This is a genomic window from Ramlibacter albus, assembly GCF_014297445.1.
Lineage (GTDB): Bacteria > Pseudomonadota > Gammaproteobacteria > Burkholderiales > Burkholderiaceae_C > Ramlibacter > Ramlibacter albus.
In genome coordinates, this window is sequence record NZ_JACORU010000009.1 from 168870 (window position 1) to 224876 (window position 56007).

Annotated in this window: 53 protein-coding genes; 36 read left to right on the forward strand and 17 right to left on the reverse strand. The window is 68.2% G+C overall.

Annotation, left to right across the window (positions count from 1 at the left end; all coding sequences use genetic code 11):
* Positions 1 to 126 precede the first annotated feature (126 nt).
* Positions 127 to 507: an Hsp20 family protein gene (locus H8R02_RS22085; protein WP_187083660.1), complete on the forward strand. Its 381-nt coding sequence runs from the start codon at positions 127 to 129 to the stop codon at positions 505 to 507.
* Here H8R02_RS22085 and tsaD read toward each other — a convergent pair.
* On the reverse strand, positions 500 to 1540 hold the full coding sequence (tsaD, locus tag H8R02_RS22090; RefSeq protein WP_187083661.1) for a tRNA (adenosine(37)-N6)-threonylcarbamoyltransferase complex transferase subunit TsaD: 1041 nt from the start codon (positions 1538 to 1540) through the stop codon (positions 500 to 502). The two genes, H8R02_RS22085 and tsaD, sit on opposite strands and share 8 nt — an antisense overlap.
* A 41-nt stretch (positions 1541 to 1581) precedes the next feature.
* Here tsaD and H8R02_RS22095 point away from each other — a divergent pair, with 41 nt between their 5' ends.
* The 8 genes from H8R02_RS22095 to H8R02_RS22130 all read left to right on the forward strand — a co-directional run bounded on the left by H8R02_RS22095 (position 1582) and on the right by H8R02_RS22130 (position 10343).
* On the forward strand, positions 1582 to 2802 hold the full coding sequence (locus H8R02_RS22095) for a nitrate- and nitrite sensing domain-containing protein (RefSeq protein ID WP_187083662.1): 1221 nt from the start codon (positions 1582 to 1584) through the stop codon (positions 2800 to 2802).
* Positions 2803 to 2972: 170 nt separating this feature from the next.
* Entirely contained in the window at positions 2973 to 4268 is a 1296-nt protein-coding gene (locus tag H8R02_RS22100) for a CmpA/NrtA family ABC transporter substrate-binding protein (RefSeq protein WP_187083663.1), read from the forward strand.
* Complete coding sequence (gene ntrB / locus H8R02_RS22105; RefSeq protein ID WP_187083664.1) at positions 4268 to 5119, forward strand: nitrate ABC transporter permease; 852 nt, start codon at positions 4268 to 4270, stop codon at positions 5117 to 5119. The genes H8R02_RS22100 and ntrB overlap by 1 nt, the downstream gene beginning before the upstream one ends.
* Positions 5120 to 5130: 11 nt before the next feature.
* Positions 5131 to 5976 (forward strand): ABC transporter ATP-binding protein, encoded by an 846-nt coding sequence (locus H8R02_RS22110; RefSeq protein WP_435531296.1) that lies wholly within the window; start codon positions 5131 to 5133, stop codon positions 5974 to 5976.
* Positions 5977 to 6016: 40 nt separating this feature from the next.
* Positions 6017 to 8131, forward strand: coding sequence for an ATP-binding protein (locus tag H8R02_RS22115; RefSeq protein ID WP_187083665.1), 2115 nt, complete (start codon positions 6017 to 6019; stop codon positions 8129 to 8131).
* Between the two features lie 11 nt (positions 8132 to 8142).
* Positions 8143 to 8514 carry a response regulator transcription factor gene (locus H8R02_RS22120; protein WP_187083666.1) on the forward strand — a complete coding sequence of 124 codons (372 nt, stop codon included), beginning with the start codon at positions 8143 to 8145 and terminating at the stop codon, positions 8512 to 8514.
* 3 nt (positions 8515 to 8517) lie between these two features.
* Complete coding sequence (locus tag H8R02_RS22125; RefSeq protein ID WP_187083667.1) at positions 8518 to 8973, forward strand: chemotaxis protein CheX; 456 nt, start codon at positions 8518 to 8520, stop codon at positions 8971 to 8973.
* A gap of 74 nt (positions 8974 to 9047) precedes the next feature.
* A complete protein-coding gene (locus H8R02_RS22130; protein WP_187083668.1) occupies positions 9048 to 10343 on the forward strand; it encodes a nitrate/nitrite transporter in 1296 nt (431 codons plus the stop codon).
* Here the strand turns inward: H8R02_RS22130 and H8R02_RS22135 are convergent.
* Complete coding sequence (locus tag H8R02_RS22135; protein ID WP_187083669.1) at positions 10288 to 11997, reverse strand: bifunctional protein-serine/threonine kinase/phosphatase; 1710 nt, start codon at positions 11995 to 11997, stop codon at positions 10288 to 10290. The genes H8R02_RS22130 and H8R02_RS22135 overlap by 56 nt on opposite strands.
* A gap of 83 nt (positions 11998 to 12080) precedes the next feature.
* Between H8R02_RS22135 and nirB the strand changes: the two genes are divergently transcribed.
* The 6 genes from nirB to H8R02_RS22165 all read left to right on the forward strand — a co-directional run bounded on the left by nirB (position 12081) and on the right by H8R02_RS22165 (position 20707).
* Positions 12081 to 14522, forward strand: coding sequence for a nitrite reductase large subunit NirB (nirB, locus tag H8R02_RS22140; RefSeq protein ID WP_187083670.1), 2442 nt, complete (start codon positions 12081 to 12083; stop codon positions 14520 to 14522).
* Positions 14523 to 14524: 2 nt separating this feature from the next.
* A complete protein-coding gene (nirD, locus tag H8R02_RS22145; protein ID WP_187083724.1) occupies positions 14525 to 14899 on the forward strand; it encodes a nitrite reductase small subunit NirD in 375 nt (124 codons plus the stop codon).
* Complete coding sequence (locus H8R02_RS22150; RefSeq protein WP_187083671.1) at positions 14896 to 17667, forward strand: nitrate reductase; 2772 nt, start codon at positions 14896 to 14898, stop codon at positions 17665 to 17667. The genes nirD and H8R02_RS22150 overlap by 4 nt, the downstream gene beginning before the upstream one ends.
* A 46-nt stretch (positions 17668 to 17713) precedes the next feature.
* The gene (gene ybiB, locus H8R02_RS22155; protein WP_187083672.1) at positions 17714 to 18622 is read left to right on the forward strand and encodes a DNA-binding protein YbiB; all 909 of its coding nucleotides are present in this window, start codon (positions 17714 to 17716) and stop codon (positions 18620 to 18622) included.
* Complete coding sequence (gene cobA / locus H8R02_RS22160; protein ID WP_187083673.1) at positions 18619 to 19386, forward strand: uroporphyrinogen-III C-methyltransferase; 768 nt, start codon at positions 18619 to 18621, stop codon at positions 19384 to 19386. The genes ybiB and cobA overlap by 4 nt, the downstream gene beginning before the upstream one ends.
* A 103-nt stretch (positions 19387 to 19489) precedes the next feature.
* A complete protein-coding gene (locus H8R02_RS22165; RefSeq protein WP_187083674.1) occupies positions 19490 to 20707 on the forward strand; it encodes a BaiN/RdsA family NAD(P)/FAD-dependent oxidoreductase in 1218 nt (405 codons plus the stop codon).
* Here the strand turns inward: H8R02_RS22165 and H8R02_RS22170 are convergent.
* Positions 20704 to 22908 (reverse strand): ATP-binding protein, encoded by a 2205-nt coding sequence (locus H8R02_RS22170; RefSeq protein ID WP_187083675.1) that lies wholly within the window; start codon positions 22906 to 22908, stop codon positions 20704 to 20706. The genes H8R02_RS22165 and H8R02_RS22170 overlap by 4 nt on opposite strands.
* Positions 22909 to 23080: 172 nt before the next feature.
* Here H8R02_RS22170 and rpsU point away from each other — a divergent pair, with 172 nt between their 5' ends.
* Together rpsU and H8R02_RS22180 are read left to right on the forward strand one after the other, a co-directional pair.
* Complete coding sequence (gene rpsU / locus H8R02_RS22175) at positions 23081 to 23293, forward strand: 30S ribosomal protein S21 (RefSeq protein WP_012346814.1); 213 nt, start codon at positions 23081 to 23083, stop codon at positions 23291 to 23293.
* A gap of 68 nt (positions 23294 to 23361) precedes the next feature.
* Positions 23362 to 23808, forward strand: a complete 447-nt coding sequence (locus H8R02_RS22180) for a GatB/YqeY domain-containing protein (RefSeq protein WP_187083676.1) — start codon at positions 23362 to 23364, stop codon at positions 23806 to 23808.
* On the opposite strand, the gene pmbA is transcribed toward H8R02_RS22180, so the two are convergent.
* Entirely contained in the window at positions 23805 to 25181 is a 1377-nt protein-coding gene (gene pmbA, locus H8R02_RS22185) for a metalloprotease PmbA (RefSeq protein ID WP_187083677.1), read from the reverse strand. The two genes, H8R02_RS22180 and pmbA, sit on opposite strands and share 4 nt — an antisense overlap.
* 22 nt (positions 25182 to 25203) lie before the next feature.
* On the opposite strand from pmbA, the gene yjgA reads away from it, so the two are divergent.
* Both yjgA and mog read left to right on the forward strand, forming a co-directional pair.
* Positions 25204 to 25815, forward strand: coding sequence for a ribosome biogenesis factor YjgA (yjgA, locus tag H8R02_RS22190; RefSeq protein WP_187083678.1), 612 nt, complete (start codon positions 25204 to 25206; stop codon positions 25813 to 25815).
* Positions 25808 to 26377, forward strand: a complete 570-nt coding sequence (mog, locus tag H8R02_RS22195; protein WP_187083679.1) for a molybdopterin adenylyltransferase — start codon at positions 25808 to 25810, stop codon at positions 26375 to 26377. Before yjgA ends, mog begins: the two co-directional genes overlap by 8 nt.
* Positions 26378 to 26380: 3 nt before the next feature.
* Here mog and cysE read toward each other — a convergent pair whose 3' ends face one another.
* Together cysE and H8R02_RS22205 are read right to left on the reverse strand one after the other, a co-directional pair.
* Positions 26381 to 27154: a serine O-acetyltransferase gene (gene cysE, locus H8R02_RS22200; protein ID WP_187083680.1), complete on the reverse strand. Its 774-nt coding sequence runs from the start codon at positions 27152 to 27154 to the stop codon at positions 26381 to 26383.
* A gap of 10 nt (positions 27155 to 27164) precedes the next feature.
* Positions 27165 to 27890 carry an RNA methyltransferase gene (locus H8R02_RS22205; protein ID WP_187083681.1) on the reverse strand — a complete coding sequence of 242 codons (726 nt, stop codon included), beginning with the start codon at positions 27888 to 27890 and terminating at the stop codon, positions 27165 to 27167.
* Positions 27891 to 27932: 42 nt separating this feature from the next.
* Here H8R02_RS22205 and H8R02_RS22210 point away from each other — a divergent pair, with 42 nt between their 5' ends.
* Positions 27933 to 30059, forward strand: coding sequence for a cyclic nucleotide-binding domain-containing protein (locus H8R02_RS22210; RefSeq protein WP_187083682.1), 2127 nt, complete (start codon positions 27933 to 27935; stop codon positions 30057 to 30059).
* A gap of 1 nt (position 30060) precedes the next feature.
* Here H8R02_RS22210 and H8R02_RS22215 read toward each other — a convergent pair whose 3' ends face one another.
* From H8R02_RS22215 to H8R02_RS22230, 4 genes are read right to left on the reverse strand one after another with little or no spacing between them, the layout of a single operon-like run.
* Complete coding sequence (locus H8R02_RS22215; protein ID WP_187083683.1) at positions 30061 to 31689, reverse strand: NAD(P)-binding protein; 1629 nt, start codon at positions 31687 to 31689, stop codon at positions 30061 to 30063.
* A gap of 1 nt (position 31690) precedes the next feature.
* Positions 31691 to 32695: a thiamine pyrophosphate-dependent enzyme gene (locus H8R02_RS22220; RefSeq protein WP_187083684.1), complete on the reverse strand. Its 1005-nt coding sequence runs from the start codon at positions 32693 to 32695 to the stop codon at positions 31691 to 31693.
* Positions 32696 to 32697: 2 nt separating this feature from the next.
* Positions 32698 to 33951 (reverse strand): transketolase C-terminal domain-containing protein, encoded by a 1254-nt coding sequence (locus H8R02_RS22225; RefSeq protein WP_187083685.1) that lies wholly within the window; start codon positions 33949 to 33951, stop codon positions 32698 to 32700.
* On the reverse strand, positions 33945 to 34526 hold the full coding sequence (locus H8R02_RS22230; protein ID WP_187083686.1) for a 2-oxoacid:acceptor oxidoreductase family protein: 582 nt from the start codon (positions 34524 to 34526) through the stop codon (positions 33945 to 33947). The genes H8R02_RS22225 and H8R02_RS22230 overlap by 7 nt, the downstream gene beginning before the upstream one ends.
* 168 nt (positions 34527 to 34694) lie before the next feature.
* Here H8R02_RS22230 and H8R02_RS22235 point away from each other — a divergent pair, with 168 nt between their 5' ends.
* Genes H8R02_RS22235 through H8R02_RS22245 form a run of 3 tightly spaced genes read left to right on the forward strand, consistent with a single transcriptional unit; the run spans position 34695 to position 39098 of the window.
* Positions 34695 to 35606, forward strand: a complete 912-nt coding sequence (locus tag H8R02_RS22235; protein WP_187083687.1) for an inositol monophosphatase family protein — start codon at positions 34695 to 34697, stop codon at positions 35604 to 35606.
* Positions 35607 to 35622: 16 nt separating this feature from the next.
* The gene (mutS, locus tag H8R02_RS22240; protein ID WP_255429491.1) at positions 35623 to 38286 is read left to right on the forward strand and encodes a DNA mismatch repair protein MutS; all 2664 of its coding nucleotides are present in this window, start codon (positions 35623 to 35625) and stop codon (positions 38284 to 38286) included.
* Complete coding sequence (locus H8R02_RS22245; RefSeq protein ID WP_187083688.1) at positions 38283 to 39098, forward strand: proteasome-type protease; 816 nt, start codon at positions 38283 to 38285, stop codon at positions 39096 to 39098. Before mutS ends, H8R02_RS22245 begins: the two co-directional genes overlap by 4 nt.
* A gap of 1 nt (position 39099) precedes the next feature.
* Here the strand turns inward: H8R02_RS22245 and H8R02_RS22250 are convergent, their stop codons facing one another.
* Positions 39100 to 40380 (reverse strand): protein kinase domain-containing protein, encoded by a 1281-nt coding sequence (locus tag H8R02_RS22250; RefSeq protein ID WP_187083689.1) that lies wholly within the window; start codon positions 40378 to 40380, stop codon positions 39100 to 39102.
* A 148-nt stretch (positions 40381 to 40528) separates the two neighbouring features.
* Between H8R02_RS22250 and H8R02_RS22255 the strand changes: the two genes are divergently transcribed.
* The gene (locus tag H8R02_RS22255) at positions 40529 to 41317 is read left to right on the forward strand and encodes a lipase family alpha/beta hydrolase (RefSeq protein ID WP_187083690.1); all 789 of its coding nucleotides are present in this window, start codon (positions 40529 to 40531) and stop codon (positions 41315 to 41317) included.
* On the opposite strand, the gene H8R02_RS22260 is transcribed toward H8R02_RS22255, so the two are convergent.
* On the reverse strand, positions 41268 to 42092 hold the full coding sequence (locus H8R02_RS22260) for an undecaprenyl-diphosphate phosphatase (RefSeq protein ID WP_187083691.1): 825 nt from the start codon (positions 42090 to 42092) through the stop codon (positions 41268 to 41270). The two genes, H8R02_RS22255 and H8R02_RS22260, sit on opposite strands and share 50 nt — an antisense overlap.
* An 81-nt stretch (positions 42093 to 42173) precedes the next feature.
* On the opposite strand from H8R02_RS22260, the gene H8R02_RS22265 reads away from it, so the two are divergent.
* Both H8R02_RS22265 and H8R02_RS22270 read left to right on the forward strand, forming a co-directional pair.
* A complete protein-coding gene (locus H8R02_RS22265; protein WP_187083692.1) occupies positions 42174 to 42866 on the forward strand; it encodes an RNA polymerase sigma factor in 693 nt (230 codons plus the stop codon).
* The gene (locus H8R02_RS22270) at positions 42859 to 43308 is read left to right on the forward strand and encodes a cupin domain-containing protein (protein WP_187083693.1); all 450 of its coding nucleotides are present in this window, start codon (positions 42859 to 42861) and stop codon (positions 43306 to 43308) included. The genes H8R02_RS22265 and H8R02_RS22270 overlap by 8 nt, the downstream gene beginning before the upstream one ends.
* Positions 43309 to 43525: 217 nt before the next feature.
* On the opposite strand, the gene H8R02_RS22275 is transcribed toward H8R02_RS22270, so the two are convergent.
* From H8R02_RS22275 to H8R02_RS22285, 3 genes are read right to left on the reverse strand one after another with little or no spacing between them, the layout of a single operon-like run.
* Complete coding sequence (locus H8R02_RS22275; RefSeq protein ID WP_187083694.1) at positions 43526 to 44479, reverse strand: Bug family tripartite tricarboxylate transporter substrate binding protein; 954 nt, start codon at positions 44477 to 44479, stop codon at positions 43526 to 43528.
* A gap of 36 nt (positions 44480 to 44515) precedes the next feature.
* Positions 44516 to 45709 (reverse strand): CaiB/BaiF CoA transferase family protein, encoded by a 1194-nt coding sequence (locus tag H8R02_RS22280; RefSeq protein WP_435531297.1) that lies wholly within the window; start codon positions 45707 to 45709, stop codon positions 44516 to 44518.
* Positions 45706 to 46632, reverse strand: a complete 927-nt coding sequence (locus H8R02_RS22285; protein ID WP_187083695.1) for a hydroxymethylglutaryl-CoA lyase — start codon at positions 46630 to 46632, stop codon at positions 45706 to 45708. The genes H8R02_RS22280 and H8R02_RS22285 overlap by 4 nt, the downstream gene beginning before the upstream one ends.
* A 94-nt stretch (positions 46633 to 46726) precedes the next feature.
* Between H8R02_RS22285 and H8R02_RS22290 the strand changes: the two genes are divergently transcribed.
* From H8R02_RS22290 to H8R02_RS22300, 3 genes are read left to right on the forward strand one after another with little or no spacing between them, the layout of a single operon-like run.
* Complete coding sequence (locus tag H8R02_RS22290) at positions 46727 to 47632, forward strand: LysR family transcriptional regulator (RefSeq protein WP_187083696.1); 906 nt, start codon at positions 46727 to 46729, stop codon at positions 47630 to 47632.
* Complete coding sequence (locus H8R02_RS22295; RefSeq protein WP_187083697.1) at positions 47629 to 49503, forward strand: aconitase family protein; 1875 nt, start codon at positions 47629 to 47631, stop codon at positions 49501 to 49503. The genes H8R02_RS22290 and H8R02_RS22295 overlap by 4 nt, the downstream gene beginning before the upstream one ends.
* Before the next feature lie 59 nt (positions 49504 to 49562).
* Entirely contained in the window at positions 49563 to 49952 is a 390-nt protein-coding gene (locus tag H8R02_RS22300; protein WP_187083698.1) for a nuclear transport factor 2 family protein, read from the forward strand.
* On the opposite strand, the gene H8R02_RS22305 is transcribed toward H8R02_RS22300, so the two are convergent.
* A complete protein-coding gene (locus H8R02_RS22305) occupies positions 49882 to 50601 on the reverse strand; it encodes a flavin reductase family protein (protein ID WP_187083699.1) in 720 nt (239 codons plus the stop codon). The genes H8R02_RS22300 and H8R02_RS22305 overlap by 71 nt on opposite strands.
* Before the next feature lie 168 nt (positions 50602 to 50769).
* On the opposite strand from H8R02_RS22305, the gene H8R02_RS22310 reads away from it, so the two are divergent.
* From H8R02_RS22310 to H8R02_RS22340, 7 genes are all read left to right on the forward strand, one after another.
* Entirely contained in the window at positions 50770 to 51684 is a 915-nt protein-coding gene (locus H8R02_RS22310) for a DUF6622 family protein (RefSeq protein ID WP_187083700.1), read from the forward strand.
* A gap of 23 nt (positions 51685 to 51707) precedes the next feature.
* On the forward strand, positions 51708 to 51980 hold the full coding sequence (locus H8R02_RS22315) for a 2TM domain-containing protein (RefSeq protein WP_255429492.1): 273 nt from the start codon (positions 51708 to 51710) through the stop codon (positions 51978 to 51980).
* 8 nt (positions 51981 to 51988) lie between these two features.
* On the forward strand, positions 51989 to 53005 hold the full coding sequence (locus H8R02_RS22320) for an alpha/beta hydrolase family protein (RefSeq protein WP_187083702.1): 1017 nt from the start codon (positions 51989 to 51991) through the stop codon (positions 53003 to 53005).
* 7 nt (positions 53006 to 53012) lie between these two features.
* Entirely contained in the window at positions 53013 to 53306 is a 294-nt protein-coding gene (locus tag H8R02_RS22325) for a 2TM domain-containing protein (RefSeq protein ID WP_187083703.1), read from the forward strand.
* The gene (locus H8R02_RS22330) at positions 53303 to 54340 is read left to right on the forward strand and encodes a sensor histidine kinase (RefSeq protein ID WP_187083704.1); all 1038 of its coding nucleotides are present in this window, start codon (positions 53303 to 53305) and stop codon (positions 54338 to 54340) included. Before H8R02_RS22325 ends, H8R02_RS22330 begins: the two co-directional genes overlap by 4 nt.
* Positions 54337 to 55116, forward strand: a complete 780-nt coding sequence (locus H8R02_RS22335) for a LytR/AlgR family response regulator transcription factor (protein ID WP_187083705.1) — start codon at positions 54337 to 54339, stop codon at positions 55114 to 55116. Before H8R02_RS22330 ends, H8R02_RS22335 begins: the two co-directional genes overlap by 4 nt.
* A 328-nt stretch (positions 55117 to 55444) precedes the next feature.
* Positions 55445 to 55630 (forward strand): hypothetical protein, encoded by a 186-nt coding sequence (locus H8R02_RS22340; RefSeq protein ID WP_187083706.1) that lies wholly within the window; start codon positions 55445 to 55447, stop codon positions 55628 to 55630.
* 74 nt (positions 55631 to 55704) lie between these two features.
* On the opposite strand, the gene H8R02_RS22345 is transcribed toward H8R02_RS22340, so the two are convergent.
* Positions 55705 to 55989, reverse strand: a complete 285-nt coding sequence (locus H8R02_RS22345; protein ID WP_187083707.1) for a hypothetical protein — start codon at positions 55987 to 55989, stop codon at positions 55705 to 55707.
* Positions 55990 to 56007: the final 18 nt, after the last annotated feature.

A 56007-nucleotide genomic window follows, 5' to 3' on the forward strand; every position in this document is an offset into this window, starting at 1 on the left:
GCCGCGGCGTGCACAGATGTGGGCCATGCGGCGATCACGATGAGAGCCGCGCAGTTTAAGTGCCGGGTGGTACCCGATCGTGCCATCCGCATTGCTTTCAACGACAGACGTCTCAAGGAGCCGACCATGTTCTTCGCCCCCGCCATCACCACCCGCGGTTTCGTTCCTGCCACCCGCGCTTTCGACCGCAACTTCGAGCGCTTCGTGAACGACGTGTTCGCCGCGCCGGCCTACCGTTCGTTCAACGTCACCCAGGACGACAAGGCCTGGACCGTGACGCTGGACCTGCCGGGCGTCTCGCGTGAGGAACTCGACCTGCAAGTCGAGGGCGCCGTGGTGCGCATCGCCACCAAGGAAGGTGCCAAGCGCCAGTTCAAGGCCGCCTACGAGCTGGCCGACGAGATCGACGCGGACGCGACCGAGGCGACGCTCGAGAACGGCGTGCTGACGCTGAAGCTGGCCAAGAAGGTGCCGGTGTCCAACGCCCGCACGATCGCGATCAGGTAAGTCCGCCGACCTCGGCCAACGGCCACCGCGGTTTCACGTCGAACGTGTAGACCTCGGTGGCTTCTTCCTTGTGCGCCTGCAAGCGCATCGCCGCGGCCATCGCGATCATCGCGCCGTTGTCGGTGCACAGGTGCAGCTCGGGGTAGTGGACGCGCACGCCGCGCTTCGCACACGCGGCATTCAACTGCTCGCGCAGCAGACGGTTGGCGCCCACGCCACCGGCGACCACGATGCGCTTCTCGCCGGTCTGGTCCAGCGCGGCAAGAGACTTCTTCACCAGCACTTCCACGATCGCGGCCTGCGTCGAAGCCGCGAGGTCGGCCTTGTGCGCCTCGAGCTCGCTGCCGAGCTTCTTCGCCTGCGTCAGCACGGCCGTCTTCAGCCCGGCGAACGAGAAGTCGAGGTTGCCGCTGTGCAGCAGCGGGCGCGGCAGCTTGAACGCGTCGCCCCGGCCCTGCTCCGACAGCTTCGACAAGGCAGGACCGCCGGGATAACCCAAGCCGAGCAGCTTGGCCGACTTGTCGAATGCCTCGCCGGCCGCGTCGTCGATCGTTTCGCCCAGCAGCTCGTAGTCCCCGACGGAGGCAACGCGCATCAACTGCGTGTGCCCGCCGGAGACCAGCAGCGCCACGAACGGAAACTCCGGCGGGTCCACGCTCAGGAACGGCGACAACAAGTGCCCTTCGAGGTGATGCACGCCAAGGATCGGCTTGCCGAGCGCAGCGCCGAGCGCGCACGCCACACCGGCACCCACGAGCAGCGCCCCCGCCAGCCCCGGCCCGCGCGTGTACGCGACGACATCCACGTCGCGCAGGTCGCACTTCGCCTCGCCCAGCACATGCCGCGCCAGCGGCAGCACGCGCCGGATGTGGTCGCGGCTGGCCAGCTCCGGCACCACGCCACCGTACGCCTGGTGCATTTCGATCTGGCTGTGCAGCGCCTGCGAACGCAGCTTCGGCACGCCGGCGCCGGCGGCGTCGACAAGCGCCACGCCGGTTTCATCGCAGGACGACTCGATCCCCAATACAAGCATGGCCCGAGTCTAAGCGGGCACGCCTTTTGCTGTGGGTGTGGGTGAAATCCGGAACCAGTTTCCTCCTGGCCGCCCGCCAGTGCGAGATCGCCGAGCTCGAGCAGCTCGCGCAAAGCAGCGTGCTCGTGACCGTTATCGCGCGCTTCATCCATGCCCTGCAGCGCGAGCGGGGCATGTCGAACATCTACCTGAGCTCGGGCGGGGCGCGCTTCTCGCAGCAGCGCGCCGAGCAGGTCGCTGCGAGCACTCACGCCGAGCTGGCGGTACGGGCCGAGTTCGAGAAGCTCGATACCGAAGGCTTTCGCGTGCGCAACGGCGCGCGCCTGTTCAGCCGCGTCGCCGTGGTCGTGCATGCCTGCGACGGGCTGCCCGCCCTGCGGGCGCGGGTCGCGAACCATGCGCTCAGCGCCGAGGAAGCCGCGAACGCGTTCGCCAAGCTCATCTCCGGCCTGCTTGCCGTCGTGTACGAAGCAGCGGACGCCGCGACCGACCCCGAAATCTCGCGCGCGCTCGTGGCCCTCTTCAATTTCATGCAGGGCAAGGAATACGCGGGGCAGGAACGCGCGCTCGGCGCCCGTGCCTTTGCGTCGGGCGCCATCGAGCCCGGCACCGTGCAGCAATGGCGCCACCTGGTCGAGTCGCAGGACGCCAACTTCCAGGCCTTCGCCGACTTCTCCGACCCCCAGGTCCTGCGCGTGCACCAGGCCAGCCGCTCGGTGGCCGTGCTGGAGGAGCTGGACAAGCTGCGCGGCATCGCGCGCGCAGGCGGCGTGCTCGACACCGAGCTCACGCAGCACTGGTACGAGACAGCCTCGCAGCGCATCGATGCGATGAAGGTCGTCGAGGACTTCCTCACGGCCCACCTGCGGTCGCTTTGCGAGAGCCGGATCGCGCAGGCGCGCACCGAATTGCACGACCAGCGCGCCCAACTGCACGAATTGGCGGCGCGCGCGCCCCAGCCCGATGCTGCAGGCACCACACCCTACGGGCCCCAGCTTGAACGCTCGATCCTCGCGATGGTGCAGGAGCAGGCCCGCCGCCTGCAGGCGATGGGTGACGAGCTCGAATCGGTGCGCGCGACGCTCAACGAGCGCAAGGTCGTCGAGCGCGCCAAGGGCCTGCTCATGGCGCATCGCGGCCTCAGCGAAGACGAGGCGTACAAGGCGCTGCGCCAGATGGCGATGAACCAGAACAAGCGGCTGGTCGACGTGGCCAATGCGGTGCTGTCACTGGCCGATGTGCTCCCTGGTGGTGCGCGCTAGCAAGTTGGCACGGTCCCTGCTTTGAGGTTGGTCAAGGCAAGCGCCAAAGGTGGCGCTTCAAGGTTACCCAACTGGACAACGGCGTCCATCCCCGCTCGGCAGCCCTGCCGGCGTGCGATGGACGCCGTTTCCTTTTGCCCGATTTCTTTTTCTCGCCAAGGAGCACGACGATGCAAAGCAAACAGAACACGATCAACCGCCGCACGGTCCTCAAGGCCGCGGCCGGCGCCACGCTCACGGGGGCGCTGCCCACGATCGTCATGGCGCAGGGCACCGCACTGGAGACCAAGGCCGCCAAGCTGGGCTTCATTGCGCTCACCGACGCCGCGCCGCTGTTCGTGGCCGACGAGAAGGGCTTCTTCAAGAAGCACGGCATGACCGAGGTGGAGGTGCTCAAGCAGGCTTCGTGGGGCGCCACGCGCGACAACCTCGTGCTGGGCTCCAAGGCCAACGGCATCGACGGCGCGCACATCCTCTCGCCGATGCCCTACCTCATCACCACCGGCGCCGTCACGGCCAACAACGTGCCCACGCCGATGGTCATCCTGGCGCGCCTGAACCTCGGCGGCCAGTGCATCTCGGTCGCCGAGGAATACAAGTCGCTGAAGGTCGGCGTCGACACCAAGGACTTCGGCAAGGCCCTGCTCGCCAAGCGCGTGAAGACCGGCAAGCCGGTGAACGCGGCCATGACCTTCCCCGGCGGTACGCACGACATGTGGATCCGCTACTGGATGGCGGCGGGCGGCGTGGACCCCAACAAGGACATCAACACCATCGTGGTGCCCCCGCCCCAGATGGTGGCGAACATGAAGGTCGGCAGCATGGACAGCTTCTGCGTGTGCGAGCCGTGGAACCTGCAGCTGATCCACCAGAAGATCGGCTACACGGCCATCACCACCAGCGAGCTGTGGATGAACCACCCGGAGAAGGCGCTGGGCATGCGCGCCGACTGGGTGCAGGCCAACCCCAACTCCGCCAAGGCGCTCGTCAAGGCGGTGATGGAAGCGCAGATGTGGTGCGAGGACCCGAAGAACCGCGCCGAGGTGGCCGAGATCTGCTCGCGCCGCCGCTGGATCAACGCGCCGCTGGAGGACGTGCTCGATCGCGTGAAGGGCGACTTCGACTACGGCACCGGCCGCGTGGAGAAGAACAGCAAGTTCCAGATGCGCTACTGGAAGGACCAGGCGAGCTACCCGTTCCAGAGCCACGACCTTTGGTTCCTCACGGAGAACCAGCGCTGGGGCTACCTGCCGTCCAACCTCGACACCAAGGCGCTCATCGCCAAGGTGAACCGCGAGGACATCTGGCGCGCGGCGGCCAAGGAGCTGGGTGTGGCGGCGGCGGACATCCCGTCGTCTACGTCGCGCGGTGTGGAGAAGTTCTTCGACGGCAAGGTGTTCGACCCGGCCAACCCGAAGAAGTACCTCGACTCTCTGACCATCAAGTACATCAAAGGGGCTGCGTGATGACTGCGACGACTGTGGTGCTCCCCGGTGGACCCCGGGTCAAGCCCGGGGTGACGGTGTTGAAGGCCGCGGCAAAGGGCTTCGTGACGCACGTCCTGCCGCCTCTCGTCGTGCTGGCCTTCATCCTGCTCGTCTGGCAGATGCTCGGCTCGCGCCCCGGTGCGGGGCTGCCGCCACCGTCCAAGGTCGTGCAGGACACATGGGAGCTGATCACGCACCCGTTCTATGACCGCGGCGGCAACGACGTCGGCATCGCGTGGCAGCTGCTCGCGAGCCTGAAGCGCGTGGCGTACGGCTACTCGCTGGCCGTGATCGTGGGCGTGAGCCTGGGCGTGCTGGTCGGCCAGTCGACCTGGGCGCTGCGCGGCCTCGACCCGCTGTTCCAGGTGCTGCGCACCGTGCCGCCGCTCGCGTGGCTGCCGATCTCGCTCGCCGCCTTCCGCGACGGCCAGCCCTCGGCGCTGTTCGTGATCTTCATCACCTCGATCTGGCCGATCATCATCAACACGTCCATCGGCGTGCGGAACATCCCGCAGGACTACCGCAACGTGGCGAAGGTGGTGCGCCTCAACGGCGTGGAGTACTTCGCCAAGATCATGCTGCCGGCCGCCGCGCCATTCATCTTCTCGGGGCTGCGCATCGGTGTCGGCCTGTCGTGGCTGGCCATCGTGGCCGCCGAGATGCTGATCGGCGGCGTTGGCATCGGCTTCTTCATCTGGGACGCGTGGAACTCCTCGCGCATCAGCGACATCGTGCTCGCCCTCGTCTACGTGGGCATCGTGGGCTTCGCCCTCGACCGCATCGTCGCCTACATCGGCCACAAGGTCACCCGCGGCACCGCCGCGAGCTAAGGAGAAAAAAAGTGTCCAACGCCTATCTCACCCTCTCGCGCGTCGACATGACCTTCGGCGAAGGCGCCGCCGCCAACCCGGTGCTCAAGGGCATCGACCTCGACGTGCAGCGCGGCGAGTTCATCTCGCTCATCGGGCACTCCGGCTGCGGCAAGTCGACGGTGCTCAACATCGTCGCGGGCCTGTTGAAGGCAACGTCCGGTGGCGTGATCCTGGACGGCCGCGAGGTGAACGAGCCTGGCCCCGACCGCGCCGTCGTGTTCCAGAACCACTCGCTGCTGCCCTGGCTCACCGTCTACCAGAACGTGGAGCTCGCGGTCGACAAGATCTTCCGCGAGACGAAGAGCAAGGCCGAGCGCAAGGAGTGGATCCTGCACAACCTCGACATGGTGCACATGGACCATGCGCTGCACCGCCTGCCTTCGGAAATCTCCGGCGGCATGAAGCAGCGCGTGGGCATCGCCCGGGCGCTGGCGATGGAGCCCAAGGTGCTGCTGCTCGACGAGCCCTTCGGCGCGCTCGACGCTCTGACGCGCGCCCACCTGCAGGACGAGGTGATCCGCATCCAGGCCGAACTCGGCAACACCGTGCTGATGATCACGCACGACGTGGACGAGGCGGTGCTGCTGTCCGACCGCGTGGTGATGATGACCAACGGCCCGGCCGCCGAAGTGGGGCAAATCATGGATGTGCCGCTGGAGCGCCCGCGCAACCGCATCGCCCTCGCGGAGGACCCGGTCTACAACCACTGCCGGCAGGAGATCCTGTCCTTCCTCTACGAGAAGCAGCGCAAGGTGGAGCCGATCAGCCCCGCGCGCAAGGCCGCGCCGAAACGCGAAACCGCGCTCACCGCCTGAAGCCCCAAGCCCGACCAACAACAACAACACGGAGGAAGCCATGGCAGCTGTCCTGCCCCTCGACCCCGGCGTCGAAGCGCCGGCCGCGCGGCGCGCGCGTTCGCGCAAGAAGGTCTCGTTCGGCAAGTACCGCGAGATCATCATCGCGGTTGCCTTCTTCCTGCTGTTCGACCTCGGCGTGCTGGTCCTGAACTTCTACACGTCGTTCAAGATCGACCAGGACACCGTCGCGATCAACCTCGCGGGCCGGCAGCGTTACGTGTCCCAGCGCATCGCGCGCACCTTGCTGGAACTGGACGCGGCCCGCGCCGCGGACAAGCCCTTCAAGCCTGAGACGCTGGCAGAGCTGCGCGGCGGCACGAAGATCTGGAACCAGTCGCACGAGGCCTTCAAGAACGGCGGCACGGTGCCGGGTGGTGACGGCAAGCCGGTATTCCTGGAAGCGGTGACCTCGCCGCGCGGGCGCGAGCTCGAGCAGGCGATGGACGTGCTGTGGAAGCCGTACTACGCCAGGCTGCAGCCACTGATGGCCGACGGCTTCAGCCGCGAGCATCTGGCCGACGCGCTCGCGTACAGCCAGGCCAACAACATCAAGCTGCTGAACGTCGCCAACGACTTCGTCACGGAGACGCAGGCCATCGGCGGCTCGCGCGCGGCGACGCTGCGCATGGTGCAGACCGGCGGCATCCTGCTGGCGCTGGCGAACTTCGCGTTCATCCTGTTCAAGTTCCTGCGGCGCCTGCAGACCTCCGATGCGGCCATCGAGGCGGCGAACGACGAGAACCGCGAAATCCTGCAAGCCGTGCGCGAGGGGCTCTTCCTGCTAACGCCCGACTTCAAGCTCGGCTCGCAGCTGTCGCGCTCGGCCCACTCGCTGTTCGGGCGCAACCTCGCGCCCGGGCAGGACTTCTTCGAGCTGCTGCGGCCCCTGGTGTCGATCAAGACGATGACGGACGCGAAGGACTACGTGCAGCTGCTGTTCGCGCCGCACGTGAAGGAGCAGCTGGTGCAGGGCATCAACCCGCTGTCCGAAGTGGAGGCCATGGTGAAGAACCGGCTCGGCCAGGACGTCAAGCGCCACCTGTCCTTCCACTTCAACCGCGTTCAGGAGGGCGGCGCGGTGCGCCACCTGCTGGTGACGCTGCAGGACATCTCGGCCCGCGTGGAGCTGGAGCAGAAGCTGCAGTCGGAGCGCAACCGTTCGCAGAAGGAGTTCGACATGCTCCTGAAGGCGATCGACGCGGACCCGGCGATGCTGCGCCAGTTCGTGGCGCGCGCCGAGGAGAACCTGCTGGCGGTGAACGACATGCTGCGCAGCACGTCCGCCGCGCACGGCGAGGCCGCGGTGCTCAAGCGGATCGACGACGCGCGCCGCAGCATCCACGCGATCAAGGGCGATGCAGGCGCGCTGGGCCTCACGACGCTGGCCGCGCAGGCGCACGCGTTCGAGGACGAGCTGGGCCGCATCGCCGGCGGCGCCGGCGGCGACATGGGCAACGCCCTGCTCGCCCTGCCGATGCCGCTGGAGGAGTTGCTGAACAAGGTGGCCGCGCTCAAGAGCCTCACGGGCCTGCAGCGCGCCCCTGCGATGCCCGTGCAGGGCGGCCGCGGCTACAACTCACTCTTCCTCGACATGGTGCGCGAGGTGGCGGCCGACTGCGGCAAGGACGTCGCAGCGAACGTGCAGGTGGGCGCCCTCGCCGACCTGCCGACTGCCCAGGGTGACCTGCTGCGCGAGATCGGCATCCAGCTGATGCGCAACGCGATCACGCACGGCATCGAAGCGCCGGTGACGCGCGCCGACACCGGCAAGCCGAAGCAGGGCCAGCTGGCCGTGAAGCTGGTGCGCGCCGAATCCGAATGGGTGCTGTCCGTTCGCGACGACGGCGCCGGCCTGTCGGCCCCGCGCATCCGCCGCAAGCTGCTGGAGCTGGGCTGGTACACCGCCGCGCAGCTCGAGAACTTCGACGACCGGCAGATCGTGTCGCACATCTTCAAGCCGGGGTTCTCGACCGCGGCGACGGTGAGCATGCACGCCGGGCGCGGCGTCGGGCTCGACGTGGTGAATGCGAATGTGCAGAAGCTGGGCGGCCGGATCGTATTGGCCAGCACACCCGGCGAGTTCACGGAATTCAAGGTCCGAATCCCGGCCTGAGGAGACAAATCATGCGGTTGATGATCGTCGACGACTCCAACATGATCCGCTCGCGCATCTCGCGGGTGGTGCAGAACGGCGGGCTGGCGAACATCTCGCTCGTCGGCCTCGCCCGCAACGGCGCCGAGGCGCTGCGCATCGCGAAGTCCACCCTGCCCGACGTGGTGACCATGGACCTGACTATGCCCGAGATGGACGGCATCCAGTGCATCGCCGAGCTGCTCAAGGCGCTGCCCAAGACCAACATCCTGGTGGTGAGCGCCCTCTCGGACAAATCGACCGCCATCCAGGCCCTGCGGCTGGGCGCGCGGGGTTTCGTGGCCAAGCCGTTCTCGGACGACGAGCTCAAGCTGGCCCTGCTGGACGTGATGGAGGCCCGGTAAGCCATGGACACGCTCAACCCCGAAGAGCTGAAGTTCTTCGTCGAATCCGTGCGGCACTACTTCAAGGTGCTGTCCAAGCAGGAGCCCGCCATCACGTCGGCCTACCTGGCCACCAGCGACCTGGACGGTTTCGAATTCAACGGCATCGTCACGTTCTCGGGCAGCTACAACGGGCATGTCATCGTCTCGATGCCGCCGCAGCTGCTCAAGGAACTGCTGCTCCTGCAAGGCGAGACCGACCTGTCGGAGAACAACCTGCTGGACGCCGTGGGCGAGATCGCCAACACGCTGGGCGGCAACGCACGCAAGAGCCTGGGCTCCGCACTGCAGATCTCGGTGCCGATGAAGCTGCAGGGCGCGTCGGGCATCAAGGCGCGCGTACGCAAACACCCGTACGTGATCACGCTGAAATGGAACCACCAGCCCGCGCTGGTTTGCATCGACATGTCGAAGCGCTGAAAAGGGGCGTGCGCTGGCACGCTTCTCGCAGTTCCTGTGCGAACCAACGCACCAGCATCGCAAAGGACTGCACCATGGCGGGTTTCCGCACCTTTCTGAACTCGGGCCACGCACCGACATTGTTCGCGGCCTTCCTCTACTTCGATTTCTGCTTCGCGGTGTGGGTCCTCAATGGTGCGATGGCACCATTCATCAGCGAGGCCTACCAGCTCACCGCCGCGCAGAAGGGCTTCATGATCTCCGTGCCCATCCTCGCGGGGGCGTTGATGCGCTTCCCGCTGGGCATCCTGGCGCAGTACATCGGGCGCAAGAACGCCGCGCTGGTGGAGATGGGGATGATCGTCGCGGCACTCGCGTACGGCTTCTTCTTCATCAGCTCGTACGACCACGTGCTGGCCATGGGCGTGCTGCTCGGCATCGCGGGCGCGAGCTTCGGCGTCGCGCTGTCGCTGGGCTCCGGCTGGTTCCCGCCGCGCTACAAGGGCCTCGCCATGGGCATTGCCGGCGCGGGCAACTCGGGCACCGTGCTCGCCGTGCTTTTCGCGCCGCCGCTGGCGCAGGCCTACGGCTGGCAGACGGTGTACGGGCTGGCCGGCATCTGCATGCTGCTGCCCATCGCCGTGATGATCTTCTTCGCGAAGGAACCGCCGGACGTCGAGCACCAGACCTTCCGCGAGCACATCGCCTGCCTGTTCGAGAAGGACGGCTGGGCGTTCAGCCTCATCTACGTGGTGACGTTCGGTGGCTTCATCGGGCTCGCCAGCTTCCTGCCCACCTACTTCCACGACCAGTTCCGCGTGACGAAGGTCGAAGCCGGCCAGCTGACCATGCTCGCGGCACTGATGGGCTCGGCCATCCGAGTGGTGGGCGGCTACATTTCGGACCGCGTCGGCGGCATCAACACGCTCACAGGTGTGTTGTCGGTCGTGGCCGTGACGCTGGTGCTGTGCGGCGCCTCCGGCCAGTCGCTCACCGTGACCACCCTGCTATTCATGCTCTGCTTCGCGGCGCTCGGCGCGGGCAACGGCGCGCTGTTCCAGCTCGTGCCGCTGCGCTGGCCGCTCGCGACCGCGGTCGCGGGTTCGATGATCGGCGAAGTCGGCGCGCTCGGCGGCGGTTTCCTGCCCAACGCGATGGGGCTGTCCAAGCAGTACACGGGCACGTACTTCTGGGGCTTCGTGGCTTTCGCGATGCTGGCCGTCGCCATGCTCGTGATGCTGCGCGTGATGCAGATCCGCTGGACGCGCACCTGGGCCGAAAAGGGCGGCCGCGCACGGCCGGCGCGCGTCGCGTCGAACAACGCGCAGCCTGCAGCTACTTCGGCAAAAACAGCAGCCAGTAAACCAGCAGTACGTTCAGCAGGACGCTGACCGCCAGCGCGATCTTCCACAGCGCCGTCGGGTCGCGCCGCACCAGCGGCGTGGGCGGCGGCGCGGTGAGCGGCCTCGACGCGCCGCGCTCCAGCGCCAGCAGGAACTCCTCGGCCGTCTCGAAGCGCTGCTTCTTGTCGCGCGAGACGGCCTTCAGCGCGATGTGGTCCAGCCAGATCGGCACTTGCGGGTTGTGGCGGCTGGGCGGCACCGGGTCGCGCCAGTAGCGGCCGGCCTGGTAAGGCAACACTTCTCCATAGGGCAGCTTGCCACGCGCGAGCAGCTGGTAGAGCGTGACGCCGAGCGCGAACAAGTCGCTCTGCGCATCGGGTGGCTCGGGGTCGGGCTCGTTCCACTGCTCCGGGTTCATGTAGCTGGGTGTGCCCGCGTGCAGCAGTCGCGCAGCTTCCGGCTCTCGGCCGGAGAGCGCGACACCCAGGTCGAGCAGGCGCAGCACGCCGTCTTCGCCCTGGTGCAGGTTGGCGGGCTTCACGTCGCGGTGGATCACGCCCTGGCGGTGCAGGCGGCCGAGCGCGCGAGCGACCTGCGTCGCGGCGCTCACGACCTGCGCGACACCCATCGGCTGGCGCCGGTCCAGCAGCTGCTGCAGCGTCTCGCCGGCATGCCAGTCGTAGACCAGGTAGAAGGCGCTCGCCTGGGGCGTCTCGTGCAGGGCGACGAGGTTCTCGCGCGCGCGGCTCGTGCGCATGCGCGCGGCCAGCCAGGCCTCGTGCGCGAGCATCGCGCGCTCCTGCGCATCGTGGGCGCGGCTGGGGTGCAGCGCCTTCAAGGCATGCAGCTTGCGCGTCGTTGCGTCCCGCACCTGGTACAGCAGGTTGATGCCGTTGTCCGCGACGAGCGCCGTCACCGTGTAGCCGTCGATCGCATCGCCGACCTTCAGCTTGGGCGGCACCGGCAGTTGCTGCGCGCCGCGTTCCAGGTCCTGCAGGCCCGCATCGTCCACGCCGAGCACGCGCACCACCATGGCGGTGGCGTTGTCGCGCGAGCCGGCAGCCAGCGCGGCATCCACCAACGCCTGCGACGCGGCCTGCGCGGTTTCCTCGGGCAGCACGCCGAACTTCTTCGCGGGCAGCACGCGATGCACGCCGTCGGACACCAGCACGAAGACATCGCCGACCTGCATCTCGCCCTGGCTGTAGTCGACCACCAGCCGCTCCTCCGCACCCACCGCCCGCAGCAGCGCGCTGCGCAGGTCCGGATGGTCCATCGCATGGTCGTGCGTGAGCTGGGTGACCTCGTCGCCGCGGACGAGGTAGGCGCGCGTATCCCCCACGTGCGCCAGCGAATAGCCATGCCCGCGAAGCACCAGGGCGGTGAGCGTGGTGAGCCCGCAGGCCGGGTGGCGGCGGTGGTTCAGCGCCGCCAGCCACGAGTTCTGCGCCGCAATGATGCGGTCCAGGGCCACGGTGGTGTCCCAGGTTTCGGGCGTGCCGAAGTAGTCGCGCACCAGGCTGGTCACCGTGGTCTGCGCGGCCTCGCGGCCGTGGCCGCCGGTGCTCACACCGTCGGCGATGGCCGCGATGGCACCCATCGCGGCCTGCCCCGCTTCGGGGAGCATCGCGGCGGCAAAGTCCTCGTTCACGTCCTTGGTGCCCGCGAGCGAGGTGAAGCCGATGTCCAGTTCGAACGCCATGCACCACTCTACGCAAGAGCCATGCCCAAAGTGGTGCGCGAACGGGAGGAGGCGACTGGCACGTACCTTGCACCGACACCGCCATGAAGAAATCCAAACTGGTCATGGTCGGCAACGGGATGGCGGGCGTGCGCACCATCGAAGAGTTGCTCAAGATCCAGCCCGAGCTCTACGACATCACGGTGTTCGGCGCGGAGCCGCACCCCAACTACAACCGGATCCTGCTGTCACCTGTGCTGGCTGGGGAACAGACGCTCGACGAGATCGTCCTGAACTCCTGGGAGTGGTACGAAGAGAACAACATCAAGCTGCACGCCGGCAAGAAGGTGGTCGAGATCGACCGCGTGCGCCGAATCGTGCGCGCGGAGGACGGCACGGTCGAAGGCTACGACCGCCTGCTCGTCTGCACCGGCTCCAATCCCTTCATCCTGCCGGTGCCTGGCAAGGACCTGCAAGGCGTGATCGCCTACCGCGACATCGCGGACACCAACGCAATGATCGAGGCGGCCGGCAAGTACAAGAAGGCTGTCGTCATCGGCGGCGGCCTGCTGGGGCTGGAAGCGGCCAACGGCCTGAAGCTGCGCGGCATGGACGTGACCGTGGTGCACGTCATGCCGTGGCTGATGGAGCGGCAGCTGGACGACACCGCCGGCAAGATGCTGCAGAAGTCGCTGGAAGACCGCGGCCTGAAGTTCATGATCGGCGCGCACACGCAGGAGCTGGTGGGCAACGCAGAAGGCCGCGTCAGCAAGATCAGGTTCAAGGACGGCACCGAGCTCGACACCGACCTCGTGGTGATGGCCGTCGGCATCCGCCCCAACACCGAGCTGGCCGAGAAAGCCCGCCTGCACTGCAACCGCGGCATCGTCGTCAACGACACGATGCAGACCGTGACCGATGCGCGCATCTACGCCGTGGGCGAGTGCGCGGCGCACCGCGGCATCGCTTATGGCCTGGTGGCACCGCTGTTCGAGCAGGCCAAGGTCGCCGCCAACCACCTCGCGCAGTTCGGCATCGGCCGCTACACGGGCTCGCTCACGTCCACGAAGCTCAAGGTCACCGGCATCGACCTTTTCTCCGCCGGCGAGTTCATGGGCGGCGAGGGGACCGAGGAGATCGTGATGAGCGACCCCTTCGGTGGCGTGTACAAGAAGCTCGTCATCAAGGGCGACAAGCTGGTCGGCGCGTGCCTGTACGGCGACACGGTGGACGGCAGCTGGTACTTCAAGCTGCTGCGCGACGGCCGCAGCATCAACGACATCCGCGACAAGCTGATGTTCGGCGAGTCCAACATCGGCGACACCGGCCACCAGGGCCACAACAAGGCCGCCGCGATGGCGGACGCCGACGAGGTCTGCGGCTGCAACGGCGTGACCAAGGGCACGATCTGCAAGGCGATCAAGGAGAAGGGCCTCTTCACGCTCGACGAGGTGAAGAAGTGCACCAAGGCCAGCGCGTCGTGCGGCTCCTGCACGGGCCTGGTCGAGCAGATCCTGATGTTCACCGCCGGCGGCGACTACTCCGCCGCGCCGAAGAAGAAGGCGGTGTGCGGCTGCACCGACCACAGCCACCAGGACGTGCGCGACGCGATCAAGCACAACAAGCTGCTGTCGATCTCCGAGACCATGAAGTTCCTGGAGTGGCGCACGCCCAACGGCTGCGCGACGTGCAGGCCCGCGATCAACTACTACCTGATCTCCACCTGGCCGAAGGAGGCGAAGGACGACCCGCAGTCGCGCTACATCAACGAGCGCAGCCACGCGAACATCCAGAAGGACGGCACCTACTCCGTCATCCCGCGCATGTGGGGCGGCGAGACCACGGCCGACGAGCTGCGCCGCATTGCCGACGCGGTGGACAAGTACAAGATCCCGACGGTCAAGGTCACGGGCGGCCAGCGCATCGACCTGCTGGGCGTGAAGAAGGAAGACCTGCAGAACGTGTGGAAGGACATAGGCATGCCTTCGGGCCATGCCTATGCCAAGGCGCTGCGCACGGTGAAGACCTGCGTGGGCAGCGAATGGTGCCGCTTCGGCACGCAGGACAGCACGCAGATGGGCAAGGACCTGGAGCGGGCGCTCTGGCGCATGTACGCGCCGCACAAGGTGAAGCTGGCCGTGTCCGGCTGCCCGCGCAACTGCGCCGAGGCCGGCATCAAGGACGTGGGCGTGATCGGCGTGGACTCCGGCTGGGAGATCTACGTGGCCGGCAACGGCGGCATCAAGACCGAGGTGGCCGAGTTCCTGGTGAAGGTGAAGACCTCGCAGGAGGTGCTCGAATACAGCGGCGCCTTCCTGCAGCTCTATCGCGAGGAGGGCTGGTACCTCGAGCGCACCTGCCACTACGTCGGCCGAGTGGGCCTGGACTACGTGAAGAAGAAGATCGTCGAAGACGCCGCGCTTCGCAAGCAGCTGTGGGAGCGCCTGCAGTTCAGCCTGGACGGCGAGCCCGACCCGTGGTTCGAGTTCGACAAGGCCAAGGTCGACGTCAAGCAGTTCGAGAAGATCGAGGTGGCAAAGGTATGAACATGGGCGATTGGAAGCTGGTTTGCCGCGTCGAGGACATCCCCGTGCTCGGTTCCCGCCGTGTCGGACGGCCCAACGGCATGGACGTGGCGGTGTTCCGCAACGACCAGGACCAGGTCTTCGCGCTGCTGGACCGCTGCCCGCACAAGGGCGGGCCGCTGTCGCAGGGCATCGTGTTCGGCACCAGCGTGGCCTGCCCGCTGCACAACTGGACGATCGGCCTCGACGACGGCTGCGCGAAGCAGCCGGACGAAGGCTGCACGCCGAAGTTCAGCGTGAAGGTCGAGGACGGCGCGGTGTACCTGAACGCCGTGGAACTTGCGAGCCAAGCGCTCGACGCGGTCAAGCCGATCGCGGGGCCGCAACGCCGTCCATGACGGAAACCCGGTCCACCTGCCCCTACTGCGGCGTCGGCTGCGGCGTCATCATCGAAAGCGACGGCGCGCAGGTCACCGGCGTGCGCGGTGACCCGGACCACCCGGCCAACTTCGGCAGGCTGTGCACCAAGGGCTCGACGCTGCATCACACGGCGGCGCCCGCGATCACGAAGCAGGCGCGGCTGCTGCATCCCATGCGGCGCGAGCATCGCGGCGAGGCGCCGTATCGCGTCAGCTGGGACAGCGCGCTGGGCCTCGCCACGGAGACGTTCGCGCAAGTGATCGGCGAGCACGGGCCCGATGCGGTGGGCTTCTACATCAGCGGCCAGCTGCTCACCGAGGACTACTACGTCTTCAACAAGCTGGCCAAAGGCCTCATCTGCACCAACAACGTCGACACCAACTCGCGCCTGTGCATGAGCAGCGCCGTGGCCGGCTACAAGATGACGCTGGGCGCGGATGCACCGCCCACCTGCTACGACGACGTCGACGACGCCGGTTGCATCTTCATCGTGGGCAGCAACACCGCCTGGGCGCACCCCATCCTGTTCCGCCGCATCGAGGAAGCGAAGGCGCGCAACCCGCAGATGAAGATCGTCTTCTGCGACCCGCGGCGCACCGATACCGCGGAGATCGCGGACCTGTACCTGCCGATCCTGCCCGGCACGGACGTGATGCTGTTCCACGGGCTGCTGCACATCATGCTGTGGGAGGGCTGGACGAACGGGGCGTACATCGCGGCCCACACGAACGGGTTCGACGAGCTGAAGGCGACCGTGCGCGAGTGCACGCCGGAGACGGTGTCGCAGACCTGCGGCATCACGAAGGAAGATTTGTTCACCGCGGCGAAGTGGTTCGCGACCTCGCCGGCCACCTTGAGCCTCTATTGCCAGGGCCTGAACCAATCGAGCAGCGGCACGGCGAAGAACGCGGCGCTCATCAACCTGCATCTCGCTACCGGCCACATCGGCAAACCGGGCGCGGGCCCGTTCTCGCTGACGGGCCAGCCCAATGCGATGGGCGGGCGCGAGGTCGGCGGCCTGGCGAACCTGCTGTCCGCGCATCGCGACATGGCCGACCCGCAGCACCGTGCCGAAGTGGCGGCGCTCTGGGGCGTGCCCTCGGTGCCGGACAAGCCCGGCAAGACGGCGGTGGAGATGTTCCAGGCGGCGGCGGACGGCGAGATCAAGGCGCTCTGGATCGCGTGCACGAACCCCGCGCAGTCGATGCCGGACCAGTCCACCGTCCGGCGCGCGCTGGAGCGCGCCGAATTCGTGGTCGTGCAGGAATCCTTCGCGACCACGTCCACCTGCGACTACGCCGACCTGCTGCTGCCCGCCACGACGTGGGGCGAGAAGGACGGCACCGTCACCAACAGCGAGCGGCGCATCAGCCGCGTGCGGCCGGCGGTGGCTGCGCCGGGCAGCACGCGGCATGACTGGCACATTGCGGTCGAATTCGCGCAGCGGCTGGAGAAACGCCTCGGCCGCGCCACGAAGCTCTTCGCCTACGCCACGCCCGAATCCATCTGGAACGAACACCGCGAATCCACCCGCGGCCGCGACCTCGACATCACGGGCCTGAGCTACGCGATGCTCGATTCCGCCGGCCCGCAGCAATGGCCGCTGCGCACGGGCGACTCCGCAGGCCGCAAGCGACTCTACGAAGACGGCGTGTTCCCCACCGCCGACGGCAAGGCGAAGTTCGCCAACGTGGCATACAAGCCGGTCGCCGAGCCACGCGAGTCGCGCTTCCCCTTCTCGCTGACCACCGGCCGCTTGCGCGACCACTGGCACGGCATGAGCCGCACCGGCACGCTCGGCCGCCTCTTCGGCCACGTGCCCGAGCCCGTCGTGCAGATGAACCCGAGCGACATGTCGCGGCGCCTGCTCAAGGAAGGCGACCTCGTGCACGTCACCTCCAAACGCGGCTCCATCGTCGTGCCGGTACAGGCGAGCCCGGAGCTGGGCTTCAGCCAGGCCTTCATCGCGATGCACTGGGGCAGCGAGTACCTGAGCGGCTGCACGAGCACCGGTGCGCAGATCGCGGGCGTGAACGCGATCACCACGTCGTCGTACTGCCCGACCTCCAAGCAGCCGGAGCTGAAGCACGCCGCGGTGAAGATCCTGAAGGCGGAGCTGCCCTGGTCGCTGCTGGCCGTGGGCTGGCTGCCGGACGACGAGGCGATCGCCGCGCGCGAGGAGTTCAAGCGCCTGATGGGGATGTTCAGCTTCGCGAGTTGCGTGCCTTTCGGGCGCGAGCGCAGCGGCGTGCTCTTCCGCGCGGCGGGCTACGAAGCCCCGCCCGAGGAGACCATCGCGAAGATCGAACGCCTGCTGCACCTGCACGGCGCCGACACGCTGCGCTATGCCGACCGAACCATGGGCCAGCGCCGCGCGATGCGGCTGGTTCGGCAAGGCGCCGAGGCGCGGCTCGAAGCCTTCCTGCTGGCGGGTGACACGAGTGCCGAGGCCTGGATCAAGACCTTGCTGCAGGACGAACTGCCGGCGCAGAGCTATGGGCGCCAGTTGCTCGCGCCAGGCTCGAAGCCTCCGGCGGCGGTGCAGGCACGCGGCAAGCAGGTGTGCACCTGCTTCAACGTTCCCGAGGATGCGATCGCGCGCCACCTGTCAGGCTGCGCCGGCACCGAGGACGAGAGGCTCACGTCGCTGCAAGGCGCGCTCAAGTGCGGCACGAACTGCGGCTCGTGCGTTCCGGAGCTCAAACGCATGGTCCGCGCCGTGATCCCGCTGAAGCAGGCAGCCTGAATCAGCTTATAGCTGCGAGTCATCAGCCCTCTGGGACAATCCCCCGATGGCGATTGCCCAGTACATCAAGGAGATCGGCCGCGGCAAGCATGGCGCGCGGCCGCTCACGCGCGAGCAGGCGGCGGACCTGTTCGGGCAGGTGCTGGATGGCAGTGTTTCCGACCTCGAGATCGGCGCGTTCTGCATCGCGATGCGCGTGAAGGGCGAAACGCCCGAGGAGATGGCGGGATTCCTGGACGCCACCTATGCGCGGCTGAACCGGGTGCGCTCCGCGAGCGGCAAGCCCGTGGTCGTCCTGCCGAGCTACAACGGCGCGCGCCGCCTGCCCGTACTCACGCCTTTGCTGGCACTGTTGGTCGCTCGGCGCGGCCTGCCGGTGCTGATCCACGGCTCCAGCACCGAAACCAGCCGCATCTTCGTGGGCGACGTGCTGGCGCAACTGGGGCTTCACGCACCCGCAACCATCGCGCCGATCCAGGACGGCGAAGCGGTCTACCTGCCCACCGAAGCACTGAACCCCGGCCTCAAGCGCCTGCTCGACGCCCGCCGGTCGATCGGCCTGCGCAACAGCGGCCACTCGCTCGTGAAGCTGATGAACCCCTGCGACGGCCCCGCGGTGGTCGTGAGCAGCTACACCCATCCCGAGTACGCCGTCTCGATGGCCGCTGTCTTCGAGCTCATGCATTCGACGGCCCTGCTCCTGCGCGGCACCGAAGGCGAAGTGGTCGCTGACGCGCGCCGCCTGCCGCAAATGGACGGGTTCGTGGCGGGCAAGCGCGTCACGCTGGAGGAAGGCCGCAAGGGCATGGTGGACGATCTCCCCGCATTGCCCAAGGACATCGCACCCGAAGCCACGGCGGCTTACATTCGGGACGTGCTCGAGGGCCGTCAGCCGGTCCCCGAGTCGCTCGCCGCGCAGGTGGAACACATCTTGCGTCTGGCTTCCGCATCATGATCAAGGCACCCCAAGTCACCCTGGTCGGCGCCGGTCCCGGCGACCCGGAACTGCTGACCCTCAAGGCACTCAAGGCCATCCAGGCCGCGACCGTGCTGCTGGTGGACGACCTGGTCAACCCGGACATCGTGGCGTTCGCGCGCAAGGGCGCGCGAGTCATCCACGTGGGCAAGCGCGGCGGCTGCAAGAGCACGCCGCAGGCGTTCATCGAGCGGCTGATGGTGATGGCGGCGCGTGAAGGCGAAACCGTCGTGCGGCTGAAGGGCGGCGACCCGTTCATCTTCGGACGCGGGGGCGAGGAGGTGGTGCACCTGCGCGAGGCCGGCATCAAGGTGGAGGTGATCAACGGGATCACTTCGGGCCTTGCGGCGGTCACGACGCTCGGTGTGCCGCTCACGCACCGCGAGCATGCGCACGGGGTCGTGTTCATCACCGGCCATGCGCAGCCCGGCTCGAAGGGTCCGGACTGGCGGGCGCTCGCTGCCACGGCTCGCGATGCGCGCCTCACGCTCGTGATCTACATGGGTGTCAGCGGCGCCGGCACGATCCAGGACGAGCTGCTCACAGGGCTTCCGGCGGACACGCCCGTGGCCATCATCCAGCGCGCGACGCTGCCGGACCAGCGGCATGCCGTCACCGTGCTGCGCGAGCTGAAGGCGACGATCGAGCGTGAAGGCCTTGCGAGCCCGTCGGTCATCGTCGTGGGCGACGTGGTCAAAGGCATCGCTGTCGCGCACGAAGGTTTGCGCACGCGCGTCGCGTAACGGGCTTGTCATTGCGGGCTTGACCCGCAATCCATGGTCGCGCTTCGACACGCATCGATGGACCCCGGGTCGAGCCCGGGGTGACAGCCAATACACTCGCGCGATGCATTTCGACGCGGTGATTGTGGGTGCGGGAGCTGCGGGGCTGTTCTGCGCGGGGCTGGCCGGCGAGCAAGGCCTGAAGGTCCTGCTCATCGATCATTCGGACAAGGTCGCCGAAAAGATCCGCATCTCCGGCGGCGGCCGCTGCAACTTCACCAACCGCGACCTCGACCCGCGCGCGCCGCAGAAGCACTTCCTCGGCGACAACGCCAACTTCTGCCGCTCGGCGCTCGCGCGATTCACGCCCAACGACTTCATCGCGCTCGTGCAGAAGCACGGCATCCCCTTCCACGAGAAGCACAAGGGCCAGCTCTTCGGCGACCGGTCCTCAGAGGATTTCATCCGCATGCTGGTGGCCGAGTGCGACGCGGGCGGGGTGCAACGTTGGCAGCCGTGCAAGGTGTCATCGGTCGCCACCACGGAAGGCGGCTACACGCTCGAGACGGACCGGGGAACCGTCACGACGCGCAACGTCGTCATCGCCACCGGCGGGCTCTCGATCCCCAAGATCGGCGCCACCGACTTCGGCTACCGCATCGCGAAGCAGTTCGGCGTGCGCGTCGTCGAGCCCCGCCCCGCGCTCGTGCCCCTGACTTTCGACGGCGACGCCTGGGCGCCCTTCGCGCAACTCGCGGGCCTCGCCCTGCCCGTGATCATCGAAACCGGCGAGAAGAAGACCCGCATCGCCTTCCACGAAGACCTGCTCTTCACCCACCGCGGCCTGAGCGGCCCGGCCGTGCTGCAGGTCTCCAGCTACTGGCGCGAAGGCCAGCCGCTGCGCATCGACCTCACCGCGGGCCAGGATATCGAGCAGGCGCTGCGCGACGCCAAAGCGCGTTCACGCAAGCTGATCGCGAACGAACTCGCGGCCTTCGTCCCGTCACGCCTCGCAGATGCCTGGGTGCAGCAGGACCCGGCCTGGCAACGGCCCATCAACGAAGCGAGCGACAAGGCCCTCGCCCAACTCGCGCAACGCCTCTCGCGCTGGGAGATCGTGCCCACCGGCTCCGAGGGCTACCGCAAGGCCGAAGTGACGGCGGGCGGCGTCGACACGCGGGACCTGTCCTCGCAGACGATGGAGTCGAAGCAGCCCGGGCTGTACTTCATCGGTGAGGTCGTGGACGTCACCGGCTGGCTCGGCGGCTACAACTTCCAGTGGGCCTGGGCCAGCGCGCATGCTTGCGCGCACGCGATGGCGCAGGCGAAAGCCGCTGCCTAGAGCGGCACGCCGAGCAGGCCCGACAGCGTGCGGAACAATCGATCCGCCTCCACCGGCTTGACGAGGTGCTCGTCGAACCGCGCGGCCAGCGCACGCTGGCGGTCGTTGTCGCGCCCGTAGCCGGTGAGCGCAACGAGCTTCATGCCGCTCGTGCGCGGGTCGCCGCGCATCCGCGTCGCGAGCTCGTAGCCGTCGTAGCCCGGCAGCCCGATGTCCAGCAGCGCGAGCTGCGGCCGGTACTCGTCCAGCAGGCGCAGCGCGGAATCGCCGTCGCCCGCGCAGCGCACTTCGCACCCCACCACGCGCAGCAGTTCCGCAAGCGTCTCGGCGGCGTCGGCGTTGTCGTCGACGATCATCAGGCGCAGGCCGGAAGGCGCGTTGGCCGGCGCGGCCGGCTCGTTGGCGACGGTCGCAGCGCCTGCTTCGATCGCCGGCAGCGTCACCGTGAATCGGCTGCCCCGCCCTTCGCCGTCGCTGCTCGCGGCCACGCGGCCGCCATGCCGCTCGACCAGCATGCGCACGATGGCAAGCCCCAGCCCCAGGCCGCCGGACTGGCGGTCGATCGACTGCCGGCCCTGCACGAACAGCTCGAACACCTGCGGCAGCAGGTCGGCGCCGATGCCACGGCCCGTGTCCTCGACTTCCACCACGGCCTCGCCACCCGCCAACGCGACCCTGACCGCGATGCGCCCTTGCGCCGGCGTGAACTTGGCGGCATTCACCAGCAGGTTGCACACCACCTGCGTCAATCGCACGGCGTCGCCCTGGACCATGACGGGGCCCGCCGGCAGCCGCAGCTCGGCAGGCGCCGCACGCCCCTTGAAGATGGGTTGTGTCTGCTCGATGGCATGCGCCACGACGACGCGCAGGTCCACCGGCTCGCGCTTGAGCTCCACCTTGCCCTGCGTGATGCGCGAGACGTCCAGCAGGTCGTCGATCAGCCGGGAGAGGTGCCGCACCTGCCGCTCGATGATGCGCCGCTCCTCCACATGCGACGCGGCATCCCGCCGCGCCATCAGCTCCAGCGCCGTCGCGATGGGCGCCAGCGGGTTGCGCAGCTCGTGGCCGAGCATCGCGAGGAATTCGTCCTTCGCGCGGCTCGCGGCCTCCGCCTGCCGCCGCGCGGTATCGGCGTCGGCATACGCGTGCGCGTTGTCCAGCGCGAGGGCGGCACGCTGCCCCAGCTCCAGGATCAGCGCGCAATCCTGCTCGCCAAGATCGCGCCCGGACTCCGCCTGCGTCACCCGCAAGGCGCCCAACGTGCGCCCGCGCGCCACGAGCGGCACGACGTAGAAGGCGCGCATGCCGAAGGCTTCGTTGAAGCGCCGCAGCGCGGGGTCCTCACTCACCGGCGGCTCGTCGAAGCGGCCGTAGCTCGGCTCGCGCTCGCGGATGCACCACGCCATCGAACCCCGGGCGTCCGGCGATACCTGCAGCTCGCGCGCGAGCGCCAGCGCCCGCTCGGCGCGCTGCGGGTCGCTGTGGTACGAGATGCGGCGGTGCTGCACGCCGGCGTCGTCCAGCAGGTCGATGCGGCACCAGTCGGCCACCGCGGGCACGAGCGTCGTGGCGATCGTGCGCAGCGTGTCCTCGACATCGAGCGAGCGCGCCAGCGCGGAGCTGGCGTTGGCCAGCAGCTCCAGCCGCTTGCGCGCCGATTCCGCTGCCGCGTAGGCGCTGGCGTTGTCCAGCGCGAGTGCGGCGCGGCGCGCCAGCTCGTCGATCAGCGCGCAGTCCTCGGCAGCGAGCGACCGGCCGGACTCGGCCTGCACCACGCCCATGGCGCCCAGCGTGCGGCCGTGCGCCACGAGCGGCACGATGTAGTGCTCGCGCATGCCGAAGTGCTGCGTGTAACCGCGAAGGGCCGGGTCGGCGGCGGCCGGTGCGTCGTCGAAGCTGCCGTGGTGGCTGCGGGCGTGCTTCGCGCACCAGGCCATGGAGCCGACCGTTTCGGGCAGCGCGCGCACCTGCCGGGCCAGCGCCAGCGCTTCGCGCGACTTGTCCGGGTCCGAGTGGTAGGCCAGCCGGCGCTGGGGCACACCGGCCTCGTCCACGAGGTCGATGCGGCACCAGTCGGCAATGGCCGGCACGATCACCCGGGCGATGGCGTGCAGCGTGTCCTCCGGGTCCAGCGAGCCGGCCAGTGCCGAGCTGGCTGAGGCCAGCAGCTCCAGGATGCCGGGGTGCTGTGGGGCGGACACCGGCCGATTCTGGGGCAATGGCAGGGCTTGCGGGGCCGATATTGCGGCAAGGCAGCACAAGGCTATAATCTCGGGCTTTGCTGGCAAACCCCCACCGGCCTGATCAACCTTACAGGTGGGGACCCCCAGGCGGGTGCCTTCGATCTCACTCGCCACACTGAACCTGAAAGTCATGACGACCATCCGTGTCAAGGAAAACGAGCCGTTCGACGTGGCCCTTCGCCGCTTCAAGCGCACCATCGAGAAGCTGGGCCTGCTGACCGAACTGCGCGCCCGCGAGTTCTACGAAAAGCCCACCGCCGAGCGCAAGCGCAAGAAGGCCGCCGCGGTGAAGCGCCACTACAAGCGCGTGCGCAGCATGCAGCTGCCAAAGAAGCTCTACTGAGTTTCCTGCGCTACAAACAAGGCTCGCCGGGGACGCCCAGCGAGCCTTTTTTCTTACAGGACCCTGCCATGACGCTCAAAGAGAAGATCACCGAGGACATGAAGGCCGCGATGCGCGCCAAGGAGACCGAGAAGCTGGGCGCCATCCGCCTGCTCACGGCCGCCATCAAGCAGAAGGAAGTGGACGAGCGCTTGGAGCTGGACGACACGGCCGTGATCGGCATCGTCGACAAGCTCATCAAGCAGCGCAAGGACAGCATCGAGGCCTTCCAGAAGGCCAGCCGCCAGGACCTCGCCGACAAGGAAGAGGCCGAACTGAAGGTGCTGTCCGCCTACCTGCCCGCCCGCCTGTCTGCGGAAGAAGTCGCTGCCGAAGTGAAGGCCATCGTCGCCGAAGTCGGCGCCAAGGGCCCGGGCGACATGGGCAAGGTCATGGGCGCCGCCAAGCAGCGGCTGGCGGGCAAGGCGGACATGGGGCAGGTCAGCGCAGCCGTGAAGGCCGCGCTCGCGGGTTAACTCCCCGCCACCTTCATCTTGTTGACGAGGATCGAGCCCACGGTCTTGGCGCCGTAGTTGTACGTGTCGGCGCCGACCGCCTCGATGCCCATGAACATCTCCTTGAGGTTGCCGGCGATCGTGATCTCCTGCACCGGGAACGCGATCTCGCCGTTCTGCACCCAGAAGCCGCTCGCCCCGCGCGAGTAGTCGCCGGTGACGTAGTTCACCCCCTGCCCCATCAGCTCGATCACGAACAGGCCCGTGCCCAGCATGCGCAGCATCTCGGGCAGGTTGTCCTCGGGCAGGGTGCGGCGGGAGGTGAGCGTGAGGTTGTGCGAGCCGCCGGCATTGCCGGTGGTCTTCATCCCGAGCTTGCGCGCCGAGTAGCTGGACAGGAAGTAGCCTTCCACCCGGCCGCCATCCACCACCTTGCGCGGCTTGGTGCGCACGCCCTCTTCGTCGAACGGCGCGCTGCCCTTGCCGCGCTTGACGAACGGGTCTTCCAGCACGTCGAGGTGCGGCGCGAAGACCTGCTTGCCCAGCGAATCCACGAGGAAGCTGCTGCGGCGATAAAGCGACCCGCCGCTCGTGGCCTGCACATAAGCACCGAGCAGGCCGGCAGCCAGCGGCGACTCGAACAGCACCGGGCACTCACGCGTGGAAATCTTGCGTGACTTCAATCGAGCCAGCGCACGCTCGGCGGCGTAGCGCCCCACTGCCTCGGGCGACGCAAGCTCCGTCGCGTTGCGCATCGAGCTGTACCACGCATCGCGCTGCATCTCGTCGCCCTTGCCCGCGATGGGCGCCACCGAGATCGAATGGCGCGAGCTCGCATAGCCGCCACGGAAACCGCGCGTGTGGCCGCTGTAGAAATGGCTTTGCTGCGCCGAGACGCCGGCGCCTTCGCTGTTGTCGATGCGCGGGTCGGTGGCGAAGGCCGCGGCCTCGCAGCGCAGCGCCAGCTCGGCCGCCTGCTCGCTCGTGATCGCCCACGGGTGGAACAGGTCGAGATCGGGCTGCTCGTGCGGCTGCGCGATGTCGTCGGCATCCGGCAGGCCCGCCACGGGGTCTTCGGCCGTGAAGCGCGCGATGTCGTACGCCGCCTGCACGGTCTGCTCGATCGCCGTGCGCGAGAAGTCGGATGTGCTCGCGTTGCCGCGCCGGTGGCCCACGTACACCGTGATGCCCAGCGACTTGTCGCGGTTGCGCTCGACCGTTTCGAGCTCGCCTTTGCGCACCGAAACCGAGAGGCCGCAGCCTTCGGAAGCCTCCGCGCCGGCGTCGGTGGCGCCCAGCTTGCGGGCATGGGCCAGGGCCGTTTCCACCAGCTCCTGGAAGTCCTCGCGGCGCCAGCTGAAGACGGCGTCCGCTCGGCGTTTGTTGTTTTCCATGCGGGCTATGATACCCACCCCCATGTCGCGCAAACCCAAGAGAGGCTATTACGTCAAGGGCCACTTCGTGGCCGAAGGCAGCGAGCTCGATCTCGAGCTCAAGGCCGAAATGACCGGCGGCGAGCCGAGCCGCACCGAGCTGAAGAAGGAAAGCACCGAGCTGCAGAAGCTCGGCGAAGCCCTGCTCACGCTGCGCGCCGACCTGATGGAGCGCCTCGCCCTGCCCGAGAACCTCATCGAAGCGCTGGCGCAGCTCAAGCGCATCACGAACTTCGAAGGGCGCCGCCGGCAGCTGCAGTACGTGGGCAAGCTGATGCGCACGCTCGACGAGGAAACTCGCCAGTCCATCCGCGACGCGCTCGCCGAGCAGCAAAGCGGCTCCGCGCGCGAGACGCTCGCGCTGCACACCGCCGAACGCTGGCGCGACAACCTGATCGAGAACGACGACGCGCTCACCGAGTGGCTCGCCAAGTTCCCGGGCACCGACGTGCAGCAGCTGCGCGCGTTGATCCGCCAGGCGCGCAAGGACGGCGCGCTCACGGCCGATGAGGTGTCGAAGGGGCAGGCGCCGCGCCGCGGGCGCGCATTCCGCGAGATCTTCCAGCTGGTGAGGGAGGCCTTGAACGATGAGTGACCCCGTCAGGATCGGCATCGTGTCCGTCAGCGACCGCGCTTCGAGCGGCGTCTACGAGGACAAGGGCCTGCCCGCGTTGAAGGACTGGCTCACGCGCGCGCTGAAGAATCCCATCACCTTCGAGGCCCGCCTCATCCCCGACGTGAAGCACGAGATCAGCACCACGCTGATCGACCTCGTCGACAATGCCGCGTGTTCCCTCGTGCTCACCACGGGCGGCACGGGCCCCGCGCCGCGCGACGTGACGCCGGAAGCGACGCTGGCGGTCGGCGAGAAGGAGATGCCCGGCTTCGGCGAGCAGATGCGGCAGATCAGCCTGAGGTTCGTGCCCACGGCGATCCTGTCGCGGCAGGTGGCGGTGATCCGCGGCCAGAGCCTCATCATCAACCTGCCCGGGCAGCCGAAGTCGATCCAGGAGACGCTGGAGGGGCTGAAGGATTCCGTGCCGGGCATCTTTGCCGCGGTGCCGTATTGCATCGACCTGATCGGCGGGCCTTACCTCGAAACGAACGACGAGGTGTGCAAGGCCTTCCGGCCGAAGAGCGCGATCCGCGCGAAGTAGAGGCTACTTGCCGACCAGCTGCGTCAGCTTGTCGGCCTCGAAGCTTTCCTTCTTGTGCGCCTCGTCGGGGACGCAGTCGTCGGTGCGCTGCTTCGACAGCTTCTCGATCGCCTGCCACAGCAGCGCGATCTGGTGCTCGTGCGACGACGCGTTGTCGATCAGGCCCTTCATGGCCTGCGTGAGCGGGTCGTCCTGCATCTCGGTCACGCCGTAGGCCGAGAAGCTCACCTGGCCTTCCGCGCTGCCGGAGCCGACCTTGTCCTCCGGCATGATGATTCGCGCCGGGATGCCCACCGCCGTCGCGCCCTCGGGCACCGGCTTGATGACGACGGCGTTGCTGCCCACCTTGGCGTTGTCGCCCACGGTGAACCCGCCCAGCACCTTCGCACCCGCGCTCACCACGACGTTCTTGCCCAGCGTCGGGTGGCGCTTCGCGCCCTTGTAAAGCGACGTGCCGCCCAGCGTCACGCCCTGGTAGATGGTGCAGCCGTCGCCGATCTCGGCCGTCTCGCCGACCACCACGCCCATGGCATGGTCGAAGAACACGCCGTTGCCGACCTTCGCGCCGGGGTGGATCTCGATGCCGGTGAGCCAGCGCGAGAACATCGAGACGAAGCGGCCCAGCCACTTCAGGCCGTGCGTCCAGCACCAGTGCGAGACGCGGTGCAGCATGATCGCGTGCAGCCCCGGGTAACACGTGAGCACCTCCCACGTGCTGCGCGCGGCAGGGTCGCGGTCGAGGATGCACTGGATGTCGGAACGCAGGCGCGAGAACATGGGCACCAGTCTATAGCTTTCGTTTAGCGGCCGCCTCGGCCATGCTCTTGGCGACACCACGCAGGATGTGGATTTCCTCGGGGGTGGGTTGCGCGCGGTTGAACAGCTGGTTCAAGCGCGGCATCAGCTTCTTGGGCGCGGCCGGGTCGAGGAAGCCGATGTCGACCAGCGACTGCTCCCAGTGCTGCAGCATCCCCGCCACGGCACGGGCGTCCGCGGCTTCGGCCTTCGGCGGTGCGGGCGCGGCCCCGAAGCCGCCGAGCGCGGTACGCCATTCGTACGCAAGCACCTGGATCGCGGCCGCGAGGTTGAGGGAGCCGTAATCGGGATTCGTCGGGATCGAAAGCGCGACGTGGCAGCGGTACACGTCGTCGTTGGACATGCCGTAGCGCTCGGAGCCGAAGACGAAGGCCACGCTGTGGCCCGTCCCGGCGAGAGCGGGCAGGTGCTCGCGCGGGGTGGCGGTGGGCGGGCCGAAGTCGCGCGGCGTCATCACGGTGGCGCACAGGTGCTGCACGCCGTCGAGAGCCTCGTCGAGCGTCGCCACGATGCGTGCCTTCTCCAGCACGTCGTTCGCGCCGCTCGCCCGCTCGATGGCTTCGGGCCGGGTCAGCACATCCGGCCAGCGCGGCGCGACGAGCACCAGGTCGTCGAACCCCATCACCTTCATCGCGCGCGCGGCCGCGCCCACGTTGCCGGCGTGGCTTGTCTGGATCAAAACGAAGCGTGTTCGCATGTCCCCATTGTCACGTCTTGTCACTTTCCCCATACTGGGCCGATGGCAACGCGCGCGCTGGCACAACTGTCGTCGGGCCTGATCCTTGGATTGAGTTCCGTCATCTATGCGGTCTCCTATGCCGCCCTCATGTTTTCGGGGCCGCTGGCCCGGTACGTGGGCTACGGGATAGCGATCTGCCTCGTCACCGCCGCCATCGGCGCGATGTACGGGCGCTTTTCGGAGGAGCCGACGCTGGTGAGCGGGCCGGAGGCCAACACCACCTCGGTGCTGGCCGGCATCCTTGCGGCGGCGGTGGCCACGGGCGGCGCCCATGCTTCGGGGACACTCAACCAGGCCCTCACGATCCTGCTGTTCGCCTCCGTCTTCACCTCCGCGTGCTTCCTGCTGATCGAACGATTCCACCTCGCGCGGCTCGTGCGCTTCATCCCGTTCCAGGTGACGGCGGGCTTCCTCGCCTCCACCGGCTGGCTGATGCTCAGCGGCGCGCTCAACATCATCGCCGGCACGCCGCTCACGCTGCAGGGGCTGCGTGCCTTCATCGAGCAACCGTGGCGGCCGGAGCTGGCCGCGAGCATCGGGCTCGTGGCCATCCTGGCGCTCATGCACCAGTTCACCAGCGCGGCGCTCGCCATCCCCGCGTTCGTGGTGGGCGTGACGATCGCCGTCAACATCGCCGTGCGCACCTGCGACGCTGCGCTGTGCGACCCGTCGATCTGGTTCTTCGCCGCCTTCGACCAGCTGCACTGGGTGCCGCCGTGGGACCTGCAGTTCGACATGGCCCTGCTCTACACGCTCGTCGAGCTGCTGCCCTCCTTCCTCGCCCTCGCCTTCATCAGCACGCTGACCATCCTGCTGTCGATGAACAGCCTGGAGCTGTCCTACGGCCGCGACTTCCGCCTCGAGTCCGCGCTGCGGCTGCACGGCAGCTCCAACTTCCTGACCACGCTGCTGGGCGGCTATGTCGGCGCGATCTCCATCGCGCGCAGCAACCTGTGCCGCAACACGGGCGGCGGCCCGTTCTCGGGTTTCGTGAGCGCCGCCGTGTGCGTCGGCGTGCTGCTCGGGCTGGGCTCGCTGCTCGCGTGGGTGCCGCGTGCTGCCCTCGGCGCGCTGCTCATGTTCATGGGCCTGACGATGCTGCGGCAGTGGCTGTGGGACGTGCGCACCTCGATGCGCCGCTCGGAATGGGTGCAGGTGGTCGGCATCCTGGTGTGCGTGGTGGCGTTCGGCTATGTCGTGGGCTTCCTCGCGGGGCTGCTCGCGGCCTGCATCTTCTTCGTCGTCAACTACAGCCGCATGCCCTTCATCGCGCTGGACACCACCATCGCGTCCGTGCGCAGCACGGTCATCCGCGGTGCGGCGGAGCAGGCGCGGCTGGCGGAGCTCGGCGAGCACTGCCGCGTGGGCCGCTTCAAGGGCTTCGTGTTCTTCGGCGTGGCGAGCGCCATCTACGACTGGTACCGCGCGGGCGACCCGCAGAAGCACACGATGGTGCTGCTGGACTTCTCGCAGGCGCGCGGCATCGACCCCTCGGCACTCGCGGTGCTGGAGAAGATCGTGCGCAACCAGACCGCGCTGGAGCGCCACCTCGTGCTCGTCGTCGAGCCCGCGCTCGCGCGCAAGCTCGCCGGCGGCGACTCGCCGCTGGTGCATTCGTTCGAGGACTTCGACCAGGCCGCCGAATGCGCCGAGGAGCTGATCCTCGCGCAGGCCCACGCAACCGGCACGGGCGTGATGCCGTCCGTCCTTCTGGGTGCCGATGCCCCGGCCAATGCCACCGAAGTGTTCCGCCGCTACCTGGAGCCGGTGGAACTGAAGGCCGGCGACTACCTGTTCCGCGAGGGCCAGCACTCCGACGAGATGTATTTCGTGGAGGACGGCAGCCTCGAAGTCGTCAAGGCGACGCTCGACGGGCGGTCGCTGCGCCTATGCAAGGTGCGATCGGGCGCCATCCTCGGCGAGATGGCGTTGTACACGGGCCAGCCGCGCAGTGCGTCCGCGGTGGCGGTGGAGCCGTCCACCCTGTCGCGCCTGACGCGCGAGGCGCGCGAGCGCTTGCAGGCGGAACACCCCGCGGTCGCCGGGCTGCTGGACAAGCAGGTGGTGATGGGGCTCGCGAGCAACCTGTCGCGCACAAACACGCTGCTGCGCCTGCAGGTGGGCTGACCTACACCTGCTCCGGCACCATCTCGATGGCCCCGCACGGGCACTCGTTCATGCAGACACCGCAGCCCTTGCAGTAGTCGTAGTTGAACTGGAAGCCCTTGCCGGGCCCCAGCTTGGCGACCGCGTTGTCGGGGCACACGCCGTAGCAGTTGTCGCACTCGAAGCAGTTGCCGCACGAGAGGCAGCGGCGCGCCTCGAACAGCGCGTTCTCCTCCGTCAGGCCGCCCTGCACTTCGTCGAAGCTGCTGGTGCGGCGGGCCGCATCCAGCTGCGGGCGCATCTTCTTGGGCGCGTCGCTGTAGTACCAGGTGTTCAGCCCTTCGAAGCTCGCGAGCGGCGGCTTCGGTGCAGCCTGCAGCACGGTGCCGCGCAGCCACGTGTCGATGTGGCGCGCCGCCTTCTTGCCATGCCCCACGGCCACCGTCACGTTGCGTTCGGCCGGCACCATGTCGCCGCCAGCGAAGAGGCCCGCATGGCCGGTCATCATTGTGGCCCTGTCGACCTGCACCACGCCGTCCTTCACTTCGAGCCCCGGCACGCCTTCCAGCAGCGACAGGTCCACGTCCTGGCCGAGCGCCAGCACGAGCGAATCGGCTTGCAGCGTCTCGAACTCGCCGGTGGGCTGCGGGTTGCCCTTGTCGTCCAGGCGCATCTTCTCGATCGTGAGCGAGCCGCCGTCGGCCTGCTTGATGGTCGACAGCCACTTCACCATCACGCCTTCCTCGAGCGCCTCCTCCACCTCGAGGTCGTGCGCCGGCATGCGGTCGCGCGTGCGCCGGTACACGATCACGGCCTCGGTCGCGCCGAGCCGGCGCGCGGTGCGCGCGACGTCGACAGCCGTGTTGCCGCCGCCGTACACGACGACGCGGCGCCCCAGCAGCGGCCGCTGTTCGCCGTCCATGGAGCGCAGCACCGACACGGCGTCGAGGATGCGGGACGAGTCCTTCGCGGGGATGAACGCACGCTTGGCGATGTGCGCGCCCACCGCGAGGAACGCGGCGTCGAAGCCGCCCTCGCGCATGGCATCGGCGATGTTGTCCACGCGCGTGTTCAATTGCACGGTCACGCCGAGGTCGGCGATGCGCCGCATCTCGGCTTCCAGCACGTCGCGCGGCAGGCGGTACCTGGGGATGCCGAAGCGCATCATGCCGCCCACGACCGGGCCCGCTTCCTTCACCGTCACCCGGTGGCCGAGGCGCCGCAGGTGGTACGCCGCGGACATGCCCGAAGGCCCGGCGCCGACCACCAGCACGTGCTTGCCGGAGTCGCTGGACGGCGGCTCGAACTTCCAGCCGCGCCTGATGGCTTCGTCGCCGAGGAAGCGCTCCACCGAGTTGATGCCGACCGCGGCATCGAGCTTGCCGCGGTTGCAGGCGCTTTCGCAGGTGTGATAGCAGACGCGCCCCATCGTCGCGGGGAACGGGTTGTCGCGCGTGAGGTGGCGCCAGGCCGTTTCGTAGTCGCCGCCTTCGGCGTGGAACAGCCAGCCCTGGATGTCCTCGCCCGCGGGGCACTGCGCATTGCATGGCGGCAGGCGGTGCACGTACACCGGGCGCTCGGTGCGCCAGGAGCCGGTCTTGTTGGCCAGCGACGAGCCGGGGTCGAGCGTGATGGCGAAGGGTTTCTCCATGTCAGGCCTCCGCGGTGGTTTCGAGCAGGTCGAAGCGGCGGATGTTCCTGTTCGCCTCCGCCTGGATCTTGTCGACCACATCGGGGCGGCCGGGGTCGCCGAACAGGTGCGCAAAGCGCCGCTGCGGCTTGAGGTACTGCTCCACCGGGACGAAGCGGCGGATCTTCGTCACCGCCGTCACCTCGCCGTGCTGCGCTTCGAAGACCGGGAAGATGCCGGTCTCGCGCGCAAGCCGCGCCATGCGGATCGTGTCGTTGCTGGCCGAGCCCCAGCCCAGCGGGCACGGCACCAGGATGTGGATGTAGCGCGCGCCGCGCACGGCCATCGCCTTCTCCACCTTGTTCTCCAGGTCGCGCAGGTCGGCGACGGTCGCGGTCGCCACGTACGGGATCTCGTGCGTCATCGCGATCAGCGGCAGGTTCTTGCCCTGCCCGAAGCTGGCGCCGGGCTGCGCGCCGACGGCCATCGTGGTGGCCGTGCGCGCGGCATGCGGCGTGGCGGAACTGCGCTGCACGCCGGTGTTCATGTACGCCTCGTTGTCGTAGCAGATGTACAGCACGTCGTCGTTGCGCTCGAACATGCCCGACAGGCAGCCGAAGCCGATGTCGGTGGTGCCGCCGTCGCCGCCTTGCGCGATCACGCGCACGCCCTGCCGGCCCTTCACCTTCATCGCCGCGGCGATGCCGGTGCCCACGGCCGCGGCGTTGCCGAACAGCGAATGGATCCAGGGCAGCTGCCACGACGTTTCCGGGTACGGCGTGGAGAACACCTCGAGGCAGCCGGTGGCGTTGGCGGCGATCAGCTGCCGGTTCGCCGCGCGCATCGCCGCGTCGACCGCGTAGCGCGCGCCCAGGGCTTCGCCGCAGCCCTGGCACGCGCGGTGGCCGGAGTTGAGCGAGTTGCTGCGCTCGGTGCTCGATTGCACGCTGCGCTGTTCCGGCGCGAGCAACCGGTTGCCAACGGTGAACGTGCCGGTCTGGTAGAACTTGACGGGTTGCGTGCTCATGTTCAGCTCACCTTGGACGCCACGGCGCCGACGTCGCGCAGCAGGTTCTCGGCAACGGGGCCGCTGCGACGCATCGTCCTTTCGCGCTCGAGCTGGCGCTCGACGATGCGCCAGTCGAGGTCCAGGAAGGTCAGCGGCTGCAGCTGGTCGGCTACCGCTTCGGCCAGCATCTTCGCGAGCGATGCGCGCGTGATCGCGCGGCCGCCAAGGCCGGCCACCACCGTGTAGCCATGCAGCTGCAGGCCGGACAGCGCCACGCGCACGTCGGTGGACAGCACGCCGCCCAGGCCCACGCAAAAACTCTTTTCCAGCACGACGACACGTTCGGCGCCCTGCAACGCGGCGCGCACCGCCGCCAGCGGGAACGGCCGGAACGACTGGATGCCGAGCACGCCGATCTTCACGCCCGCATCGCGCAACTCATCGATCGTGTCCTTCAGCGTGCCGAGCACCGAGCCCAGCGCCACGACGATCGTCTCCGCGCCCTCGCAGCGATAGGGCCGCACGAGGCCGCCCGACGCGCGGCCGAATCGATCTTCGAACTCGCGCGCGATCACGGGGATGCGTTCGAGTGCGAGCGTCTGCTTCGCGTGGGCCAGGTAGCGTACTTCCATGAAAGCCTCCGGGCCCACCATCGCGCCGATCGACACAGGCTCCGCGGGGTCGAGCACCTGGCGCGGCTCGTACGGCGGCAGGAAGGCGTCCACGTCGGCCTGCGCCGGGATGTCGATGCGCTCCACCGCGTGCGTGAGGATGAACCCATCCATGCACACCATTACCGGCATCGACAGCTCTTCACCGAGCCTGAACGCCTGGATGTGCAGGTCCACCGCCTCCTGGTTGCTCTCGGCGAACAGCTGCAGCCAGCCGCAGTCGCGCTGGCTCATGCTGTCGCTGTGGTCGTTCCAGATGTTGATCGGCGCGCCGATCGCGCGGTTGGCCACCGTCATGACGATCGGCAGGCCCAGCCCGGACGCGTTGTAGACCGCCTCGGCCATGTACAGCAGGCCCTGGCTCGCCGTGGCGGTGTAGCTGCGCGCGCCGGCCGCGCTCGAGCCGATCGCCACGCTCATTGCGGCGAATTCGCTCTCCACGTTGATGAACTCGCACGGCGCGAGCGCGCCGCCCTTCACCAGCTCGCCCAGGCCCTCGACGATGTGCGTCTGCGGGGAAATGGGGTAGGCGCAGATCACCTCCGGGCGGCACAGCGCCACGGCTTCGGCGACGGCGCGCGAGCCTTCTATCTGCTTCAGCATGGCGCACCTTCCTTCATCTGCAGCCGCACGGTGGCATACGCCTCGGCGGCGGCGGCCGAATTGTTCGCGGCCACCTTGCCGCTGAACACGTCGCGGATGGCGTGCTGCACGGCGTCCAGCGTCACGAAGCCGGTGAGCGCCGCGAAGCCGCCCAGCAGCACCGCGTTGGGCAGCGGCCGCCCGAGGTGGCGCAGCGCGATCTCGGTGGCAGGTACCGTGACGAGCCGCTCGTGGCGGAACTTGCGCGCGATCTCGCCCACCCCTAGCTCGTCGAACGTGCGCTTGCTGTTGATCAGCACGTAGCCGTCCGGCTGCAGGCCCTGGAACACGTCCACCTGGTGCAGCAGCGTGGGGTCCTGCACGATCAGCACGTCGGGCTGCAGCACCGGCTCGCGCAGCCGGATCTCGCGGTCGTCGATGCGGCAGAACGCCACCACCGGGGCGCCGGTGCGCTCGGAGCCGAAGCTGGGGAAGGCCTGGGCGTGCCGGCCCTGCTCGAACGCCGCGATGGAAAGCATCTCGGCGGCGGTGACGACGCCCTGGCCACCGCGGCCGTGCAGGCGGATCTGGAGCATGAAGGTTCCCCGGTGTGGCTGTTGAGGCGGATTCTTCGCTTCGCAGCGGCCGGGCCGTTGATATGTGTCAAGCCGCAGCGGCGCGCGGCGTGGAATTCACGCCTGCCGTAAAATGCCCCCATCGCCCGAGGCGCATTGCCGCCTCGACGGGCCGCTCTTGAACAAATCATGTCGTCCAACCAGCACCCCATGCTCAACGTGGCCGTGAAGGCCGCACGCGCCGCCGGCGCGATCATCAACCGCGCGGCGCTCGATGTCGAAGCCGTGCGCATCTCGCAGAAGCAGGTGAACGATTTCGTCACCGAAGTCGACCACGCGAGCGAAGAAGCAGTCATCGACACGCTGCTCACGGCCTACCCCAGCCACGGCATCTGGGCTGAGGAGTCCGGTCGCGAGCACGGCAATGCAGCCAGCGACCACGTGTGGCTCATCGACCCGTTGGACGGCACCACCAACTTCATCCACGGCTTCCCGGTCTATTGCGTCAGCATCGCGCTGCTGGTCAAGGGCCGCGTCGAGCAGGCCGTGATCTACGACCCGACCCGTAACGACCTCTTTACCGCCACGCGCGGCCGCGGCGCCTTCCTCAACGACCGCCGCATCCGCGTGAGCAAGCGCACGCAGATGAAGGACTGCCTCATCTCCACCGGCTTCCCGTTCCGCCCCGGCGACAACTTCAACCATTACCTGCGCATGATGGCCGACGTGATGCAGCGCACGGCCGGCCTGCGCCGCCCCGGCGCGGCCGCGCTCGACCTCGCGTATGTCGCGGCCGGCTTCACCGACGGTTTCTTCGAAACGGGCCTGTCGCCGTGGGACGTGGCCGCGGGTTCGCTGCTGGTCACCGAGGCCGGCGGCCTCATCGGCAACTTCACCGGTGAAGCGGACTTCCTCGAGCAGCGCGAATGCGTCGCCGGCAACCCGCGCATCTACGGCCAGCTGGTGAGCATCCTGCACAAGTACAGCAAGTTCGCCACCGTGGCCGAGAAGACCGACCTGTCGAAGACCACGGAGCAACTCGTCGACCCGGCCACCACGCCGGGCGCCGACGTGCCGCGGGAGCACGGTACGGACGAGTGACGATAATCGGCGCGCAATGAGCGCGAATCCCGATACCGGCTCGGTGGACCTGAGCCGACACACGCCGATGATGGCGCAGTACTGGGCGATCAAGCTCCAGCACCCGGCCACGCTCGTGTTCTACCGCATGGGCGACTTCTACGAGCTGTTCTACGCGGACGCCGAGAAGGCCGCACGCCTCCTCGACATCACGCTCACCAAGCGCGGCATGTCGGCCGGCGAGCCGGTCGTGATGGCCGGCGTGCCTTTCCATTCGGTGGAGAACTACCTCGCACGGCTGATCAAGCTGGGCGAGTCGGTGGCCATCTGCGAGCAGGTCGGCGACGTCGCGACCAGCAAAGGGCCGGTCGAACGCAAGGTCGTGCGCGTGGTCACGCCCGGCACGCTCACCGATACCGAACTCCTCTCCGACAAGTCCGAAGCCCTGCTGCTCGCCGTGCACCAGGGTGCTCGCAATCGCGCGGGGCTCGCGTGGCTCTCGGTGACGCAAGGCGCCGTGCAGCTGGCGGAATGCGCGGGCGACGAGGTCGAAAGCTGGATCGCCCGCATCGCGCCCAGTGAAGTGCTGTACAGCGCCGACACGACCGCCGTGTTCCAGCAGAGGCTGGCCGCGCTCAAGCTCAACGCCGGTTTCGCGCTCACGCAGCGGCCGGAGTTCCAGTTCGACGCAGGCCTCGGTGCGCGCAAGTTGCAGGAGCAACTGGGCGCCGCATCGCTCAACGCCTGGGGCGCCGAGACGCTGCAGCACGCCCACGCCGCCGCGTCCGCCCTGCTCGCATTTGCCGAGCACACGCAAGGACGCGCGCTCACGCACGTGCGCTCGCTGCAGGTGCAGCGCGACGACGAACTCATCGACCTGCCGCTCACCACGCGTCGCAACCTGGAGCTGGTGCAGACGTTGCGCGGCGAGGACTCGCCCACGCTCTTCTCGCTGCTCGACACGTGCATGACGGGCATGGGCAGCCGCATGCTCAAGTGCTGGCTGCTCGAGCCGCGCCGCGATCGGTCGCAGGCGACTCGGCGGCACGACGCGATCGAGGTACTGCGCGAAGGTGCATGGCAGCGGGTGCACGCCGCGTTGAAAGGCGTGAACGACGTCGAACGCATCACTGCGCGCGTCGCGCTGCGGCAGGTTCGGCCGCGCGAACTGGTGGGCCTGCGGCAATCGCTCGTGAAGGCCGCCGAGTTGCAGGCGCTTCTTCGTCATTCCCGCGAAGGCGGGAATCCAAAGCTTCCCGACGCCTTGGATCCCCGCCTGCGCGGGGATGACGACCTCGCCGGGATCGCGGACGACCTCGTGCCTCCCACTGGCTGCGCGGAACGGCTGGCGCGCACGATCCACGAAGAACCCGCCGCCCTCATCCGCGACGGCGGCGTCATCGCCACCGGCCTCGACGCCGAGCTCGACGAACTGCGCGCCATCCAGGACAACTGCGACGGCTTCCTGCTGGACCTGGAAACGCGTGAGCGCGCCCGCACCGGCATCGCCAACCTGCGCGTGCAGTTCAACAAGGTCCACGGCTTCTACATCGAGGTCACGCAGGGCCAGCTGGACAAGGTGCCGGCCGACTACCGCCGCCGCCAGACGCTGAAGAACGCCGAGCGCTTCCTCACGCCGGAACTGAAGGCCTTCGAAGACAAGGCCCTCTCCGCCCAGGAGCGCGCCCTCGCACGCGAGAAGTGGCTGTACGAGCAACTGCTCGACGACCTGCAGGCGCACATCCCCGCGCTCACGCGGCTTGCGCGCGCGATGGCGTCGCTCGATGCGCTCTGCGCGCTGGCCGAACGCTCGCTCACCTTGGACTGGTGCCGGCCGCAGTTCATCCGGGAGCCGGGCATAGAAATCACGCAGGGCCGCCACCCGGTCGTCGAAGCGCGCCTGGCCGAAATGCACGGCGGCGCCTTCATCGCCAACGACACGCGCCTCGGCCCGAAGCAGCGCATGCAGGTGATCACCGGCCCCAACATGGGCGGCAAATCCACGTACATGCGGCAGGTGGCGATCATCTGCCTGCTGGCCTCGATGGGCTCGTACGTGCCCGCGAAGGCGTGCCGCCTCGGCCCGCTCGATGCCATCCACACGCGAATCGGCGCCGCCGACGACCTGGCCAATGCGCAGTCCACTTTCATGCTGGAGATGACGGAGGCCGCGCAGATCCTGCACGCCGCCACGCCGCAAAGCCTGGTGCTGATGGACGAGATCGGCCGCGGCACGTCCACCTTCGACGGCCTTGCCCTCGCCTCCGGCATCGCAGCCCACCTGCACGACAAGGCGCAGTCGTTCACGCTGTTCGCCACGCACTACTTCGAGCTGACCGAATTCCCCGCGAAGCACCACTGCGCGGTGAACGTGCACGTGAGCGCGACCGAGTCCGGCAGCGACATCGTGTTCCTGCACGAAATCCAGCCCGGCCCCGCCAGCCGCAGCTACGGCATCCAGGTCGCTCGGCTCGCCGGCATGCCGGCGGCCGTGGTGAACCACGCGCGCAACGCGCTCTCCGCGCTGGAAAGCAACCAGGAGCAGATGCGCGAGCAGGTAGACTTGTTCGCACCCCCGCCCGCCTCGGAGGCGCTCGCGCCGAGCGCGGTGGAGGCGGCCCTGGGCCAGATCGACCCCGATGCGCTCAGCCCCCGCGAAGCCCTTGACGCGCTCTACCAATTGAAGAAACTGCTGAAATGACCTACTGCGTCGGCATCAAACTCAACGCGGGCCTGGTGTTCCTCTCCGACTCGCGCACCAACGCGGGCGTGGACAACATCAGCACCTTCCGCAAGATGATCGTGTACGAGAAGCCGGGCGACCGCTTCATGGTGCTGCTGTCGGCGGGCAACCTGAGCATCTCGCAGTCCGTGCGCGAGATCCTGCAGGTGGAGCAGCTCAAGGAGCGCGAGGACAGCGAGCCCGTGACGATCTGGAACGCCACGAGCATGTTCGACGCGGCGCGCGTGCTGGGGCAAGCCGTGCGCCACGTGTACGACCGCGACGCGGCGGCGCTCAAGTACTCCGGCGTCGAGTTCAACGTCAACCTGATCTTCGGCGGCCAGATCCGCGGCGAAGGCATGCGCCTGTTCCAGGTGTACTCGGCAGGCAACTTCATCGAGGCCACACCCGAGACGCCCTATTTCCAGGTCGGCGAGTACAAGTACGGCAAGCCCGTGCTGGACCGCGTGATCACGCCCGACACGCCGCTGGAAGAAGCCGCCAAGTGCGCGCTGGTGTCGATGGACTCCACGATGAAGTCCAACCTCTCTGTCGGCCCGCCGCTGGACCTGGTGGTCTACGAGGCCAACCGCTTCGAGACGGAGCAGATCGTCTGCATCGACATGCAGAACCCGTACTTCCGCATGCTGCATTCCAGCTGGGGGCAGAAGCTGCGCGAGGTGTTCGACAGCCTCGACGACCCGGTGTGGGACGACATGAAGGCGCCGGCGGGCGGCAGCATCAACAAGCCGCTGAAGAAGATCACGCGGCCCGAAGAAAAGCTGATCTGAGCTAGACGCGCTCGTTGCCCGCCACCAGCCGCGTCATCAGCAGCTGGATGAAGGCCTTGTCGAAGCGGTTCTGCAGTTCGTCCGACGCACTGCGCAGCGCGTCGTTGCGGATCTCCAGCGCCAGCACGTTCGAGGTGGCCTTGGCCGTCGCCGAGCGCAGCGGGTTCTCCGGCTGCAGGTAGGCCATCTCGCCCAGCGTCACGCCGGGGCCCACCTTCGCGATCTCGCGGCCCTTGGTGCTGACGGAGGCTTCGCCTTCGAGCAGGATGTAGAACGACTCGCCCTTGGCGCCTTCCACCATCAGCGACGTGCCGGCGCCGTAGGAGCGCAGCGTGCCCAGGCGCAGCGCCTCCCACAGCGTGTTGTCCTGGAAGCCGGAGAAGAACTTCAGGTCGCGCAGCTGCGTGAAGCGCTCGGACTCACGGTCCTCGGCGCGCCGCGCGGGCATCTGGCAGTTGATGGCGAGCAGCGCATCGGCCATCTGCGACCACTGCGCGTAGCGGTTGCCCGGCTTCTTCTGCAGCGCCTTGAGGATCACCGCATCGATCGCCTCGGGCAGGTCCGGCCGCAGGGTGGTCGGCGGCACGGGGTCTTCGGTGCTGATGCGAAACAGCGTCGCGAAATCGGAGTCGCCCTCGAACGGCCGCTTGGACGTGAGCAGTTCGTACATCACCACCGCCAGCGAGAACATGTCGCTGTGGTGGGTGCAGGTCTCCTCCTTCACCTGCTCGGGCGACATGTAGCTGGGCGAGCCCACGATGCCCGCGAGTTGCGTGGTGTCGCCCTGCAGGGAAAGCGCGGTGCCGAAGTCCGCCAGCTTCACCTCGCCGTCGGGCTGCAGCATGATGTTGGCGGGCTTGATGTCGCGGTGCACCAGGCCGCGCTTCTGCGCATGCTCCAGCGCGCTGCACACCTTGAAAGCGATGTTCAGCACCTGTGCCACGGGCAGCAGCTTGTCGGGTGCGGTGTGCGAGGCGAGCGAGGTGCCCTCCACGTACTCCAGCACGAGGTACGGCGGGTCGGCCTCCTCGTCGGCGTCGTAAAGCCGGATGATGTGCGGGTGCTTCAGCGTGCCCGCCAGCACGGCCTCGTTGTGCAGGCTGCGGCGCATGCGCCGCGCCGCGATCTCGTCCTTCACCAGGTGAGCGTGCACCTGCTTGAGCGCCACGGAGCGCTGGTTGAACGGGTCGCGGGCGAGGTACACGACGCTGCTGGCCCCCCGGCCCAGCTCCTTCTCGATCTGGTACTTGCCGATCGCGGTTGGGAGAGTGCTCGCTTCCATCGCGCAATGTTCGTCCAACCCAGCCGCGGCGGCAATGAACTCTTTGGTTTCCGCTTGTATTGTTGCGGCGCAGCATCAGCCGGTGTCCTACGCAGCCGGGGTCCGGCGGCCCACAGGCTGGGGCCGAGCCCGGCCGCAGATTGTTTGCATGCCAAAACAAAACGCACTCGCCGCCACGCTGCAGGCCCCACCGCTGGGCTTGCTCTTCACGGAACCGGTGCGCGCACTGCTCGACTTCTGCGCCGCCCACGTCAGCGTCACGCCCCGCCAGCGCGGGGACGGCCACCCTGTCATCGTTTACCCGGGCCTCGGGGGAGGCGCCCTCAGCACGGTCGTCCTACGCAATTTCCTGCGCGACCGCGGCTTCGCGGTGCAGGACTGGGGCGGCGGCCTCAATACCGGGCCGGATGGCGAGCTCGACGAGTGGCTGGGCGACCTCGTGGCGCGGGTGCGCGAACTGCATGCGCGCACCGGCCGCAAGGTCAGCCTCGTCGGCTGGAGCCTGGGGGGTGTCTATGCCCGCGAAGTGGCCAAGCTCTGCCCTGAGGCCGTGCGGCAGGTGGTGACGCTCGGCACGCCTTTCGGCGCGATGCAGGACGCCAACCATGCCGGCACGATCTACCGCCTGCTGGGCGGCGACACCTCGCAGCTCACGCCCGAGATGCAGGCGCGCCTGCGTGAATGCCCGCCCGTGCCCACGACGTCCGTCTACAGCCGCACCGACGGCCTCGTCTGCTGGCGCGGCTGCCTGCAGGACGAGGGCGACTGCGTGCAGAACATCGAGGTGAATGCCAGCCACCTGGGCATGGGCTCGCATGCCGACGTGATGCGGATCGTGCTGGACCGCCTGGCCCAGCCCGAAAACAAGTGGAAGCCCTACCGCAAGATCAGGCGTGCCACTGCACGGCGCCCGTCCACCAGGTCCCGAGCACGATGAGGCCGAAGGCGATGCGGTACCACGCGAACGGCGTGAAGCTGTGGCTGGAGATGTAGCGCAGCAGCCACCGCACGCAGGCCCACGCGCTGACGAACGAGAAGAACAGCCCGACGAGGAACACCGGCAGGTCGTCCGCCGACAGCAGGTGCCTTTCCTTGAACAGGCTGTACACGCCCGCGCCGATCAGAGTCGGGATCGCAAGGTAGAACGAGAAATCGGTCGCCGCCTTGCGCGACAGCCCCAGCAGCATGCCGCCGATGATGGTGGCGCCGCTGCGGCTGGTGCCGGGCACGAGGGCGAGGCACTGCACCAGCCCCACTTTCAGCGCGTCCAGCGGCTTCATGTCGTCCACCTCCTGGATGCGCACGTGCGAGGGCGAGCGCTTCTCGGCCCACAGGATGACGAACGCCCCGAGGATGAAGGTGGTGGCCACCACCTGCGGCGTGAACAGGTGCGTCTTGATGAGCTTGCCCAGCGCCAGGCCGAACACCACCGCGGGCAGGAAGCCGATGAACACGTTCAGCGCGAAGCGCTGCGCCTGCTGCTGCGTGGGCAGCGCCACCACGGTTTCGCGGATCTTCTGCCAGTAGACGATGATCACCGCGAGGATGGCGCCGGTCTGGATGGCGATGTCGAAGACCTTGCTTTTCTCGTCGTCGAACCCGAGCAGCGCCCCGGCGAGGATCAGGTGGCCGGTACTGGAGATGGGCAGGAACTCGGTGAGGCCTTCCACCACCCCCATGACGGCCGCCTTGGCCAGCAGAACCAGATCCAACACGTGCTCCTTCGACAAAAGAGCGTGGATTATCCCCTCCGCGGGTGAATCCGGCGGCCGGGCTGCCCCGTAACTCCCATCATGGATGCCGCTGTTGGGCCGCCGCTGACCTTCGTGCTAACCTGCCCCGCAGGTGCGGCACCTGCGTTGCCGCGCGCGCCCCGCATGCAAACGCCCAGCCCCGACACCGAGCTTGCCAAGCGCCTGCGCGACGAGCAGCTGGCGCAGTGGCTGCGTGCCGCGGCCGGCGGCGACGGGCGCGCCTTCGAGAGTTTCTACGAGGCCACGTCGCGGCATGCGCTCGCCGTGGTCCGGCGCATCACGGGCGAGGCTTACGCCGAAGACGTGCTCGCCGATTGCTATTTCCAGGCGTGGCGCAACGCCGCGCAGTTCGACCCCGCCCGGGGCAGTGCCCTCTCCTGGCTGATGACGCTCGCGCGCAGCCGCGCGCTGGACCGGCTGCGGCAGGAGACGCTGCGCCACGGCGGCGCCACCGGCGCGCCGCACTACGAGGCCGATGCGCACGAGCGCTGCCCTGCCCTCGGCCCCGACGAGCTGCTGGAGAGCGTGGAGGCCAGCACGCGCCTGCACGAAGCGCTGCGCGAGCTGTCCGCCAACGAGCGGTGGGTGCTGGGCCTGGCTTACTTCCGCGACCTCTCGCAAACGGAGATCGCCTCGTTGACCGGCATGCCGCTGGGCACGGTCAAGTCGCTCATGACGCGTTCGCAGCAGAAGCTGCGCGGTGTCTTGCAGAAGGGTTATGCCCATGGCTGACCTGGACGACGACATCTCGCGGGCGCTGACGGACGCGCAGCGCCCGCTCGAGGGCGAGGACGCGGCACTTGCGCGCGTGCGCTCGCGCCTGATGAAGCGCATCGCCAACGACTCGGTACCGCACCACACGTCCATCCATGCCGACGCGGGCCGCTGGCATGACCTGCTGCCCGGCATCCGGCGCAAGGTGCTGCACGAGCAGGACGGCGTGATGTCCTATCTGCTCCAGTTCGCCCCCGGCGCGGTGTTGCCGGCGCACAGGCACCCCGTGGACGAGGAGTGCGTGGTGATCGAAGGCGTGCTGCGCATCGGCGAGCTGCTGCTGCCCGCGGGCAGCTACCACCGCGTGCGCAAGGACGTGCTGGATGCGGACAGCACTTCGGACGAAGGCGCGGTGATCTTCCTGCGCGGGGCGACGCCGAAGGCGGAGCAGCTCGTATGAAGCCGTTGTCATTGCGGGCTTGACCCGCAATCCGATTGAGGCGGCGATCAGTCGCGAGAAACAGCTGAAGAACTGGAAGCGCGAATGGAAGATCGCGCTGATCGAGAAGAAAAATCCGCAGTGGCGAGACCTCTACCCCGACATTCTCGGCATGGACCCCGGGGTCAAGCCCGGGGTGACGGTGCTGTGGGGTCACACCATGCGGGGACGACGTTGCTTACTGAGGTTCCAGCCCGACCTTCTTCACCAGCGCCGCAAACCGCTGCAGCTCACGCCGGAACCCGGCCTGCGCCTGCTCGGGCGTGCTGATGTTGATGGTGTTGCCCTGCTTGGCCATGGTCTCCTTCACGGCCGGGTCGTTGAAGGCGGCCACGAGCGCGTCGTGAACCTTCTTCACCTGCGCGGCCGGCAGGTTCTTCGGGCCGATCACGGCGAACCACGCGTCGAGCGAGAAGTCCTTCAGGCCCTGCTCGGCGAACGTCGGGATCTCGGGCGCAGCCGGCGTGCGCTGCGGCGTGAGCATGCCGATGGGGCGCAGCGTGCCGGCCTTGATCTGCGAATGCACGCTGGGCAGCGCCGCCGTGCCGAAGTCCACCTGGCCGCCGATCAGGTCCGTCACCATCGGGCCCACGCCCTTGTACGGGATGTGCTTGGCCTTCACGCCGGCGGCGTCGAGCACCATTTCGCTGGCGAGGTGCAGGATGGTGCCGTTGCCGCCCGAAGCGAAGTTGTAGCCGTCGGGCTTGGCCTTGAGCGCCGCGAAGAACTCCTTCGCGTCCTTCACCGGCAGCTTGGTCGGGTTGACCACCAGCACCATCGGCGTCGCACCGACGATCGCGATCGGCGTGAAGTCGCCGGGCATGTCGAAGGGCAGCGACTTCAGCACGCTGGGGAAGATCACCACGTTGTTCGACACCACCGACAGCGTGTTGCCGTCCGGCGCCGAGCGGGCCAGCGCCTGCAGGCCCACGACGCCACCCGCGCCGGGCTGGTTGTCCACGACGACGCTCGCGCCCAGTGCCTTGCCCAATGCGGGCGCGGCCGAGCGCGTGATGGCGTCCACGCCCGAGCCCGTGGCGTTGGGCAGGATGAACTTGACGGTGTTGTCCGCGAAAGCGGTGGGGGCCAGTGCTGCGGCCAGAGCGGCGAGCGAGAAATTGCGACGATCCATGGTGACGTTGTCTCCTGCGTAAACCCAAAAGCGCGCTCAGGCGATGACCGCCCGCGCGCGCAACTGCTCGATGTCCGCCTCGGCCAGCCCGATGCCCTGCAGCAGCTCCGCGCTGTGCTCGCCCAGCCTGGGCGGGTGCAGCCGGATACCGAGGCGCTGCCCCGCGAGCGTAATCGGGAACAGGGTGGTCTTGACGGAATCGCCCGCCCTGGGGCCGTCGGGCAGCTTCACGTCCGCCAGGCCGCCGGTGGCGAGCAAGTGCTCGTCATCGTAAAGGTCTTCGGGTTTCCGGATGGGCGCGAAGGGCAAGCCAGCCTTTTCCATTAACGATGCCAGCTCTGCCGCGCTGCGATGGGCCAGGCGCTCGGCGATCGTCTTGATCAGGCGCGGCCGCTGCACCACGCGCAGGTTGTTCGTGGCGAGCTCGGGCTCGTCCTTGAGGTCCGCGAAACCCATGGTGTCGCAGAAGGTGCGCCACTGCGCGTCGCTCACGGCGGCCAGGAAGATCTGCTCGCCGTCCTTCACCGTGAACACGTCGTACACGGCCCACGGGTTGTCGCGGGCGGGCATGGGGTTGGCGGGTTTGCCGGTCACGGCGTACTGCAGCATGTGCTGGCCGACGAGGAACACGTTGTTCTCGTACAGCGCCGACTGCACTTCCATGCCCTTGCCGGTGATGCCACGCTGGATGAGCGCGCCCAGCACGCCGATGGCGCCGAACAAACCGCCCATGATGTCGTTGACGCTCGTGCCCGCGCGCAGCGGGTCGCCGGGGCGGCCGGTCATGTAGGCGAGGCCGGCCATCATCTGCACCACTTCGTCGAGCGCGGTGCGGTGGTCGTACGGGCCGGGCAGGAAGCCCTTGTGGCTGGCGTAGATCACCTTGGGGTTGGTCCTGGCGATGGTCTCGTAGTCGAGGCCGTACTTCTGCATCGTGCCCGGCTTGAAGTTCTCGCACACGACGTCGGCCGTCGCGCACAGCTTGCGCGCGAGCTCCGCGCCTTCGGGCGAGTGGATGTCGATGCCGATGCTCTTCTTGTTGCGGTTGAACATCGGGAAGAAGCCGGCGCCCGCCCCGAGCAGGCGGCGCGTGCCTTCGCCGGCGACCGGTTCGACCTTGATGACCTCGGCACCCATGTCCGCGAGCACCATGCCGCAGGTGGGGCCCATCACCATGTGGGTGAATTCGATGACGCGCAGGCCCTTGAGGGGCTGGGGAATGTCGTTCACGCGGTCACCTGTTCCTTCATCGTCTTCGGCAGGCCGGCGCGCCAGACGCTGCCGTGCAGTTGTTCGCCTTCGAGCCACTTCGCGACCTTGCCTCGCAGCGCGATCAGCTTGTCGAAGTCCTGCCCCGTCTCGACACCCATGCTCTGCAGCATGTACTGCACGTCTTCCGTCGCCACATTGCCGCTGGCACCCGGCGCATGCGGGCAACCGCCGATGCCGCCGATGGACGCGTCGAAGCGGGTGATGCCCATCTCCCACGCCGCAAAGCAGTTGGCGAGGCCGAGGCCGCGCGTGTCATGGAAGTGCGCGCAATTGAGCTTGTCGCCCGTGACCTTGAGCACCTTCTCGTAGAGGCGCTTCACTTGCTGCGGGTCCGCGTAGCCCACGGTGTCCGCAAGGCCGACGGAGTCGACGCCTTCGTCGAGCACGTATTGCACGAGCCGCACGACTTCTTCTTCCGGCACATGGCCCTGGATCGTGCAGCCGAACGCGGTGCTGATGCCCACCTCGATCTTCGTCTTCGAGCCCGCTGCGTCGCGTGCATCGCGGATGCGCACGATCTCGGCCACCACGTCGTCGGGCGTCTTGCGGAGGTTGGCGAGCGAGTGCGCGTGGCTCGCCGACAGCGGCAGCAGCATCAGCTCCGCCTTGCATTCCATCGCGCGCTCGGCGCCCTTCATGTTCGGCACGAGCACCGAGGCCTTCAGGCCCGGCAGCGTCTGCGCGAACGCGAGAACCTCGGCCGTATCGGCCAGCTGCGGCAGCAAACGCGCGGGCACGAACGAGCCCACTTCGATCTCGCGCTGCCCGGCAGCGTATGCATCGCGGATCCACTCGATCTTGGCAGCGGTGGGCACGATGGTGGCGACGCTCTGCAGCCCGTCGCGCAGGCCCATTTCGCGGAGGATGGCTTGTTTCGGCATGGTTGCCAGTCTAGAATTTCCAAACCGAAATTTCTACTCAGTTTTGGAATGCCAGACGTTCCATTTCGGAATCTCTGGAATCTCTGGACTTCTCTTGCGCGACCTCGACCTCACCAGCCTGCGCCTCTTCGTCTCCGTGTGCGAGACGGGCAACATCGCGCGCGCGGGCGAGCGGGCCAACATCGTGGGCAGCGCCATCAGCAAGCGGCTCGCGCAGCTGGAAGACACGCTCGGCACGCCATTGCTCACGCGCAAGCGGCACGGCGTGGCGCCCACGGCCGCGGGGCAGACCTTGCTGGAGCACGCACGCGCGATGCTCGCCAGCGCGTCGGCCATCGAGCGCGACATGGGCGCGTACGCGGCAGGCGCGCGCGGGCAGGTGCGCATCCTCGCGTCGGCATCGGCGCTGGCGGAGTCGCTGGCCGATGACATCGCGACCTTCCTGCACGAGCCCGCGCACGCGAACATCCAGGTGAACCTGGAGGAGCGCGTGAGCCCCGACATCGTGCGCGGCATCCGCGACGGCACCGCGTCCATCGGCGTGTGCTGGGACGCCGCGGACATCGGCACGCTGCAGGCACGGCCGTATCGCACCGATAAGCTCGCGATGGTCGTGCCGCGCAAGCACCCGCTGGCGAGCCGCAAGAGCGTGCGCTTCGAGGAGATCCTCGACTACGAGCACGTGAGCCTGCCGGTGAACAGCGCGGTGCAGGTGATGCTGCAGCGCGAGGCGGCACGTGTGGGCAAGGTGTTCCGCTACCGCGTGGTCGTCAACAACTTCGAAGCCGCGCTGCGCGTCGTGCGCGCGGGGCTGGCCGTGTGCCTCGTGCCGAAGGAAGTGGCGGAGATCTACGCCACCATGTACGAGCTGAAGATCATCCCGCTTTCGGAACCGTGGGCCGAGCGCCGGTTCATCATCGTTTACCGCGACGAAGCAACGTTGACGCCGGCGGCGCAACTGCTCGTCGATCATCTGGCGGCCAAGGGCCAGGCATCATGAAGTTCAACAAGATCCTTTACCTGCGCAGCGGCGCGCAGCTGCGCGACGACGTTTCCACCGACGAGATCACGCCGGTGGCGATCATGTCCTACTACGACGACAGGCTGGGGCAGTTTGCGTACACCGGGTTCAAGGGCGACCTTGCCATTGCCCGGGGCGACGTGGCTGCCGGCGGCTACGACGTGACGGTGGCCGGCAAGCGCTACGGCAAGGGCAGCTCGCGCGAGCACAGCCCGGCGGCGGAGAAGCTGGCGGGCATCCGGCTTGTGGTTGCCGAGAGCTTCGAGCGGATTTACCGGCAGAACGCGGACAACATCGGGTTGTTCACGTCGACGGACATGTCGCTGGTGGGGCGCATCGAACGCGGCGAGGACATCGCCATCGACGAATTGCTCCGCGGCCGCGACGAGCAAGCAGCGGCGATCCTCCGCGCAGGCGGCCTGCTGAAATACTGCGCCGCGCTCGCCGCCATCGCAGCCACCGCCGAACCGCGTCATTCCGGGCTTGACCCGGAATCCATCGCCGCGCGCCGCCCGCTCACGCTCTTCGAAAAGATTGTCGCCCGCCGCCGCGAGGGCAACTTCGTCCGCCCGCACCTGCGCTTCATCCACGAGTACTACACCGGCATGGCCGCGCACATGCTCAAGGTGGCGTCCCCCGACGGTTACCAGGTGCAGGACCCCGCCTCAGTCGTCGTCTTCGAAGACCACAGCTCCTACGTCGACGAGAGCCCCGCCCACATTCGCATGGGCCTCATCCCCAACATGCGCGCGATGCAGCAGGCGCAGCGCGACTTCATCGCGCAGCACGATTTGCGTTCGCACCGGACGCTCACGGACGCGGAAGCCCGCGCCGACGACGGAAGCAATGTCGCCGGCATCTCCCACGCGATGGTGGCGGAGCTCTATGCGCTGCCCGGCCAGGTGGTGGTCGGCACGGACTCGCACACGCCGCACAGCGGCGCCCTCGGTTGTGTCGCCTTCGGCGTGGGCACCACCGACATGGCCAACGCTTTCGTCAACGGCACGGTGCGCCTGGGCACCCCTGAGCAATTGCGCGTCGAACTGCAAGGCCCCCTGCCCGCGGGCTTGAGCGCCAAGGACATCGTGCTGCACCTGCTCGCGCTGCCGCAGATCAAGAGCGGCGGCGGCGTGGGCAAGGTGTTCGAGTTCACCGGCAGCGCCGTCCGCGCGATGTCGATCGACGAGCGCGCGACGCTCACCAACATGACCGCGGAGCTGGGCGGCTTCACCGGCATCGTGGCGCCGGACGAGGAGACGGTGCGCTTCCTGAAGGAGCGGCGCGGGATCGACTTCACGCTCGAGCCTTGGATGCGCAGCGACGACGAAGCAAGCTACGCGCAGACGATCACGGTCGATTGCTCGAAGCTCTCGCCCATGGTGGCCGGGCCCGGGGACCCCGGCAACGGCGTGCCCCTCGCGGAGCTCGACCGCGAAGTGACGATCGACATCGCCTACGGCGGCTCGTGCACCGCCGGCAAGCGCGAGGACTTCGACCGCTACCACGAGGTGCTCGCGTGGGGCCTCGCGCATGGCAGGAAGGTGCCATCGCACGTCCAGCTGTACCTGCAATACGGCACGACGGCCGTGCGCGACTACTGCATCGCCAAGGGCTACGACAAGACCTTCGAAGCCGCCGGCGCGCGCATCCTGCAGCCGTCGTGCGGCGCGTGCGCCAACTGCGGCCCGGGTTCGTCCACCGACGCGTCGCAAGTGACCGTGAGCGCGATCAACCGCAACTTCCCCGGCCGCAGCGGGCCGGGGCAGGTGTGGCTGGCGAGCCCCGCCACCGTGATGGCGAGCGCACTCGCGGGCAAGCTGGCTTCGTTCGAGGAACTGCAGGCGACGTAAGGCGAATCCGGCACCGCGCCGCGCACGTATCGCTGGCACCACTCACAGGAGAACGTGCCATGCAGAACGTTGCGCTCATCCAGTCCATGTACCAGGCTTTCGGGCAAGGCGACATCGCCACGATCCTGGCGAACTGCACCGACGACATCGAATGGTCGCTGCACGCGACCGTGAACGCGCCCTACATCGGCACCGTGCGCGGCAAGGAGGCGGTGCAGAAGTGGTTCGGTCAGCTCGCGGCCAGCGACGACATCACCGTCTTCGAGCCGCGAGAGTTCTTCGGCGGGACGGACCACGTCACGGTGCTCGGGTTCCAGAAGGCGCGCGTGCTGCCCAAGGGCGGCGAGTTCGAATCGCCGTGGGTGCACGTGTTCAACATCAAGGGCGGCAAGGTGTCGCGCTGGGTCGGGATGTACGACTCGGCTGCGCGCGTGAAGGCGGGGGGCTGAGCGCGCGATCGACGTCCGGGCTGCGGTACATGGCTTCGGGGATCGAAGCCAGCCGCGAGGGGTGCACCTCGTCGCCCAGCCCGTAGTACCGCTGGAACGACATGATCAGCGGCCGCCACTTGTCCGGGTCGATGCGGTCCGGGCCCATGGTGATCGCAGGGTCCAGCCACACGCGCTGGACCCGCACCTCGAACACGAGCACGCGGCCACGCAAGGCCGCGTCGTCCTGCCCGGCGGCGTGCGTGCCTTCCAGCACCGCCTCCATCTGCACCGGGCACTGGCGCGCTCGCGGGGGCTCGATGGTCTCGGAATCGACAGGGTCGAACCCGCTGATCCCGAACTTGTCAGCCACGTAGCGATAGCCCCGCGCCGCCTTGTAAGGGGGCACTTCCTTCCGCGCCGTGGTCAGGGCCAGCTTGTCCACCATCCCCACCTGTGAAGCCGACGGCAGGTTGAGCGTGCACTCACCCGTGCGCCGGATGTTCGCGGCCGTCTGCGACGCCGACCCCAGCCCCAGCATGCACCGCCACCCCAGCCAGAAAGCCGAGGACATGGGCGCGAGGTTGGGCGAGCCGTCCTCGTTGACGGTGCCGATGAGCACCACGGGGGTGCCGAGATAGAGGATGGGGGGTTCGCTGGCGATGTGCATGGGCGCACTTTCGCCGCGCCGCCCGGCCCGGTCTGGCCGCTTCCGGACCTGCATTTCGCGAAGCCGCGGCTGCATTTCGCGCCGCGATCCGGCCGTTTTGTCTCGGCGCCGTCGCGCCCGGCGGGCCCGCCCGGCAAAGTCCGCTCCATCGCAGACCGGAGAGACACCATGCAACTGAGCCCCATCATCGTCATCCACATGACCGCCGCCCTGGGCGCGCTGGTCACTGGCCCGGTCGCCCTGTGGGCCCGCAAGGGTGCCACCCAGCGCCCGCAACTGCACCGCGCCTTCGGCTACGCCTGGGTCACGCTGATGATCGTCACGGCCGTGTCCGCCGCGTTCATCCGCAGCGAGCTGAAGTTCAGCTTCGCGGGCTTCTCGCCGATCCACCTGTTCATCCCGGCCACGTTCATCGGGCTGTTCTTCGCCTTCCGTGCGCTTGCCAATCGCAACATCGCGCAGCACAAGGCGATCATGCAGCGGCTGTACTTCGGCGCGGGCATCGGCGCGGGCGTGTTCACGCTGGCACCCAATCGCACCATCGGCAAGTTCCTGGGCACCGGCTACCTGGCACCCATCGTCACCAACACCCCGCTGTGGGTGTGGGGCCTGCTCGTCGGCCTGCTGGTGCTGGGCTACACGCAGACCCGCGACCGCAACGCCAGCCTCACCCGCATGCTCGTGACGCCCGCCGTGATGACCGCCTTCTCGCTTTGGGGCACCGTCAACACCTTCGGCAACGCCGCCACCTTCTCGCTCGTGATGATGACGTGGGCCGTGGTTGCCGCGGGCGTCTTCAGCCTCGTCGCCGCCGGCACCGCCAAGGCCAGCTACGACGCCGCCACGCGCAGCTTCGCGCTGCCGGGCAGCTGGGTGCCGATGGGCCTGATCCTGGGCATCTTCATGATCAAGTACGCGTCCGGCGTGGCCATCGCGATGAACCACTCGCTCGTGAACGACCTGACCTTCGGCGTGACCTTGGCTGCGCTGAGCGGCGTGTTCAGCGGCCTCTTCACCGGCCGCGCCGTGCGGGTGCTCAAGCTCGCCGTGCGCCCCAGCCCCGCCATCGCCCTGCAAGCCTGAAACTTCAACCCAAGGAGATGACCATGGATTCGCAAGAGATCGAACGCCTGGCCCGCAAGCGCGCCGGCGCCAAGATGGGCTTCATCGTGCACGCCACCGTGTACGTGCTCGTGAACCTGATGCTGATGGCGATGGCGCTGTCGATGGGCCGCAACTGGGCCATCTTCCCGGCCATCAGCTGGGGCTTCGGCCTGGCCATCCACGGCGTGGTGGTGTTCTTCCTCACCGGCAACTCGGGCCTGCACGACCGCCTGGTCGAGCGCGAGCGCCTGAAGCTGCAGAGGGACCCGTGGTGAGCCGCGCCATGAAAAGCTACGCCGCGGTGGTGATGGGCGCCACGGTGCTCGCCGCGAGCTGGGCCAGCGGCCCGGCCCACGCAGGCACCGGCCTGACGCAAGTGGACTCGGTCACTGTCTTCTACCCGACGCAAGCGCAGGACAAACCCGTCACCCGCGGCCCCTTCACCCTGCGACTGGCCGAGAACGCAGCGCCCGCCCCCGGCAACAACCGACTGGTCGTGCTGTCGCACGGCTCCGGCGGCGCGGCGTGGAGCTACACCGACCTGGCCCGCCTGCTGGTGCAGGCCGGCTACATCGTCGCGGTGCCCGAGCACGAAGGCGACAACTGGCACGACCAGGCCAAAATCGGCCCCGCGAGCTGGAAGCAGCGGCCCGCCGAAATTTCCAAGGCCATCGACACGATGGCGAAGGACGCGCGCTTCGGCCCGCTCTTCGACGCGAAGAAGGTCGGCATGTACGGCATGTCCGCGGGCGGCCACACGGCGCTGGTGCTCGCCGGCGGCCGCTGGTCCCCGTCGCAGTTGCTCAAGCACTGCGAGGCGCACCTCGACGAAGACTTCAACACCTGCGCCGCACCGGTGACGCTGCTGGATGGCGGCGTCCTCGACGGCATGAAGAAGACCATCGCGCGCGGCGTGATCCGCAACCGGCTTGATGATTCGAAGTGGTATTCGCATACCGACCCGCGCATCGTGGCCATCGGCGCCGAGGTGCCCTTCGCGGCGGACTTCGACGTGGAGTCTCTGCGCGCCCCCACGGCCAGGCTCGGTTTCGTTCGCGCGCACCAGGACATCTGGCTTGCCCCGCGCTGGCACCTCAACCCGATCGCCGAGGCATGCAAGACGTGCGAGATGATCGCGGACCTGCCCGGCGCCGGCCACGGCTCGCTGCTGTCGCCGCCCGTGCCGCGCCTTGGCGGCAACGTCGCCACGCTGCTGGCCGACCCGCCCGGCTTCGACCGCGCCGAAGTACCGCGCGTGCACGCCAAGGTGGTGGCCTTCTTCCGCAAGCACCTAGAATGATTCGCGCATGAGCACGAACCTGTCGGACGAGGAGATCGAAGCGCTGGCGCGCAAGCGTGCCGGGGCCAAGATGGGGTGGTTCATCCACGCCACGGTGTTCGTGTGCGTCAACCTGTTCATCTACGCGCGTGCCGAGTTCTCCGGGCGCACGTGGTCCGTGTACCCGCTCTTCGGCTGGGGCTTCGGGCTGGTGATGCACGGCCTGGCCGTGTTCGTGCTGGGCGGCGGCAGCACCATCCGCCAGCGCATGGTGCAGCGCGAGCGCGAGCGGCTGCTGCGCGAGCGCGATAGACAACCATGAGGATCGACTGGCTCGCCAAGCTGCAGAACATGCTGCAGGTGGTGGCGTACGGCCTCGCGATCGGCACCATCCAGTACGCCTTCCTGCCGGACCGGCCGTATGCGCCAGGCGCGGCTTACTCGGTGGCGATCGCGACCAGCACGTGGGCCATCATCGACCTCGGCCGCGACTTCTTCCCTTCGTCCGCCGAAACGGGCTGGCCGCAGGGATGGGCCGGCGTGGCCCTCGTCGCGGGCGGCATCGTGCTGGGCTACTTCATCGGGACGACGGTGGCGGACGTGCTGTGCCGCTACTTCGGCTGGTACTCCGGTGTGACGGTGGTGGACCGCTCGGCGGAGCTGCGCACTTCGATCCTCATCACCGGTCTCGCGGGCATTGCGGGCAGCTACTACTTCTACGCGAAGAACAAGGGCGCCTACCTCGAACGCAAGATGACGGAGGCGCGGCGGCACGCGAACGAAGCGCGGCTGAAGCTGCTGGAAGCGCAGCTCGAGCCCCACATGCTGTTCAACACGCTCGCGAACCTGCGGGCGCTGATCGCCGTGGACCCTGCGCGTGCACAGGAGATGCTGGACCACATGATCGCGTACCTGCGTGCCACGCTGGCCGCGTCGCGCAGCACCACGCACCCGGTGGAAGCGGAGTTCGAGAGATTGCGCGACTACCTGGAGCTGATGGCCGTCCGCATGGGCCCGCGCCTGAAGTACACGCTGGACCTGCCGCCCGAACTGGCGCAGAAGAAGGTGCCCACGCTGCTGCTGCAGCCGCTGGTGGAGAACGCCATCCAGCACGGGCTGGAGCCCAAGGTGGGCGGCGGCAGCATCGACGTGCGTGCCCGCGCAGAAGGCGAATCGCTGGTGCTGGAAGTGGCCGACACCGGCATCGGCACCGGCGACACGCCGCCCACCGGCAAGGGCTTCGGCATGCAGCAGGTGCGCGAGCGCCTCTCGACGCTGTACGGCGACCGCGCGACGATGCGCTTCGAAGCGCGTAGCGGCGAAGGGGCCCGCGCGCTCATCACCATCGCCCCATGACCACCGCCCTCATCGCCGAAGACGAACCCTTGCTCGCGCAGGCGCTGCAAGCCGAGCTCACACGCGCATGGCCGGAGCTCACCATCGTCGAAACCGTGGGCGATGGCGCATCGGCCGTCACCGCCGCCTTGCAGCACAAACCCGACGTGCTCTTCCTCGACATCCGCATGCCGGGCCAATCGGGCCTCGAAGCCGCCGCGGAACTCGCGGACGAATGGCCGCAGGGCACGCCCTTCCCTGCGCTGGTGTTCGTCACCGCCTACGACCAGTACGCCGTGCAGGCCTTCGAGACGCACGCCACCGACTACGTCCTGAAGCCCGTGCAGCCCGCCCGCCTGCAAAAGACGGTTACCAAGCTGCGCGAGCAACTGGCGCAAAGAAACAACAACATGGACGCCACGCTCGGGCAGTTGCGCCAGCTGCTCGCCGCGCCGCAGCAACAGCAGCCCGCGCTGAAGGTGATCCAGGCCAGCGTCGGCACCAGCATCCGCATGGTGCCGCTGGAGGAAGTGCTGTACTTCGAGGCCGCCGACAAGTACGTGCGCGTGCTGACCGAAGCCCACGAGTACCTCATCCGCACACCGCTGAAGGACCTGCTGCCGCAGCTGGACGCCGACACCTTCTGGCAGATCCACCGCGGCACCGTGGTGCGCGCCACAGCCATCGACGCGGTCCACCGCGACGAGGCCGGCAAGCTGCACCTCACGCTGCGGGGCCGCCCCGCGGAGAAGCTGCCGGTGAGCCGGCTCTACGCCCACCTGTTCAAGGCCATGTAGGCAGGGACGCCTTAAATGGGGGAGGCGTCTGGCAGCCTCTGTGGGCCTTGTCCTACACGGCCGTGGGCGCCCACCGGCTCTACTACACCCATGCCCGCCACCTGTGGCGGCCAAAGGTCACCCCGACTCCTCTGAGTCCCCTCCTCCTCCGGGGTGAGCTGGTCCGGCCCTCCGTCCCGCGACTGGCATTGTTACCCCCAGGCTTGCCTGGGGGTTCTTTTTTGTCCGAATGGCAGGGTCGGCACTGTCCGACCTGCTCGACCGGACCGCTCCGGCATGAAGCTTTGTTGCGGCGCCTTACTCTGTAGATACAGAACGGGGACGAACCATGCGAGACGGAAACCAACCCAACCGGGGCAAGCGACGAAGTCGCGACGACGGGCGCAGCGGCTACGGCAGCGAGAGCGTGCGGCCGTACCTGCGGGCGCAGTTGCGCGCGAAAGAGCTGCTGCAAGGCGCGCAGCTGGGCAGCGAGCCGGACGGCAAGCCCGGCAACCGGCGCGAGCCGCGTTAGGCCACGCCATAAAAAACGCCCCCGGGTTGCGGGGGCGAGGCTTGGAGAACGAGAACCAGGGTTGGTTGGGTTGCTCAGTAGTGCCGGTGCAGGTGCCTGTGCCGGTGCTTCCAGTGGCCCTTGGGCGGCACGTAGTACACGGCTGCGGGCGCGTAATAGACGGGTGCGGGACGGTAGTAGACCGTGGGCGCCGGCTCCACGTAGTACACGGGGGCCGGCGTGACCACGACCGGTGCCGCCAGCGGTGCGCCGATGCCGATGGAGAGGTTGACGTTGGTGCGCGCCTGCGCGGCGCCGGCGCCCAGCGCCAGCAGCCCGGCCGCAGCGGCCGCGAGGAAGAGGTGACTGCGTTTCTTCATGCCTTCATTAACGCAGGG

Coding starts and splice junctions, on each gene's coding strand:
- H8R02_RS22085 (WP_187083660.1), top strand. CDS start 127: ATGTTCTTCGCCCCCGCCATCACCACCCGCGGTTTCGTTCCTGCCACC.
- tsaD (WP_187083661.1), bottom strand. CDS start 1,540: ATGCTTGTATTGGGGATCGAGTCGTCCTGCGATGAAACCGGCGTGGCG.
- H8R02_RS22100 (WP_187083663.1), top strand. CDS start 2,973: ATGCAAAGCAAACAGAACACGATCAACCGCCGCACGGTCCTCAAGGCC.
- ntrB (WP_187083664.1), top strand. CDS start 4,268: ATGACTGCGACGACTGTGGTGCTCCCCGGTGGACCCCGGGTCAAGCCC.
- H8R02_RS22115 (WP_187083665.1), top strand. CDS start 6,017: ATGGCAGCTGTCCTGCCCCTCGACCCCGGCGTCGAAGCGCCGGCCGCG.
- H8R02_RS22120 (WP_187083666.1), top strand. CDS start 8,143: ATGCGGTTGATGATCGTCGACGACTCCAACATGATCCGCTCGCGCATC.
- H8R02_RS22125 (WP_187083667.1), top strand. CDS start 8,518: ATGGACACGCTCAACCCCGAAGAGCTGAAGTTCTTCGTCGAATCCGTG.
- H8R02_RS22130 (WP_187083668.1), top strand. CDS start 9,048: ATGGCGGGTTTCCGCACCTTTCTGAACTCGGGCCACGCACCGACATTG.
- H8R02_RS22135 (WP_187083669.1), bottom strand. CDS start 11,997: ATGGCGTTCGAACTGGACATCGGCTTCACCTCGCTCGCGGGCACCAAG.
- nirB (WP_187083670.1), top strand. CDS start 12,081: ATGAAGAAATCCAAACTGGTCATGGTCGGCAACGGGATGGCGGGCGTG.
- nirD (WP_187083724.1), top strand. CDS start 14,525: ATGGGCGATTGGAAGCTGGTTTGCCGCGTCGAGGACATCCCCGTGCTC.
- H8R02_RS22150 (WP_187083671.1), top strand. CDS start 14,896: ATGACGGAAACCCGGTCCACCTGCCCCTACTGCGGCGTCGGCTGCGGC.
- ybiB (WP_187083672.1), top strand. CDS start 17,714: ATGGCGATTGCCCAGTACATCAAGGAGATCGGCCGCGGCAAGCATGGC.
- cobA (WP_187083673.1), top strand. CDS start 18,619: ATGATCAAGGCACCCCAAGTCACCCTGGTCGGCGCCGGTCCCGGCGAC.
- H8R02_RS22165 (WP_187083674.1), top strand. CDS start 19,490: ATGCATTTCGACGCGGTGATTGTGGGTGCGGGAGCTGCGGGGCTGTTC.
- rpsU (WP_012346814.1), top strand. CDS start 23,081: ATGACGACCATCCGTGTCAAGGAAAACGAGCCGTTCGACGTGGCCCTT.
- H8R02_RS22180 (WP_187083676.1), top strand. CDS start 23,362: ATGACGCTCAAAGAGAAGATCACCGAGGACATGAAGGCCGCGATGCGC.
- pmbA (WP_187083677.1), bottom strand. CDS start 25,181: ATGGAAAACAACAAACGCCGAGCGGACGCCGTCTTCAGCTGGCGCCGC.
- yjgA (WP_187083678.1), top strand. CDS start 25,204: ATGTCGCGCAAACCCAAGAGAGGCTATTACGTCAAGGGCCACTTCGTG.
- mog (WP_187083679.1), top strand. CDS start 25,808: ATGAGTGACCCCGTCAGGATCGGCATCGTGTCCGTCAGCGACCGCGCT.
- cysE (WP_187083680.1), bottom strand. CDS start 27,154: ATGTTCTCGCGCCTGCGTTCCGACATCCAGTGCATCCTCGACCGCGAC.
- H8R02_RS22205 (WP_187083681.1), bottom strand. CDS start 27,890: ATGCGAACACGCTTCGTTTTGATCCAGACAAGCCACGCCGGCAACGTG.
- H8R02_RS22210 (WP_187083682.1), top strand. CDS start 27,933: ATGGCAACGCGCGCGCTGGCACAACTGTCGTCGGGCCTGATCCTTGGA.
- H8R02_RS22215 (WP_187083683.1), bottom strand. CDS start 31,689: ATGGAGAAACCCTTCGCCATCACGCTCGACCCCGGCTCGTCGCTGGCC.
- H8R02_RS22220 (WP_187083684.1), bottom strand. CDS start 32,695: ATGAGCACGCAACCCGTCAAGTTCTACCAGACCGGCACGTTCACCGTT.
- H8R02_RS22225 (WP_187083685.1), bottom strand. CDS start 33,951: ATGCTGAAGCAGATAGAAGGCTCGCGCGCCGTCGCCGAAGCCGTGGCG.
- H8R02_RS22230 (WP_187083686.1), bottom strand. CDS start 34,526: ATGCTCCAGATCCGCCTGCACGGCCGCGGTGGCCAGGGCGTCGTCACC.
- H8R02_RS22235 (WP_187083687.1), top strand. CDS start 34,695: ATGTCGTCCAACCAGCACCCCATGCTCAACGTGGCCGTGAAGGCCGCA.
- mutS (WP_255429491.1), top strand. CDS start 35,623: ATGAGCGCGAATCCCGATACCGGCTCGGTGGACCTGAGCCGACACACG.
- H8R02_RS22245 (WP_187083688.1), top strand. CDS start 38,283: ATGACCTACTGCGTCGGCATCAAACTCAACGCGGGCCTGGTGTTCCTC.
- H8R02_RS22250 (WP_187083689.1), bottom strand. CDS start 40,380: ATGGAAGCGAGCACTCTCCCAACCGCGATCGGCAAGTACCAGATCGAG.
- H8R02_RS22255 (WP_187083690.1), top strand. CDS start 40,529: ATGCCAAAACAAAACGCACTCGCCGCCACGCTGCAGGCCCCACCGCTG.
- H8R02_RS22265 (WP_187083692.1), top strand. CDS start 42,174: ATGGATGCCGCTGTTGGGCCGCCGCTGACCTTCGTGCTAACCTGCCCC.
- H8R02_RS22270 (WP_187083693.1), top strand. CDS start 42,859: ATGGCTGACCTGGACGACGACATCTCGCGGGCGCTGACGGACGCGCAG.
- H8R02_RS22275 (WP_187083694.1), bottom strand. CDS start 44,479: ATGGATCGTCGCAATTTCTCGCTCGCCGCTCTGGCCGCAGCACTGGCC.
- H8R02_RS22285 (WP_187083695.1), bottom strand. CDS start 46,632: ATGCCGAAACAAGCCATCCTCCGCGAAATGGGCCTGCGCGACGGGCTG.
- H8R02_RS22295 (WP_187083697.1), top strand. CDS start 47,629: ATGAAGTTCAACAAGATCCTTTACCTGCGCAGCGGCGCGCAGCTGCGC.
- H8R02_RS22300 (WP_187083698.1), top strand. CDS start 49,563: ATGCAGAACGTTGCGCTCATCCAGTCCATGTACCAGGCTTTCGGGCAA.
- H8R02_RS22305 (WP_187083699.1), bottom strand. CDS start 50,601: ATGCACATCGCCAGCGAACCCCCCATCCTCTATCTCGGCACCCCCGTG.
- H8R02_RS22310 (WP_187083700.1), top strand. CDS start 50,770: ATGCAACTGAGCCCCATCATCGTCATCCACATGACCGCCGCCCTGGGC.
- H8R02_RS22315 (WP_255429492.1), top strand. CDS start 51,708: ATGGATTCGCAAGAGATCGAACGCCTGGCCCGCAAGCGCGCCGGCGCC.
- H8R02_RS22320 (WP_187083702.1), top strand. CDS start 51,989: ATGAAAAGCTACGCCGCGGTGGTGATGGGCGCCACGGTGCTCGCCGCG.
- H8R02_RS22325 (WP_187083703.1), top strand. CDS start 53,013: ATGAGCACGAACCTGTCGGACGAGGAGATCGAAGCGCTGGCGCGCAAG.
- H8R02_RS22330 (WP_187083704.1), top strand. CDS start 53,303: ATGAGGATCGACTGGCTCGCCAAGCTGCAGAACATGCTGCAGGTGGTG.
- H8R02_RS22335 (WP_187083705.1), top strand. CDS start 54,337: ATGACCACCGCCCTCATCGCCGAAGACGAACCCTTGCTCGCGCAGGCG.
- H8R02_RS22340 (WP_187083706.1), top strand. CDS start 55,445: ATGCGAGACGGAAACCAACCCAACCGGGGCAAGCGACGAAGTCGCGAC.
- H8R02_RS22345 (WP_187083707.1), bottom strand. CDS start 55,989: ATGAAGAAACGCAGTCACCTCTTCCTCGCGGCCGCTGCGGCCGGGCTG.